The organism is Stenotrophomonas sp. NLF4-10 (assembly GCF_022359915.1).
Classification (GTDB): Bacteria; Pseudomonadota; Gammaproteobacteria; order Xanthomonadales; family Xanthomonadaceae; genus Stenotrophomonas; species Stenotrophomonas daejeonensis.
In genome coordinates this window covers 3090719-3145445 of sequence record NZ_JAKSEE010000003.1, presented here as the reverse complement: position 1 = coordinate 3145445, position 54727 = coordinate 3090719, and the positions used below count along the sequence as shown (strand labels likewise).

Genomic DNA, 54727 nt, shown 5'->3' with positions numbered 1-54727 from the left:
CGTGAACTTCGTTCCGAGAAGTTCATGAAGATCGTCTCGCTCGCTCCCGAAGTGCTGTGAGCGACTAGGAGATAATCATGGCTAACCGTATCAAGAAGGGCGACCAGGTCGTCGTCAACACCGGCAAGGACAAGGGCAAGCAGGGCGAAGTCGTCCGCGTCGACGGCGACCGCGTGGTCGTCGCCAACGTGAACATCGTCAAGCGGCACACCAAGCCGAACCCGCAGGCGGGTGTCGCCGGCGGCGTGGTCGAGCGTGAAGCTTCGATCCATATCTCCAACGTCAATGTCCTCAACCCGGCTTCGGGCAAGGGCGAGCGCGTTGGCTTCAAGGTGCTGGAGGATGGACGCAAACTGCGTGTGTTCCGCTCCAGCGGTGAGGCGATTGACGCCTGAGGAATGAGCTGATGACTTCCCGTCTCGAAAAAATCTACAAGGAAGAAGTGGTGCCGGCGCTGATGAAGCAGTTCGGCTACACCAATCCGATGGAAGTGCCGAAGCTGGTCAAGGTCACCTTGAACATGGGCGTCGGCGAAGCCGCGACCAACAAGAAGGTGCTGGAGAACGCCGTCGCCGACATGGCCAAGATCACCGGCCAGAAGCCGGTGGTCACCAAGTCGCGCGTCTCGGTGGCTTCGTTCAAGATCCGCGATGGCTGGCCGATCGGTTGCAAGGTCACCCTGCGCCGCAACACCATGTTCGAGTTCCTCGACCGCCTGATCAACATCTCGCTGCCGCGCGTGCGTGACTTCCGCGGCGTGTCGGGGCGTTCGTTCGACGGCCGCGGCAACTACAACATGGGTGTGAAGGAACAGATCATCTTCCCGGAAATCGACTTCGACGCCGTCGATGCGATCCGCGGCATGGATATCGCCATCACCACCACCGCCAAGACCGATGCGGAAGCGAAGGCGCTGCTGGCAGCGTTCAAGTTCCCGTTCCGTAACTGATCCGTCGAGGAAACCGAAATGGCAAAGACCTCCATGGTCAACCGCGACATCAAGCGGGCGAAGCTGGCCAAGAAGTACGCCGACAAGCGTGCGGCTCTGAAGAAGATCGTGTCCTCGCAGGACGCGAGCTACGAGGAGAAGATCGAGGCCGCGACCAAGCTGTCCAAGCTGCCGCGCGATTCGTCGCCGAGCCGCCAGCGCAACCGCTGCGAACTGTCGGGCCGCCCGCGTGGCGTGTACCGCAAGTTCGGCCTGGGCCGCAACAAGCTGCGCGAGGCCACCATGCGTGGCGACGTGCCGGGCCTGCGCAAGGCCAGCTGGTAAGACCTTTCGCGGCGGGCCTTTCGGGCCTGCCGCGGAGCGCCGCCGGGGCAACCCGGCGGCAATTCAGGAAGTCCGACGCAAGTCGGACTTTTTGTCGTATACTCCCGCGTCTTGCCTGCCCGAAAGGGTGGGTGACGCTGGCAAAGGGCCCCGGCCCCTCCCGGGAAAACACGAGATTTTCGCGAAAGCGGATATCGGTGCACTCAAAGGTATTTACATGAGCATGACTGATCCCATCGCCGACCTGTTGGTCCGCATCAAGAATGCGGCCGCGGTTGGCAAGCCGACGGTGAAGGCGCCGTCCTCCAAGATCAAGGTTGCGATCGCCCAGGTCCTGAAGGACGAGGGCTACATCGCCGACCTGCGCGTGAACAAGCTGGAAAACAACAAGGCCGAGCTGGAAATCGTCCTGAAGTACTTCGAGGGCAAGCCGGTCATCGCGACCCTGAAGCGCTTCTCGCGTTCGGGCCTGCGCCAGTACCGCGGCAAGAGCGAGCTGCCGAAGGTCCTCAACGGCCTGGGCATCGCCATCATTTCCACCTCCAAGGGCATCATGACCGATGCGCAGGCGCGCCAGCAGGGCGTCGGCGGTGAAGTCCTGTGCTTCGTGGCCTAAGCGAGAAGGAGTAGACCATGTCCCGCGTAGCCAAGAAGCCGATCAACCTGCCCAAGGGCGTTGAACTGAACATCCAGCCGGAATCCGTCAGCGTGAAGGGCCCGAAGGGCACCCTGTCGCTGGCCAAGGCCGCCGGCGTTGAAATCACCCTCGACAACGGCGTCGCCACGCTGAACCCGAAGGACATCTCCTTCGATGCGTTGACCGGCACCGTCCGCGCGATCCTGGCCAACATGGTCAAGGGCGTGTCCGAAGGCTTCGAGAAGAAGCTGGAGCTGGTCGGCGTGGGTTACCGCGCCGCCATGCAGGGCAAGGACCTGAACCTGTCGCTGGGTTTCTCGCATCCCATCGTGTTCGTGGCGCCGGAAGGCATCACCCTGTCGACCCCGACGCAGACGGAAATCGTCGTGCAGGGCGCCGACAAGCAGGTGGTCGGCGAAGTCGCCGCCAAGATCCGCGGTTACCGTCCGCCGGAGCCCTACAAGGGCAAGGGTGTGAAGTACGCCGGTGAGAACATCATTCGCAAGGAAGCCAAGAAGGCCTAATTCCTAGGTCTTCAGCTTTCGAGGATAAAGAACATGAACAAGAACATCGCTCGCCTGCGCCGCGCCAAGTCGACCCGTTCGCACATCCGTACCCTGGGCGTGCCGCGCCTGTCGGTGCTGCGTACCGGCCAGCACCTGTACGCGCAGGTCTTCACCGCCGACGGCTCCAAGGTGCTGGCTTCGGCCAACACCGCCCAGGCCGACGTCAAGGAAGGCCTGAAGAACGGCAAGAACTGCGACGCCGCGACCAAGGTCGGCAAGATCATCGCCGAGCGCGCCAAGGCTGCCGGTATCGAGAAGGTCGCCTTCGACCGCTCGGGCTACCGCTACCACGGCCGCATCAAGGCGCTGGCCGACGCTGCCCGCGAAGGCGGCCTGCAGTTCTAAGCAACATGGGCAAGGAGCTTCGCGGCTCCTTGCCAGCCTGCCGGCACGGGTAGTGCCGGGCGCCGGCGGTTCTTCTGCAACCGCCGGCGGTCCAACGTTCCATTCCACAACCATAAGCGGCCCCGAGCCGTACATACCCAATCAATCAAGGAATCAACATGGCAGAAGAACGTCAGTCGCGGGGTCGCGATCGCGACCGCAACCGCGAAGAGAAAGTCGACGACGGCATGATCGAGAAGCTGGTCGCCGTCAACCGCGTCAGCAAGACTGTCAAGGGCGGCCGCCAGTTCACCTTCACCGCGCTGACCGTGGTCGGCGACGGCGAGGGCAAGGTCGGCTTCGGCTACGGCAAGGCGCGCGAAGTGCCGGTCGCCATCCAGAAGTCGATGGAGCAGGCGCGCAAGAACCTGGTCAACGTCGACCTGCACAACGGCACCTTGTGGCACACCGTCAAGGACGGCCACGGCGCGGCTCGCGTGTTCATGCAGCCGGCCTCGGAAGGTACCGGCGTGATCGCCGGCGGCGCCATGCGCGCCGTGCTGGAAGCGGTGGGCGTGAAGGACGTGCTGGCCAAGGCCACCGGTTCGCGCAACCCGATCAACCTGGTGCGCGCCACGGTCAAGGGTCTGGCAGGCATGCAGTCGCCGGCCCGCATCGCGGCCAAGCGCGGCAAGAAGGTGGAGGAACTCAACCATGGCTAATGAGTCCAACAAGACCGTCAAGGTGCGCCTGGTGCGCGGCCTGCGTGGAACCCAGTCGCGTCACCGCCTGTCGGTGCGTGCGCTGGGCCTGAACAAGCTCAACGATGTGCGTGAACTGAAGGACAGCCCGCAGGTGCGCGGCCTGATCAACCAGGTTCAGTACCTCGTCCAGGTTGAGGAGTAATCGACCATGACTCTGCGTCTCAATGAACTGAGCCCGGCACCGGGCGCCCGCACCGAGCGTACCCGCGTCGGTCGCGGCATCGGCTCGGGCCTGGGCAAGACCGCCGGCCGCGGCCACAAGGGTTCGTTCGCCCGCAAGGGCGGCGGCAAGATCAAGGCCGGCTTCGAAGGCGGCCAGACCCCGATGCAGCGCCGCCTGCCGAAGATCGGCTTCCATTCCAAGATGGCCAAGGACACCGCCGAAGTGCTGTCCTACCACCTGGATCGCCTGGAAGCCGGCGAGATCGATTTCGCCGCGCTGCGCGCCGCGAAGCTGGTCCCGTCCACCGCCAAGAAGGCCAAGATCGTCCTCAAGGGCGAGCTGACCAAGGCATTCACCCTGAAGGGTGTGGCGGCCACCGCCGGCGCCAAGGCCGCGATCGAAGCTGCCGGCGGCAGCGTGCAGGAGTAACTGGAACATGGCGCAAGCTGGCATCGGAAACCTCGCGGGCGGAATGGGCAAGTTCACGGAACTTCGCCAGCGTCTTCTGTTCGTCGTCGGGGCATTGCTCGTCTACCGCATCGGCTGCTACGTGCCGGTGCCGGGCGTCAATCCCGATGCCATGCTTTCGCTGATGAAGGCGCAGGGCGGCGGTATCGTGGACATGTTCAACATGTTCTCGGGCGGCGCCCTGCACCGTTTCAGCATCTTCGCGTTGAACGTGATGCCGTACATCTCGGCGTCGATCGTGATGCAGCTGGCCGTGCACGTGTTCCCGGCATTGAAGGCGATGCAGAAGGAAGGCGAGTCGGGCCGCCGCAAGGTCACCCAGTATTCGCGCATCGGCGCGGTGCTGCTGGCCGTGGTGCAGGGCGGCAGCATCGCGCTGGCGCTGCAGAACCAGGTGTCGCCGGGCGGCGCCCCGGTCGTCTACGCGCCGGGCCTCGGCTTCGTGTTGACCGCCGTGGTCGCGCTGACCGCCGGCACCATGTTCCTGATGTGGCTGGGCGAGCAGGTCACCGAGCGCGGCATCGGCAACGGTGTTTCGCTGATCATCTTCGCCGGCATCGTCGCCGGCCTGCCGGCGGCGGTCATCCACACGCTGGAGGCCTACAGCAACGGCAACATGAGCTTCATCTCGCTGCTGATCATCCTGGTCGTGGTGCTGGGCTTCACCTGGTTCGTGGTGTTCGTCGAGAGCGGGCAACGCCGCATCACGGTGAACTACGCGCGCCGCCAAGGCGGCCGCAACGCCTACATGAACCAGGCTTCGTTTCTGCCGCTGAAGCTCAATATGTCCGGCGTGATTCCGGCGATCTTCGCCTCCAGCATCCTCGCCTTCCCGGCGACGCTGGCGCAGTGGTCGGGCCAGGCCACCTCGGCGACCTGGCTGCAGAAGGCGTCCAACGCGCTGGGCCCGGGCGAGCCGCTGCACATGATCGTGTTCGCCGCGCTGATCATCGGCTTCTCGTTCTTCTACACCGCGCTGGTGTTCAACTCGCAGGAAACCGCCGACAACCTGAAGAAGTCCGGTGCGCTGATCCCCGGCATCCGCCCGGGCAAGGCCACCGCCGACTACGTCGACGCCGTGCTGACCCGCCTGACCGCGGCCGGCGCGCTGTACGTGGTGATCGTCTGCCTGCTGCCCGAGATCATGCGCACCGAGCTCAACGCCTCGTTCTACTTCGGCGGCACCTCGCTGCTGATCGTGGTGGTGGTGGTGATGGATTTCATCGCCCAGGTCCAGTCGCACCTGATGTCGCACCAGTACGAGAGCCTGCTGAAGAAGGCGAACCTGAAGGGCGGCAACCGCGGCGGTTTTGCGCGGGGCTGATTCCCGGTTATACTTCTCTGCTTCATGGCGTGAAGCCCGCCGCACCGGTTCCCGGGGCGGGCTTCCAAAAACGGAAGGGCGGCCCCCGCAGCGGTCTCGGGTGGGGGTGCGATGTGGTAGTTCCGCGCGGGAGTAGCGCGGACGGCGTGGGGAAGATTCCTCGCCAGGCACATCCGGCGCCGGAGCATGGGCACACTCCCCATGCCGGGTCCATGGAACTTCGTGTTCCACGGACCTACAGATGAACCGAGGCCTTGCTAGAATCACCAGTCCACTTTTTTGATCCATCCTGCCGGAACGGCGCGCCATGCGGTGCGCATTCGGCCATCACTCAGCTGGAGAACCGCGTCATGGCGCGTATTGCAGGCGTCAACCTGCCAGCCCAGAAGCACGTCTGGGTCGGGTTGCAAAGCATTTACGGCATCGGCCGTACCCGTTCGAAGAAGGTCTGCGAAGACGCAGGCGTGGCTTCGACCACCAAGATCCGCGATCTGTCGGAGCCGGAAATCGACCGTCTGCGTGCCGAGATCGGCAAGTACATCGTCGAAGGCGACCTGCGTCGCGAAGTCGGCATCGCCATCAAGCGCCTGATGGACCTGGGTTGCTACCGCGGCCTGCGCCACCGTCGCGGCCTGCCGCTGCGTGGCCAGCGCACCAAGACCAATGCACGTACCCGCAAGGGCCCGCGCAAGGCTCTGAAGAAGTAAGGGACCCTAGAAAATGGCCAAGCCCGCTGCTACCAAGACCAAGAAGAAGATCAAGCGCGTCATCACCGACGGCGTCGCCCACGTCCACGCTTCGTTCAACAACACCATCGTGACCATCACCGACCGTCAGGGCAATGCACTGTCCTGGGCGACCTCCGGTGGTGCCGGCTTCCGCGGTTCGCGCAAGTCCACCCCGTTCGCCGCGCAGGTCGCCGCCGAAAAGGCCGGCAAGGCTGCGCTGGACTACGGCGTGAAGTCGCTGGAAGTCCGCATCAAGGGCCCGGGTCCGGGCCGTGAGTCGGCCGTGCGTTCGCTGAACAACGTCGGCTACAAGATCACCAACATCATCGACGTGACGCCCATCCCGCACAACGGGTGCCGTCCGCCGAAGAAGCGTCGCGTCTAAAGGAGCGATAAGAAATGGCTCGTTATATCGGTCCTACCTGCAAGCTCGCCCGTCGCGAAGGCGCCGACCTGTCGCTGAAGTCGCCGGCCCGTGCGCTGGACTCCAAGTGCAAACTGGAGCAGAAGCCCGGCCAGCATGGCGCCACCGCCCGCAAGGGCAAGCTGTCCGACTACGCCACCCAGCTGCGCGAGAAGCAGAAGGTCAAGCGCATCTACGGCCTGCTGGAGCGCCAGTTCCGCAACTACTACAAGAAGGCCTCGACCAAGAAGGGCAACACCGGCGAGAACCTGCTGCAGCTGCTGGAAACCCGCCTGGACAACGTCGTCTACCGCATGGGCTTCGCCGTGACCCGCCCGGCCGCGCGCCAGCTGGTCTCGCACCGTGGCGTCACGGTCAACGGCAAGTCGGTCAACCTGGCCTCGTACCAGGTCAAGGCCGGCGATGCGATCGCCCTGTCCGAAAAGGCCCAGAAGCAGCTGCGCGTGCAGGAAGCCCTGACCGTGGCCGAACAGCACGATCTCAGCCCGTCGTGGGTCGAAGTCGATTCGAAGAAGTTCAGCGGCATCTTCAAGGCCGTGCCGGATCGCGCCGACCTGCCGGCGGACATCAACGAAGCGCTGATCGTCGAGCTGTACTCGAAGTAATTCACATCGGAGAACTCCCGGCGACGGCCGGGAGTTCACTAGGAGAACCCGCCACATGACGGTTACCGCAAACCAGGTTCTGCGTCCTCGCGGCCCGCAGATCGAACGCCTTACCGACACCCGCGCCAAGGTCGTGATCGAACCCTTGGAGCGGGGTTACGGGCATACGCTGGGCAACGCCCTGCGTCGCGTGCTGCTGTCGTCCATCCCGGGCTTCGCCATCACCGAAGTCGAGATCGATGGCGTGCTGCACGAGTACACCACGCTGGAAGGCCTGCAGGAGGACGTGCTGGAAGTCCTGCTCAACCTGAAGGACGTGGCCATTCGCATGCATTCCGGCGAGAGCGCCACCGTGTCCCTGTCCAAGCAGGGCCCGGGCGTCGTCACCGCGGCCGACATCAAGGTCGACCACAACGTCGAAGTGGTCAATCCCGATCAGGTGATCTGCAACCTGACCAAGGATACGTCGATCAACATGCGCCTGAAGGTCGAGCGCGGCTTCGGCTACCAGCCGGCGGCCTCGCGCCGTCGCCCGGACGAAGAGTCGCGCGCCATCGGCCGCCTGGTGCTGGACGCCTCGTTCTCGCCGGTGCGCCGCGTCGCCTACGCGGTGGAAGCCGCGCGCGTCGAGCAGCGTACCGACCTGGACAAGCTGGTCATCGACATCGAGACCAACGGCACCATCGACGCCGAGGAAGCCGTGCGCACCGCCGCCGACATCCTCAGCGACCAGCTGTCGGTGTTCGGCGACTTCACCCACCGTGACCGCGGTGCGGCCAAGCCGGCCAACACCGGCGTCGACCCGGTGCTGCTGCGCCCGATCGACGACCTGGAGCTGACCGTGCGTTCGGCCAACTGCCTGAAGGCCGAGAGCATCTACTACATCGGCGATCTGATCCAGAAGACCGAAGTGGAGCTGCTCAAGACCCCGAACCTGGGCAAGAAGTCGCTCACCGAGATCAAGGAAGTGCTGGCCCAGCGTGGCCTGTCGCTTGGCATGAAGCTGGAGAACTGGCCGCCGGCCGGTGTTGCAGCCCACGGCATGCTCGGCTGACAGCCGCTTCCCTGCAGTACCGCGCAAGGCTCCACCGGCAACGGTGGAGCCTTCGCAACGAAGCCTTGAGGGCTTCGCCGCCACGACGAACCGCAGGTTCGCGGGCAGGTCGTTCAGGACGAGCGGCCAAGGACCAACCGCAGTCCGCAGACAACGCCGGGATGGCGACAGCGACGTACAACGACCCACCATTCACTGACCAAGGAACACACCCATGCGCCACCAGAAGTCGGGCCGCAAGTTCAACCGCACCAGCGCCCACCGCGAAGCGATGTTCAAGAACATGGCCGCCTCGCTGTTCAAGCACGAGCTGATCAAGACCACCCTGCCCAAGGCCAAGGAACTGCGCCGCGTCGCCGAGCCGCTGATCACCTTGGCCAAGGTCGACTCGGTCGCCAACCGCCGCCTGGCGTTCGCCCGCCTGCGCGACAAGGAAGCCGTCGGCAACCTGTTCACCATTCTCGGCCCGCGCTACGCCACCCGTCCGGGCGGCTACCTGCGCCTGCTGAAGTGCGGCTTCCGCGCCGGCGACAACGCGCCGATGGCCTACGTCGAGCTGGTCGACCGCCCGGCTGCCGTGGCCGAGGAAGTGGCCGAGTAATCGCGCCCTTCGTCCATCACGACGAATGCAACGAAAGCCCGGCCCTGGCCGGGCTTTTGCGTTCATGCATGTTTGCAATGAGCCAGGTCATGCGTGGACTTGTTGGGGCCTGCTACTCTTGCGTACTTGTCGAACCGGAATGACGCGATGAATCCCTTGCGCTGGAGTTTCCGCGCGCAGTGCCTGCTGGGTTTCCTGGTGTGTGCGGGCCTGCTGGCGTTTGCGATCTGGATGCAGTTGAAGATGGGGCTGGAGCCGTGCCCGCTGTGCATCTTCCAGCGCATCGCCTTTGCCGCGCTGGGCGTGCTGTTCCTGCTCGGCGCGCTGCACGGGCCGGCCACGCGCGGCGGGCGCGCCGCCTATGGGTTGCTGGCCTTCATCGCCGCCGCGGTGGGCATGGGCATCGCCGGGCGCCACGTCTACGTGCAGTTGCTGCCGAAGGAGCTGGGCAGCAGCTGCGGGCCGCCGCTGAGCTTCCTGAGCGAGACGATGGGGCCGTTCGAGGTGTTCCGCACCGTGCTGACCGGCACCGCCGACTGCGGCACCATCGACTGGACCTTCCTCGGCCTGAGCATGCCGATGTGGAGCCTGGTCTGGTTCGTGCTGCTCGGTGTCCTGGCGCTGTGCGCCGGCCTGCGCAAACGCAAGTCGCGCCTGTTCTGATCCCCCGTTTTTCGTACTGCAACGGTATCCCCCATGAATGCTTTCCCGTCCCCGTCTCCCGCCGCCGCCGACTGGACGCCGGAGAGTTGGCGCGGCAAGCCGGCGTTGCAGATGCCGACCTACCCGGACCTGCAGGCGCTGGAGGACGTGCTGGGGCAGTTGCGGCGGTTGCCGCCGCTGGTGACCTCGTGGGAGATCCTCGCGCTCAAGCGGCAGCTGGCCGAGGCGCAGGAGGGCGAGCGTTTCCTGCTGCAGGGTGGCGACTGCGCGGAGAACTTCGTCGATTGCGAGTCGGGCACGATCTCCAACCGGCTCAAGGTGCTGCTGCAGATGAGCCTGGTGCTGGTGCACGGGCTGCGCAAGCCGGTGATCCGCGTCGGCCGCTTCGCCGGCCAGTACGCCAAGCCGCGTTCGGCCGATACCGAGACCCGCGACGGGCAGACGCTGCCCAGCTATCGCGGCGACGTCATCAATGCGCCGGAATTCACCGCCGCCGCGCGCATGCCCGACCCGCAGCGGATGATCGTGGCGCACTCGCGTTCGGCGCTGACCATGAATTTCGTGCGTGCGCTGATCGACGGCGGCTTCGCCGACCTGCACCACCCCGAATACTGGAACCTGAGCTGGATGGGTTGCTCGCCGCTGGCCGCCGAGTACCAGAAGATGGTCGGCTCCATCGGCGATGCGGTGCGCTTCATGGAAACCCTGTCCGGCGCGCAGGTGCACAACCTCAACCGGGTCGATTTCTACACCTCGCACGAGGCCTTGCTGCTGCCCTACGAGCAGGCGTTGACCCGGCAGGTGCCACGTCAGCCGGGCTGGTTCAACCTGAGCACGCATTACCCGTGGATCGGCATGCGAACCGCCGCGCTGGACGGCGCGCACGTCGAGTACTTCCGCGGCATCCGCAACCCGGTCGCGATCAAGGTGGGGCCGTCGGTGCAGCCGGACCAGTTGCTGCGCCTGATCGACGCGCTGAACCCGGACGACGAGCCGGGCCGCTTGAGCTTCATCCACCGCATGGGCGCGGCGCAGATCGCCGACAAGCTGCCGCCGCTGCTGGATGCGGTCAAGCGCGATGGCCGCCGCGTGCTGTGGGTGTGCGACGCGATGCACGGCAATACCGAAAGCACCAGCAACGGCTACAAGACCCGCCGTTTCGACAACATCCGCCGCGAGGTAGAGCTGGCCTTCGACCTGCATGCAGCCGCCGGCACCCGGCTGGGGGGCGTGCACCTGGAATTGACCGGCGAGGACGTCACCGAATGCACCGGCGGCGCGCGCGAGTTGACCGAGCGCGATCTGGAGCGTGCCTATCGCTCCAGCGTCGACCCGCGGCTGAACTACGAGCAGTCGCTGGAAATCGCGATGGCGATCGTGCGCAAGCAGGGCGCATAGGCGCGCGTCCGGGATCGCGGGTATGGGGTTTGTGCCCCATGCATGGCTTTACCGGTGAGGCTCCATGCGGGGCAAGCCCCGCATCTACGGAAGGCCAAGCGTTCCCACGTAGGTGCCGGGCTTGCCCGGCACGGGGCTTTCGCAGCAGGGCTCCGATGCTGTCCCGAACACGGGATGCAAGCACAAGCCCTGCGTCTACGGCTTGCCGCTGGCGAACGTCGGCGGCTTGCGCGCGCGGGTGAGCTGCTCGTAGGCGTAGCCTAGTTCCAGCAGGCGCGGTTCACTCCACGCGGTGCCCATGAACAGCAGTCCCAGCGGCAGGCCGTCGGCATGGCCCATCGGCACGCTCAGGCTCGGGTAGCCGGCCACCGCGGCCGCGCCGTAGCTGCCGCCCGGGTAGTCGTCGCCCTCGCCGTGGGTGGTGCGCCAGGCCACGCCGGTGGTCGGCGCGATCAGCGCGTCCAGCTGGTCGGCGCGCAGCGCGGCGTCGATGCCTTCCGGGCCGGCCAGGCGCCGCGCGTTGTTGCGGGCGCTGATGTAGGCCGGGTCGTTCAGTTCGCCGGCGGCTTCGGCCTGTTCGAACAGTTCCTGGCCGAAGAACGGCATTTCCTGCGCGGCATGCTCGCGGTTGAAGGCGATCAGCCCGGCCAGCGTCGTCACCGGCGCCTGCCATTGCTGCAGGTGGCGCGGCAGGCCGGCCTTGAACTCGTGCAACAGCACGGTCAGTTCGTCCTGTTCCCATTGGCCTTCGGTCGGCAGCTCGGTCTCGACCACGATGGCGCCGGCCTCGCGCAGCGCCGCGACGGCCTGGGCAAGCACCGGCCCGATCTCGGGGCGTTCGGACAGCGGGCTGCGCAGCAGGCCGATGCGGGCGCCGCGCAGGGCATCGGTGCGCAGGCGTGCGCTGTAGTCGTAGACGGCGCGGCCGGGCATCGCCGCGGTGGCCGGGTCGGCTTCGTCGCGCCCGGCGATGGCGCCCAGCAGCAGCGCGGCATCGGCGACGCTGCGGGTCATCGGCCCGGCGGTGTCCTGGCTGAAGGAGATGGGGATGATGCCGTCGCGGCTGACCAGCCCGACGGTGGGCTTGAGCCCGACGATACCGTTGATCGCCGCCGGGCAGGTGATGCTGCCGTCGGTTTCGGTGCCGATGGCCACCACCGCGAAGTTGGCGGCCACCGCCACCGCGCTGCCCGCGCTGGAGCCGCAGGGGTTGCGCTCCAGTGCATACGGGTTGCGGGTCTGCCCGCCGACCGCGCTCCAGCCGGAGCTGGCCCTGGTCGAACGGAAGTTGGCCCATTCGCTGAGGTTGGTCTTGCCCAGGATCACCGCGCCGGCCTGGCGCAGGCGCTGCACGAGGAAGGCGTCGCGGCCGGGGCGGAAGCCCTTCAACGCCAGCGAGCCGGCGGTGTTGTGCATGGGCGTGGCGGCGATGTTGTCCTTGAGCAGCACCGGCATGCCGTGCAGCGGCCCGCGCACGTGGCCGGCGCGGCGTTCGGCGTCGCGCTGGGCGGCCTCGCGGCGCGCGGCGGGGTTGAGTTCGGTCACCGCGCGCAGGGTGGGGCCGCTGCGATCCAGCTCGGCGATGCGGCGCAGGTAGGCATCGGTGAGGGTGACGCTGTCCAGTTCGCCGGCGGCCATGCGCGCCTGCAGTCCGGCGATGTCGGCTTCCTGATAGGGGAAGGGTACTTCGGCCGATTGCGTGGCGGAGCGCTGGCAGGCGCAGCACAGGGCCAGCGCCAGTAGCAGCAGGGGGCGGGGACGTATCGGGAAGGGGCGCATCCGCGCAGGCTATTGCCCCGTGGCGCCCTTGGCAACGGCGTCAGGCGTTGCGCGGCGGGCGGCGCTTGCCGATGTCGCGGGCCAGCACCCAGACCACCAGCACGTTGACCGCCAGCAGCAGCCACGAGGCCCAGCCGGGGTGCCTGGCGATGGCATAGACGTCCAGCGGCAGGTACAGCGCGGCGGAGATGCAGCCCAGCCACGAGGCCCAGGCCTTGGCGCGCCACAGGCCCCAGGCTTCCACCGCGCGCAGCAGGCCGTAGGCGACCAGCGCGATGACGCCGACGTGCACGGTGTCCGGCGTGATCAGGTCCAGCAGGTTGGAGAACGAGCCGTGCTCGGGGTCCGCGCCGACGCGGCGGACCAGCGTGTTGACGATGTTGCGCAACGGCGCGGGCCCGGAGATCTCCAGGCCCGCGGCGGCGAGGAACGCCAGCACCGCCTTGCCCGCTTCGAGCAGGGCGATGGCGGCCAGGCCCGGATGCGCGTGGCGATCCGGGTTGTAGGGCTGGCGTTGCTTCAAGACGATCAGCCGGCGCGCGAGGCGCGCTTGCGATCGTTCTCGGTCAGGTGCTTCTTGCGCAGGCGGATCTCCTTCGGGGTGATCTCCACCAGCTCGTCGTCGTCGATGAAGTCCAGCGCCTGCTCCAGAGAGAACTTGATCGCCGGGGTCAGCTGGATCGCGTCGTCCTTGCCCGAGGCGCGCATGTTGGTCAGCGGCTTGGTCTTGATGGCGTTGACGGTCAGGTCGTTGTCCTTGGAGTGGATGCCGATCAGCTGGCCTTCGTACACGTTGTCGCCTTCGGCGGCGAACAGCTTGCCGCGCTCCTGCAGCGGGCCCAGCGAGTAGGCCGGCGTGGTGCCCGGGGCATTGGCGATCATCACGCCGTTCAGGCGCTTGGCGATGGCGCCCTGTTCCTTCGGGCCGTAATGGTCGAACACGTGGAACAGCAGGCCCGAACCCTGGGTCAGGGTCTTGAACTCGTTCTGGAAGCCGATCAGGCCGCGCGCCGGGATCTCGAAGTCCAGACGCACGCGGCCCTTGCCGTCCGGCTCCATGTTCTTGAGCTGGGCCTTGCGGGTGCCGAGCTTCTCCATCACGCCGCCCTGGTGCTGCTCCTCGACGTCCACCACCAGCTGCTCGATCGGCTCCATCAGCTGGCCGTCGATCTCCTTGATGATGACTTCCGGGCGCGACACGGCCAGCTCGTAGCCTTCGCGGCGCATGGTCTCGATCAGCACCGACAGGTGCAGTTCGCCGCGGCCGGAGACCAGGAACTTGTCGGCGTCCTCCAACTGCTCGACCTTCAGCGCGACGTTGTGCACGGTCTCGCGCTCCAGCCGCTCCTTGAGCTGGCGGCTGGTCAGGAACTTGCCGCCGGACAGGTCCTTGTTGCCGGCGAACGGCGAGTTGTTGACCTGGAAGGTCATCGAGATGGTCGGCTCGTCCACGGTCAGCGCCGGCAGCGCCTCCGGGTTGTCCAGCGCGCACACGGTATCGGAGATGGTCAGCTCCTGGATGCCGGAGATGGCGACGATGTCGCCGGCCTGCGCCTCCTCGACCTCGATCCGCTCCAGGCCCATGAAGCCCAGCACCTGCAGCACCTTGCCCTGGCGCTTCTTGCCCTCGCGGTCGATCACGACCACCGGCTGGTTCTTCTTCACCTTGCCGCGCTGGATGCGGCCGATGCCGATCACGCCGACGAAGTTGTTGTAGTCCAGCTGGCTGATGCGCATCTGGAACGGGCCTTCGGTCTCGACCTGCGGCGCCGGCACGTACTTCATGATCGCTTCGTACAGCGGGGTCATGTCGCCGTCGCGCACGGTGTCCTCAAGGCCGGCGTAGCCGTTCAGGCCGGAGGCGTAGACGATCGGGAAGTCCAGCTGCTCGTTGGTGGCGCCGAGCTTGTCGAACAGGTCGAACACCTGGTCGATCACCCAGTCCGGGCGTGCGCCAGGGCGGTCGACCTTGTTGACCACCACGATCGGCTTGAAGCCCATCGCGAAGGCCTTCTGGGTGACGAAGCGGGTCTGCGGCATCGGGCCGTCCATCGCGTCGACCAGGATCAGCACCGAGTCGACCATCGACAGCACGCGCTCCACCTCGCCGCCGAAGTCGGCGTGCCCGGGGGTGTCGACGATGTTGATGCGGTTGCCGTTCCACTTGATGGCGGTGTTCTTGGCCAGGATGGTGATGCCGCGTTCCTTTTCCTGGTCGTTGCTGTCCATCACGCGCTCGGCCAGCACCGTGCGCTCGGACAGGGTGCCAGACTGCTTCAGCAACTGGTCGACGAGGGTGGTCTTGCCGTGGTCGACGTGGGCGACGATGGCGATGTTGCGAAGGTTTTCGATGGACATGCGAAAGACGGCCAGCAGGTGCCGTGGATTGGGAAAAGAAGTCCAACATTATACGGGCAGGCGGGCCCTTCGCGGAAAGTACCCGTAGCGGGACGTGAGGGCGCCCATTCAGCAAGTGCCGGGTGCGGTGCCCGACGCTGGCGGATTCGGGCCGGGTGTATCCTATGCGGCTGGCAAAGCCGTCTTTCCCCACAAGGTATCCCATGTCCCTGATCGCCAACTTCGACACCTCCCGCGGCCTGATCAAGGTCGAGCTGTTCGCCGACAAGGCGCCGCTGACCGTGGCCAACTTCGTCAACCTGGCCAAGCGCGGGTTCTACGACGGCCTGAACTTCCACCGCGTGATCGCCGACTTCATGATCCAGGGCGGCTGCCCGGAAGGCTCCGGCCGCGGCGGCCCGGGCTACCGCTTCGAGGACGAGACCAACAACGGTGTGCGCCACGAGCGCGGCGTGCTGTCGATGGCCAACGCCGGCCCCAACACCAACGGCAGCCAGTTCTTCATCACCCACATCAAGACCGACTGGCTGGACGGCAAGCACACCGTGTTCGGCAAGGTGACCGAAGGCCTGGACGTGGTTGACGCCATCAAACAGGGCGACGCCATCAACACGATCACCATCGAAGGCGATGCCGACGCCGCGCTGGCCGCCAAGGCCGACCGCGTGGCCGAGTGGAACAAGATCCTCGCCGCCTGATTCTCCACGGCCACCTGCACGGGTGGCCGTTTTTGCTTCAAGCCCCGCCGCAAGGCGCGGGCCGCCCCCACGATTCGTTTCTTGACAGAGGAAACCCCCATGAAAGCACCCGTACGAGTTGCCGTGACCGGCGCAGCCGGCCAGATCGGCTACGCCCTGCTGTTCCGCATCGCTTCCGGTGAAATGCTGGGCAAGGACCAGCCGGTCGTCCTGCAACTGCTGGAACTGGACAACGAGAAGGCCCAGGCCGCGCTGCAGGGCGTGGTGATGGAGCTGGAAGACTGTGCGTTCCCGCTGCTGGCCGGCGTGGTGACCACCGCCGACCCGCTGGTCGCGTTCAAGGACGTCGACGTCGCCCTGCTGGTTGGCGCGCGCCCGCGCGGCCCGGGCATGGAGCGCAAGGACCTGCTGCTGGAGAACGCCAAGATCTTCACCGTGCAGGGCAAGGCGCTGAACGCCGTGGCCAAGCGCGACGTCAAGGTGCTGGTGGTCGGCAACCCGGCCAACACCAATGCCTACATCGCGATGAAGTCGGCGCCGGACCTCGACCCGAAGAACTTCACCGCGATGCTGCGCCTGGACCACAACCGCGCGCTGAGCCAGCTCGCCGCCAAGACCGGCAAGGCCGTGGACAGCTTCGAGAAGTTCACCGTGTGGGGCAACCACAGCCCGACCATGTACCCGGACTACCGCTTCGCCACCACCGGCGGCGCCAAGGTGGCCGAGCTGATCGACGACCAGGAATGGAACGCCAACACCTTCATCCCGACCGTCGGCAAGCGTGGCGCGGCGATCATCGCCGCCCGTGGCCTGTCCTCGGCGGCCTCGGCCGCCAATGCCGCCATCGACCACGTGCATGACTGGGTGCTGGGCACCGGCGGCAAGTGGGTGACGATGGGCGTGCCGTCCGACGGCTCCTACGGCATTCCGGAAGGCGTGGTGTTCGGCTTCCCGGTGACCACCGAGAACGGCACCTACAGCATCGTCAAGGACCTGCCGATCGACGACTTCTCGAAGAAGTACATCGACATCACCCTGGCCGAGCTGGAAGAAGAGCGCGCCGGCGTGGCAGACCTGCTGTAAACGATGGCGCCATGACGTGACGGACGGGGAAGCTTCGGCTTCCCCGTCTTTTTGTGGGCTTTCATGGCGTAGGAGCGCACCAAGGTACGCTCCTACAAGGATTCCGTGCTCCAACTGATGAACGACATCCTCCTGTACCACATCGACGAGGCGCTACTGGTAGCCGAAAAACCGGCCGGCCTGCTGTCGGTGCCGGGGCGTGCCGAGGGAAACCGCGATTGCGTGGTGACGCGCTTGCAGGCGCATTACCCGGATGTACTCACAGTGCATCGGCTGGACCAGGTCACCTCGGGGCTGCTGCTGCATGCACGGGGCAAGGCGATGCAGGTGGCGTTGTCGGCGCAGTTCGAGCGGCGGCAGGTCGGCAAGCGTTACGAAGCGTTGGTGCAGGGACTGGTCGAAGAAGAGGTTGGCGAGATCGCGCTGCCCTTGATCTGCGACTGGCCGAACCGCCCGAAGCAGAAGGTGGATTTGGAACTGGGCAAGCCGGCGTTGACCCGCTGGCGGGTCATGGCACGCGATGCCGATACGCGGTGCACGCGGCTGGAACTGGAGCCGGTGACCGGCCGCAGCCACCAGCTGCGCCTGCATCTGGCCAGCATTGGTCATCCCATCGTCGGGGATGTGCTCTACGGGGCCGTACCCGCGGCACGGGTATGCCTGCATGCGCGAGCGCTGGAGTTCGCGCATCCGCGCAGCGGGCAGACGATGGCATTCGAGTCGCCTGTGCCGTTCTGAAACTTGACGCAGGTGCGGGGCTTGCCCCGCACGCTTTCCGGAAGGAATCCTCTGAATAAGAAGGCCCCTGCGGGGCAAGCCCCGCTGCTACGGGGACCGTCAGGCCAGTCCTTCGGCCTTCAGTGCGGCCTGCACGCCGGCATCGGCTTCCATCCGCGCCTTGAACGCGGCCAGGTGGTCCAGCCCCGACAGGTCCACGCCCACCGCGCCGGCCCAGCGCAGGGTGATGTAGAGGTAGGGATCGGCGAAGCTGCGGAAGCCGGCCAGCCAGTCCTTGCCGGCCAGTTGCCGCTCGGCCTGCTCGTAGAGGCCGCGCAGGCGGGTGCGGGCGGTGGCTTTCAGGGCGTCGTGCTGGGAAGCATCGGCGAGGAACTTGGCCGGGGAGAACAGCGGCACGAAGGCCGGGTGCAGGTCGGAGTTGACGAAGCACAGCCAGCGGGTCGCCTCCGCGCGCTGGCGTGGGCTGCCGTCGCCGGCCAGCCGCGCCTGCGGGAAGCTGTCGGCGATGTAGCCCATGATCGCCGCGTTCTGGGTCAGCACGAAATCGCCGTCCACCAGCGCCGGTACCGCGCCGGTCGGGTTGATCTTCAGGAATTCCGGCGCCTTCATGCGTTCGGCGGTCAGCAGTTCGACCTCGAACGGCTGGCCGGTCCATTGCAGGGCGATGTGGTCGGCGGTGGAGCAGGCACCGGGCTTGCTGTACAGCTTCATGGGGACTCCGGGAGTGGATGGGAAACCCACGCACTATCCCAGAGCCGGTTGCCGCCGCACAGCGGCGTGGCGGCAACGGACCGTTACGACTGCCGCGGCTTGAGCGATTGCACCTTGTAGAAGGTGTGCCCGCCGATGGTCGCCACCTGGTAGGCGTTGCGCCAGCTCGGGCTGGCGATGGCATGGGCGGCGAAGTGGCTGGCGCCGGGCACGATCTCCTGGCGCTCGCCGGCCGGCAACGCCCAGTTGCGCTCGGCGGCGAAGGCCACGCCCACCGCTTCGGCCCAGGCGTCGTTGTTGCGCAGGCGGAAGCCGGGGGCGACGAGGGTGGGCGCGAACTGCTTGCGCGCGGTCACCACCTCGCACATCGAGTCGCCCCACAGGCCGCTGTCGAGGCGGCGCAGCGCGACTTCGGCCACGGCCTGCTGGCCGCGCAGGGTCTGGTCGCGGGCTTCCAGGTAAACGGTGGTGCTCAGGCACAGCGAGTCGGCGGCCGGCTGCGGCAACAGTTGCGACAGCCAGAGTATCCAGGCCAGTTTCATTGGGTCTCCTTGCTCCGTATGGGCAGCAGCGCCTGCTCTGGTAACGAAACCTGGAGCCTGGCAACCGCAGCTTGGCGTCATGGGGAGGCGGCCGTGGCATCGGGGCCGCCCCGTGGGCGGCCTCCAATGTCGTTCGGAGGGGGCCGCGCCGTGCTCACCTGAACTGGGGGGTGAGCGGAAAGTGCGCGCAAGGTAGGGGGGGAATCCAAAACCGGTCCTGAATGCGGTTTCTTGACATTCAGGTTTGTTGCTGGGATGGAATTGAGGGCGTCGTCACATTCTTCGTGGCTTCAGAGCTCCGCAGCGAGGCGGCTGCCCTGATCGATGGCGCGCTTGGCGTCCAGCTCGGCGGCCACGTCGGCGCCGCCGATGACGTGCACGCTGCGGCCGGCCGCGCGCAGCGCGTCGGCAAGTTCGCGGCGCGGCTCCTGCCCGGCGCAGACCACCACGGTGCCGACATCGAGCAACTGCTCGCTGCCGTCCACGCGGATGCGCAGGCCGGCGTCGTCCACGCCGAGGTACTCGACGCCGCCCAGCATCTTCACGCCCTTGGCCTTGAGCGTGGCGCGGTGGATCCAGCCGGTGGTCTTGCCCAGCCGTGCGCCGGGCTTGCCGGGGCTGCGCTGCAGCAGCCAGACGTGGCGTGCCGGGTGTTCAGGCCGGGGCCTGGCGAGCGAGCCGCGCGCCTCGAAGTCCGGGTCCACGCCCCATTCGGCCATCCAGCGGGCCGGGTCCAGCGACGGCGATTCGCCTTCGTGGACGAGGAATTCGCCGACGTCGAAGCCGATGCCGCCGGCGCCGATGACCGCCACCTTGTCCGCGGCCCGGACCCGGCCCAGCAGCACGTCGAGGTAGCTGACCACCATCGGGTGGTCGGCACCGGGGAAATCCACGGTGCGCGGGACGATGCCGGTGGCCACCACCACCTCGTCGAAGCCGGCCAGGTTTTCCGCGTCGGCGACCGTGCCCAGCCGCAGCTCCACGCCGGTATCGATCAGCTTGTGGCGGAAGTAGCGCAGCGTCTCGTGGAACTCCTCCTTGCCGGGGATGCGCTTGGCGACGTTGAACTGGCCGCCGATCTCGCCGGCGGCGTCGAACAGGGTCACGCGGTGGCCACGTTCGGCCGCCACCGTGGCGCAGGCCAGCCCGGCCGGCCCGGCGCCGACCACGGCGATGCGCTTGGGCGCGGAGGTCGGGCGATAGACCAGTTCGGTTTCGTGCGCCGCGCGCGGGTTGACCAGGCAACTGGCGCGCTTGTTCTGGAATACGTGGTCCAGGCAGGCCTGGTTGCAGGCGATGCAGGTATTGATGGCGTCGGCTTTGCCGGCGCGCGCCTTGTTCGGCCACTGCGGGTCGGCCAGCAGCGGTCGCGCCAGCGACACCATGTCCGCGCCACCGGCGGCGAGGATGGCTTCGGCCACCTCCGGCATGTTGATGCGGTTGGTGGCGATCAGCGGAAGGCCGACGTGCGGCTTGAGCTTGGCGGTGACGCCGGCGAACGCCGCGCGCGGCACCGAGGTGGCGATGGTCGGCACGCGCGCCTCGTGCCAGCCGATGCCGGAGTTGATGATCGTCGCGCCGGCCGCCTCGATGGCCTTGGCCTGCTGCACGATCTCCTGCCAGTTGCTGCCGTCTTCCACCAGATCCAGCAGCGACAGCCGGTAGATGATGATGAAGTCCGGCCCGCAGGTCTCGCGGATGCGGCGCACGATCTCCACCGCGAAGCGCATGCGCCTGGCCGCGTCGCCGCCCCAGGTGTCGGTGCGCTGGTTGGTGCGCGGGGCGATGAACTCGTTGATCAGGTAGCCTTCCGAGCCCATCACCTCGACGCCGTCGTAGCCGGCCTCGCGTGCCAGCCGCGCCGCGCGGGCGTAATCGGCGATGTGCCGCTCGACGCCGCGCGCGCTGAGGGCGCGCGGCGTGAACGGGTTGATCGGTGCCTTCAACCTCGATGGCGCCACCTGCAGCGGGTGGTAGCCGTAGCGGCCGGCGTGCAGCAACTGCATGCAGATCTTCGCCCCGTGCCCGTGCACGGCGGCGGTCACCTGCCGGTGCCGGCGCACTTCCCACGGCCACGACAGCTTGCTGCCGAACGGCGCCAGCCAGCCGACCACGTTGGGGGCAAAACCACCGGTCACCAGCAGTGCCGCGCCACCTTCTGCGCGCTCGGCGAAATAGGCGGCCAGCTTGGGGAAATCGCGGGCATGGTCTTCCAGCCCGGTATGCATCGAGCCCATCAGCACGCGGTTGCGCAACCGCGTGAAGCCCAGGTCCAGCGGGGCGAACAGGTGGGGATAGGCGATGTCGGTGGCTGGCGTCATGATGGATACGCTTGCGTATGGATTGCCGCCATTCTGCGGTGCAACCTGCCGATTTCTCAATCCCCGGGTATTGGATAGCCAGGGTGCGGGCTGGAATTACAATGCGCGCCCGCATCGCCGGTTCGCTCCACCGCCAAGGGCTGCCTGTTCCGAATGAATACGAAATCATTGCTGCCCGAGGACCAACGGGTATTGCCGAGGTTGTGGCTGTTGGTCGCGGGCATTGCCGTGCTGGGGGGCATGGCCAGGCTGTGCATGTGGGGCGCCCATGCCGGTGCCGGGCGGGGAATGGAGTTGTTGCTGCCGGTTTTGCTGCAGGGGCTGCGCTATGACCTGGTGGCGGGAGCGGTGGCCGCCCTGCTGCTCGGGTTGCTGGTGATGCCGCTGTGGCTGCGGCGCCGACACGCCCGGGCGGCGTGGCTGGCGCAGTGGCTGGCGGTGGGGGTGTTGCTGTTGTTCCTGTTGCTGTCCGCCTGCGAATACTTCTACTACGGTTTCTACAAGACGCGCTTCGACCCGGTCATGTTCGGCCTGTTCGAGGACGATACCGGTGCGGTCCTCGTGACCATCTGGCAGGACTATCCAGTGCTGCGCGGCGTGCTGGGCCTGGCGCTGGCGGCGGCATTGCTGGGTTGGGCCGTGCCGCGCGCTGGCCGCTGGTTGAGCGCGCGCTGGCCTGCAGGTTCCGGTACCGGCACCCGCATCGTGCTGGTGGTCGTGCAATGCCTGCTGCTGTTGCTGCTGGCGCGTGGCAGCGTGGGCACGTTCCCGCTGGTGCGGCGCGACGTGACGTTCTCGCCCGACCCCTTCGTCAACGCCTCGGTGCTGAATGCGCCGCTGACGCTGTACCGCGCGCTCCGGATACGGGCGCGGGAAACCCGTGTCGGCAACGATCCGCTGGTCGGGCTGCACCGGCTGGGTTTCGCCACGCTGGACGAGGCGGCCGCGGTCGCCGGCCTGCTGTCTGCCGAACCCGGACCGGTGCGCGCGGCGCTGTTCCCAGTGGCGCCGGGGCAGCCGCGTCCGCTGGCGCAGTCGCCGCATGTGGTGCTGGGGCTGCTGGAGTCGTTCGGCCAGGACCTGCTGCACGCCGACACGCCCGGCAACGACATGCTGGGGCGCCTGCGCGGGGAACTGGCCCACGGCTACCGGTTCGACAATTTCATCGCCGGCCAGAACGGCACCCACCAGGAACTGGAAAACCTGCTGCTCGGCACGCCGATCACGCCGCTTACCGGCGGGCGCAATGCGCGGATGACGTTCGATACCTCGGCGGCACTGCCGTTCAGGCGGGCCGGCTACCGCACCGCCTTCGTCTATGGCGGAGGCAGCGACTGGCGCCAGATCGGCACCGCGTTGAGCCACCAGGGCTTCGACCATGTCTACGATGCGCGCGACATCCGCACGCGCTTCCCCGAGGCGCATGGCACCGACTGGGGCATCTATGACGCCTACCTGTTCCGCTTCGCCGGGGAACTGCTGGCACAGGCCGATGCCCGTGGCGAACGCCTGTTCCTGGTGCTGTTGACCACGACCAACCACCCGCCGTTCGAACTGGACACGCCGCATCGCACGTTGCCGCTGGACCCGGCCGCCCTGGGCCCGCGCGCAACGGACGACCGCGACGAGCTGCGCAGGATCCTGGCGACGTACCAGTACCAGGCCGACGAGTTCGGCGCCTTCCTGCAGGTGCTGCGACAGGGGGAACTGGGGGAGCGAACCCTCGTTGCCGCCGCCGGCGACCACAACCTGCGCACCCACTATCGTTACGACCTGCCGGCGGAGCAGCCGGACGTGGACCGCGTGTTCGCCTACCTGCGGGTGCCGCCTGCATTCGCGCCGCCCGGGCCGGGGCCCGACGTGCATGCGTTCGCCGGTCACGGCGACCTGGTTCCGACGCTGGTGTCGCTGGCCCTGCCGGGAGAGCGTTATTTCGCCACCGGACGCAATCTATGGCAGGCGCCGGCCGATGGCGGACAGGCGTTGTCCCAGTTCAAGCATCTCTACCTGCCGGAGGGCATGCTGACCCCGTTGGAGGCCCCGCAACTGCATGGTTGGCAGGATGCACGCCGCGTGCAGGCGCAGGGGCACGTGCCGGATGCAGCTGCCCTTGCGCAGGCCCGGCGCATTGCCGCCAATGTCGCGTTGCGCGACTGGTACATCCGCGGGCAGGTGCTGGCGCAGCGGCGTTAGTCACTTGGGCGCCTGATCCGGCAGGGATGCCGTGGCTGCCGGCGGGTGGCGTCTGTCCCGGTCGAACAGCGGCAGGGTGATGCCGCACAGCGGGCCGATCAGCAGGGCGAAGGCCAACGTGCCCGGCCCCACGTTTCCGCCCAGCCACCAGCCCACCGCCAGGGCGCTGGCTTCGATGAGGGTGCGCACCTTCCAGATCGCCCGGCCGGTACGCGCATGCAGCCCGGTCATCAGTCCGTCACGCGGGCCCGGCCCCAGGTGCGCGCCTATGTAGAGCCCGGTGGCGACGGCCAGCAGCACCAGTCCGGCGGCGAACAGCAGCAACTGCATGGGCAGGCCCTGCGGCGCCGGTATGAGGTTCAACCCGAACTGGGCGCTGGGGCCGACCAGCAGGGCGTTGAGCACGGTGCCCAGCCCCGGCCGTTGCCGCAGCGGCCACCACATCGACAGCACCGCGATGCTCACCAGATTGCTGACCAGGCCGAAGGACCAGCCACTGCGCTGCGCGATGCCTTGCGCCAGCACGTCCCACGGCGCGATGCCGATGCCCGCGCGGATCATCAACGACGAGGCGATACCGAACAGGAACAGGCCGGGAAGCAGTTGCAGCAGGCGCAGGGCGAGGGCGGTGCGGGACATCGGCATGAAGGCGGGGGGAGAGGATGGGCCAAGGGAAAATGCCGGGAGAGTGAATCCTGCTTCCTTCATTCCTGCCGGTCTTTCAACCCCAGCCTTCCAGCGCCAGCTTGCCGATGCTGCGGCCCGACTCCAGCAGCCGGTGCGCCTCGCGCAGGTTGGCGGCGCCGATCGGCCCCAGCCGCCGGTTCAGCGGGCTGCGCAGTTCGCCGGCATCGATCAGGCTGGCCGCGCGGGTCAGGATGCGGTGCTGCTCGATCATGTCGTCGGTGCGGAAGCGGGCGCGGGCGAACATGAATTCCCAGTGGATGCCGATGCACTTGGCCTTGTAGGGATCGCCGATGCGCAGTTCGCCGCGTGGTTCGACGACCAGCCCCACGTGACCCTGCGGGGCCAGCAGCTCCCCCAGTTGCTGCCAGTACGCGTCGGTATCGGCCAGGTTCAGCGCCGCATCCACCTCGACGATGCCCAGCGCCCGCAATTGCGGGGCCAGCGGCTGGTGGTGGTCGACCACGTGCGCGGCGCCCATTTGCCGGCACCACGCCGCGGTTTCCTCGCGCGAAGCGGTCGCCACCACGGTGAAGCCGGCATGGCGGCCGAGCTGGATGGCCATCGAGCCGACCCCGCCGGCACCGCCGACGACCAGCAGGACCTGCCCGGCATGGCGGCGCCCGTCCAGTTGGCAGGGCATGCGCTGGAACAGCAGCTCCCATGCGGTGAGCGTGGTCAACGGCAGCGCGGCGGCCTCGGCGAAATCCAGCGTGGCCGGCTTGCGCCCGGCCAGCCGCTCGTCCACCAGTTGCAGCTGCGCATTGCAGCCGGGGCGGGTGACATCGCCGGCGTAGTAGACCGCGTCGCCGACCTCGAACGCCGTCACCTCCGGGCCGACGGCCAGCACCGTGCCGGCGGCATCGAAGCCGAGCACCCGCGGCGGATTCTCCTCGCCGGTGCCGGCGCGGCGCAGCTTGGTGTCCACCGGGTTCACCGACACCGCCTGCACGCCGACCAGCAGGTCCCGGCCATGCGGCCCGGCGGGCTCGGGGAGGTCGAAATCCTGCAGTGAATGCGGGTCGTCGATGGGCAGGTAGCGGGTCAGGGCGACGGCTTTCATGTGGGAAGATCCGTTGCTGGAAGGGCAGGGGCATCATACGCAGCGCGGTTGATGGCGTGGCCGGTGAGGGGAGGGCCAACGATGGCGGAGCGGCGTGAATGCGATGCCGATGAGCAGGTATGCCCGCCAAGCCGCATGAGCGTTCGTTCGTGGTCGGGAAGACGGCAATCTGCCATTTGTTATATCGCCGTTAACACGGTCTTCACGGTCCCGCGCATAATGTGCACCGCGTTGGCGTGCGGATACGGTCGTTTCTGAACGCGACGAACGAAATCGCTGGACCATGCCTTAACCCGGTTTCATTCCCCCGAAACAAGGAGTTGTATTCATGAACAAGAAGATTCTCACCGCCGCGCTGCTGGGTGGCCTGGCATTCGCCCAGGCTGCGTCGGCCCAGGAATTCGATGACCGTTGGTACCTGACCGGTTCGGCTGGTTTCAACTTCCAGGACAGCGACCGCACCACCAATGATGCGCCGTTCGTCACCTTGGGCCTGGGCAAGTTCATCAGCCCGAACTGGTCGCTGGACGGCGAACTGAACTACCAGAACCCGAATTTCGAGAGCAACCAGGACCTGAACTGGTCGCAGTACGGCGTGTCGCTGGACCTGCGTCGCCACTTCATCCAGGACGGCCGCGGCTGGAACCCGTACCTGCTGTTCGGCCTGGGCTACCAGAAGGCCGAGGAAGAGTACGTCATCAATGCGCCGACCTCGCCGGCGCAGCGTGAGGACGGCAACCTGGCCGCCAAGGTCGGTGTCGGCCTGCAGACCACCTTCGACAAGCGCGTCGCCGTGCGTGCCGAGCTGGCCTACCGCGCCGATTTCGACGACCAGAGCTGGGCTGCCCCGAACGAAGACTGGTTCGGCGACGTGCTGGCCTCGGTCGGCGTCGTGATCCCGCTGGGCCCGGCCCCGGTGGCCGCCGCTCCGGAACCGGCTCCGGCTCCGGTTGCGCCGAGCTGCGCCGACTTGGACGACGACGGCGATGGCGTCAACAACTGCGACGACAAGTGCCCGACCTCGGAAGCCGGCCAGATCATCGGTCCGGACGGTTGCCCGGTGCCGGTGTCGATCGACCTGAAGGGCGTCAACTTCGACTTCGACAAGGCCACCCTGCGTCCGGACGCCGTGTCGGTCCTGAGCGAAGCGGCCGAGATCCTGAAGCGTTATCCGGAGCTGCGCGTTGAAGTCGCCGGTCACACCGACTCGAAGGGTAGCGACGCCTACAACCAGAAGCTGTCCGAGCGTCGCGCCACCGCCGTGTACGACTACTTGACCGGCAACGGCGTCGCTGCTTCGCGCCTGATCGGCCCGGTGGGTTACGGCGAGAGCCGTCCGATTGCCCCGAACACCAATGAAGATGGTTCGGACAATCCGGAAGGCCGCGCCAAGAACCGCCGCACCGAGCTGAACGTCCAGAACTGAGTGCGACACGAGCAATCGTAAAGCACTGAAAAGACTCAGCTTTCTCTGAGACACACTGTAATAAACCCCTTGCCTTCGGGCAAGGGGGCATGAGTAAAACGGGGCCCGGAAGGGGCATATCCTTCCGGGTTTCCGCGCAATGCGGACTGGGGGAACGTGCGTCTGTACTTCTCGCTTCGTCCGTCATCGCAATGATGACCGGGGAACTTCGTCTTGGAGTTCACGGTGTGCCAGACCTGCAACGGGTGCTGGAAACAGGCGCGCAGATTGCGTGTCCGTGGTGGCATTGCTTCACCTTGGAAACTGTTTTCAAGGTAGGAAGCCTGCTATGCGACTAGCGGTAGCCTAGATAGGCGTGCGTGACTGGCAACGGTCAGGTGCGGAGCCCTATCGACAATGAATCCCCCTGATTTTCAGGTACATCCAGCTCGTGAGAGATGGATCAGGACTGCGAGCAGCAATGCGGTTCGGGAGCTAGGCTGACCGGTATGGGTATCGACCAGAGAACTGTCGATAAACGCCGTTAGGACGAGGGTGCCAAAGCTGCTGTCAGGCATCGACCAAAAGGTACGTGGGCAGTTGTCCCGTTTTAGTTTCGGGGCACGTCGCTAATGAAGCTCACCGGCGAACAGACAGGCCCTAACCCGGTCGTGTGTCATCGCGGGAACGTGGTAAGCCCTCCCATCTGCCCCAGAGGCAGGCGAACCGCAAGGAACGCTGTTGGGTGCGGGGGTAAAGGATCGTGGAAAAAGCGAATGGCCGGCTGTAATGGCGGGTATAGGCGTTGAAACATCACGCTAGTGCGAGAGCACGCCGACTTCCACGTGGTGCTGGATTGCGACAACGAATTGCGGAAACCCGCAAAGAACCAACACCCGCATGGGGACACAGTCCCCATCGGGGGAGTGCTGCGTCTTCCGTGTGGTCGTGGATCACAACAAGGAGAACAGCATGAGAGAGCTCAACCAGCCGGTTGAGTCTGCGTTCTCCGGCGGGCCGAAAGACTGGATGACCATTGATTGGCATCACGTGCATCGGACCGTCCGGGGTATGCAGCTACGAATCGCAAAGGCGACACAGGAAGGCGACTGGCGCAGGGTGAAAGCCCTGCAACGGATGCTGACCCGCTCCCTGACCGCAAAGATGTTGGCGGTCAGACGAGTGACGGAGAACCAGGGCAAACGCACGGCGGGTGTAGACCGTGTGCTGTGGACCGAACCCGGGCAACGCTGGAAGGCAATTTCCCAGCTGCGTCCGCGTGGCTACAAGCCCCTGCCACTACGGCGCGTCTTCATCCCGAAATCCAATGGGAAGGAGCGGCCGCTGGGCATCCCCACGATGCGGGACCGGGCCATGCAGGCACTTCACCTGCTGGCACTGGAACCGGTTGCAGAGAGCACGGGCGACCCGAACAGCTTCGGCTTTCGGCAAGGTCGCTCGACGCACGATGCAATGGCCCAGAACTTCATCTGTCTGGCGAAGAAATATTCGCCGGAATGGGTGATGGAAGCGGACATCAAAGGATGCTTTGACCACATCGATCACGACTGGCTGGTGACCCACGTCCGAATGGACAAGGCGATCCTGCGCAAGTGGTTGAAGGCCGGCATCCTCTATCGGGGTCAGTACGAACCGACGGAGGAGGGGACGCCACAGGGTGGGATTATTTCCCCGACCTTGGCGAACGTGGCACTGGATGGGCTGGAAGTGGGACTCAAGGCGCATGTGTACGCAACCTTGGGATACACGAAGGCGCAGCAGGCAAAGGTAAACGTGATCCGATACGCCGACGATTTCGTAATCACCGGCTCCTCGAAAGAGGTGCTGGTGGAGACGGTCCGTCCGTGGGTGGAGCAGTTTCTGGCCATCCGTGGATTGGAGTTGTCGGAGGAAAAAACCCGGGTGACGCACATCGATGCAGGCTTCGATTTCCTTGGATGGAACTTCCGCAAGTACAGCGGAAAGCTCCTCATCAAACCGAGCAGGAAAAACGCGCAGGCGTTCTATCGCAAGGTGAAGGAACTCATCAGTCGCCACAAGTCGCTCAGGCAGGACCTGCTGATCATGATGTTGAACAAGGTACTCAGAGGATGGGCGAACTATCACCATCCGGTCGTAGCCCAAAACGTGTTCAACAGCTTGGATGCCCTGCTTTTTCGGGCACTCTGGCAATGGGCACGACGACGGCACAACAACAAGGGCGCCAAGTGGGTGAAAGATCGTTACTTTCACGCCATCGGTACCCGGAACTGGGTATTTGCGGCAAGACGCGAGGAAGGGGAGGCACAGGCTCCGATGCTGGAGCTGTATCAGTTGGCGGACACGCCGATTGTTCGGCACGTGAAGGTGAAGGCGGAGTTCAACCCGTTTGATCCAGCGTTCGAACAGTATGCGGAGAAGCGGCGGCAGGACCGGATGTTGCGGTCCCGCGCGCACCGGAAGCAGTGGGCGGGCCTTTATGCGTTACAGCAGGGCCTATGCGCGTTGTGCCGGCAGCCGATTACCCGGGAGACGGGATGGCACGACCACCATATCGTGCCGCGGGTGGCGGGAGGTTCCGACCTTCTGTCCAACCGGGTCCTGTTACACCCGGGATGTCATACACAGGTCCATGCCTTGGGCCTAGCCGTTGTGAAGCCCTGACCAGGGCTTGAGCCGTATGCGTTGAAAGGCGCACGTACGGTTCTTAGGAGGGAGGGAGTCAGCGATGGCTCCCTCCCACCCGACTCCGGACGCTTCGGTTGATACCAGACAAGGCCCGGCATTGCCGGGCCTTGTCTTTTTCGTGACGGCGGCCCGGAATGCGCGGGACCTCCGGCACGCCGCGCGCGGTCGCGTGCATGCCGCGGTTGATTGCGCATCGGCAGCTGCCTACACTCGCCGCGTTCTTCTTCCGATGGAAATCCGATGCTGCGTATCGCATTGGCCGGTGCCCTCGCGCTGGCTCTCGTCCCCGTTGCCCACGCAGCCGTCGATTGCTCGGCCAGTGCCGCGGTCCCGGCACCGCTGCCGGCCACGGTGGTGGCCCCGGTAGCCGCCGAGCTGCACGTGCGCCAGGGCCAGCTGGGCATGCCCGCGGGCGTGCTGACCTCGAACCTGGGCGAGCAGTCGCTGGACCTGGTGCTGATGCGCCTGCGCGTGGAAAGCTGCAACAACGTCGCCAATGCGGTGCCGGCAGGCGCTGCGGTCAACCCCAACGATCCGGCCGCCTACAAGCCGCAGACCGAATTCGACAATACGCCGTGGCGCTTCGACATGAGCCAGAACGGCAAGCGCATGACCGCCGAGGAGTTCGATGCCTGGATGAAGGCGCGCGGCGTGCGCGTGGTCAAGGCGCGCGAAACCCCCGCCGAGGCGCAGCCGGCTCCCGAGGCCAAGTAACCGGCGCAAGGCCGCATGGCTTCCCGCCGGACCCCTTCAACGCACGCCCGTCCTGGTCACCAGGGCGGGCGTCGCGTTTCCGCGCCGGCGCCGGCCGGGGGGGCGCGGCATGGCTTGGCGCGGGTGCTGTCCAAGGCCGGGCTGTGCTCGCGCAGCGAGGCGGCGCGGCGCGTGCAGGAAGGGCGGGTGAGCGTGGACGGGCGCGTGGTCCGCGATCCGGAGTTCCCGGTGGTGCCGTCGCGCCAGCAGGTGCGGGTGGATGGCATGCCGCTGGCACCGGCGCGGCGCTGGTACGTGGCCCTGAACAAGCCGCGCGGGCTGGTCACCACGGTGCGCGACGAGCAGGGGCGCGACACCGTGTATCGCTGCTTCGACGGCGGCGGCCTGCCGTGGCTGGCGCCGGCCGGGCGGCTGGACAAGGCCAGCGAAGGCTTGCTGCTTTTCAGCAACGATCCCGAATGGGCGGCGCGGCTGACCGACCCGGCCACCGGGCCGCTGAAGACCTACCGGGTGCAGGTCGATGGCCTGCCCGATGCGGCGCAACTGGCGCGGATGCGCGAGGGCGTCGACGATGCCGCCGGCGAGCACCTGGCCGCGCATGCGGTGCAGGTGCTGCGCCACGGCCAGCGCACCGCCTGGTTGGAGGTGGTGCTGGCCGAGGGCCGCAACCGCCATATCCGGCGCCTGTTGCAGGTGCTGGGGTTCGAAGTGCTGCGGCTGGTACGGGTGGCGATCGGGCCGGTGCAGCTGGGGACGCTGGAGAAGGGGCAGTGGCGCGAACTGGAAGCGGAAGAACTGCAGGCATTGCAGTGCCCATTCAGTGAATGAATGCGACTGGATCTGCATTTATTCAATGGATTCAGTGAAATAGCTTGAATACTTCGTGTGTCTGATTAGGCTGGGGCCCTCGGGTTTGAACGAAGGTGATGTGCCATGCAGGTAGTGATTCGCGTATCGGGAACGTCGCTGTGGCTGGCGGCGGTGGCGGGGCTGGCCGGGTGCGCCTCGACCGGCCCGCAGGCGATGGCGCCCAAGCCGGTCACGGTGACGGTGGAAGCCGCTTCCGTGGCGCAGAAGGATGCACTGGGCAACTACCGTTTCCTGATGCAGCAGGACGGCGCCAACATGAGCGCCGACCAGTTCGATGCCTGGATGAAGGCCAATGGCATCCGCGTGGCGCAGGGTGCGCCAGCGGCCCCGGCGGTCGTGGACGGGAAGAAGCGCAAGCGCTGACCGCGCCGGGTATGGCGCCATGCCTGCCATTGGCCGGCATGGCGCGAGGGTGCCCGGCTGCCGGCCGGGCACGTTCCGTTACTTGATGACGCCCAGTTCCCTGCCGATGCGGGTGAAGGCATCGATGGCGCGGTCCAGGTGCCCGCGGCTGTGCGCGGCACTCATCTGGGTACGGATGCGCGCCTGTCCCTTCGGCACCACCGGGAAGAAGAAGCCGATCGCGTAGATGCCTTCCTCGAGCAGGCGCTGCGCGAACTTCTGCGCGAGCGGGGCGTCGTACAGCATCACCGGGCTGATCGGGTGCACGCCCGGCTTCACGTCGAAACCGGCGGCGGTCATCTTCTCGCGGAAGTAAGCGGTGTTCTCGGCCAGCTTTTCGCGCAGGTCGCCGGCGGCGTCCAGCATCTCGAACGCCTTGATGCCGGCGGCCACCACGTGCGGCGGCAGCGAGTTTGAGAACAGGTAGGGGCGCGAGCGTTGGCGCAGCAGCTCGATGACCTCGGCGCTGGCGCAGGTGAAGCCGCCCAGCGCGCCACCCATCGCCTTGCCGAGGGTGCCGGTGATGATGTCGATGCGGTCCAGCACGTCCTTGACCTCGGCCGAGCCGCGGCCGGTCGCGCCGAGGAAGCCGGTGGCATGGCATTCGTCGATGTGCACCAACGCGCCGTACTTCTTCGCCAGCGCGGTGATCTCGTCGAGCGGGGCGATGAAGCCGTCCATCGAGAACACGCCGTCGGTGGTGATGAGTTTGGTCTTGCAGCCGGCGGCGTCGGCGGCCTGCAACTGCGCTTCGAGGTCGGCCATGTCGCAGTTGGCGTAGCGGAAGCGCTTGGCCTTGCACAGGCGCACGCCGTCGATGATCGAGGCGTGGTTCAGCACGTCGGAGATGATCGCGTCGTTCTCGCCCAGCAATGGCTCGAACAGGCCGCCGTTGGCGTCGAAGCAGGCGGCGTAGAGGATGGTGTCGTCCTTGCCGAAGAAGCGCGCGATCTGTGCTTCCAACTGCTTGTGCAAATCCTGCGTGCCGCAGATGAAGCGCACCGAGGCCATGCCGAAGCCGTGGCTGTCCAGCGCGTCCTTGGCGGCCTGGATCAGCGCCGGGTGGTCGGCCAGCCCGAGGTAGTTGTTGGCGCAGAAGTTCAGCACGGTGCGGCCGTCGTCCAGGGTGATCTCGGCCGACTGCGGGCTGGTGATGGTGCGTTCGGACTTGAACAGCCCCTGCGCGCGGATGGCGTCCAGTTCCTCGGCGTAGTGCCGGGTGAGCGGGGAGGTGTGCGCGGTGGAAGTCATGGCGGCGTCTTGCGGCGGAAAGAAGACGCTGATTCTAGCCGCCGGCCGCCCGCGCCGCCGGAGTCATGGGGAATGGCTATAAGCGCGGCGGGCGAAGTCATTTCTCCGCCCGCGTGTGCGCCCGCAGCATCGGCAACCTGTCCAATCCCACAGGAATCTCCCGATGACCGCGCCCCTTCCCCCGTCCGCCAAGTCGACCAGGATGCTGCTGTCCAGCCTGGCCGGGCTGGCATGTGGGGCATGGGGGCCGGTACAGGCGCAATCGCTGACGCTGGAACAGTTGCAGCAGCGGCTGGAACGGCTGGAACGCCATGCCGGCGTGGCCGCTGCCGACGATGATGATGCAGATACCGGGTTGGCCGCGCTGGACCAGCGCCTGCGCATCCTCGAACGCCGCCTGGAACTGCAGGAAGAAGAGCGCGCAGCCACGGCGAAGGCCGCGCCGAAGATCGCCATCGACCAGAAGGGCGCCGCGTTCAAGTCCGGCGACGGCGCCTACGAGCTGAAACTGCGCGGCCTGCTGCAGGGCGATGCGCGGGTGTTCCTCGGCAGCGACGCCAACCAGAACGACAGCTTCCTGCTGCGCACCGCGCGGCCGACGCTGGAAGGCAGCCTCGGCAAGCGGGTGGCCTACCGCTTCACCCCGGAACTGGCCGGCGACAGCGCCAGCGTCGTCGATGCCTATGCCGACCTGCGCTTCGACCCCGCCTGGACGTTGCGGGTGGGCAGGTTCACCTCGCCGGTGGGGCTGGAGCGCCTGCAGTCCTCCTCGGCGCTGGCCGACGTGGAACGCGCGCTGGCCAGCGAACTGGCGCCCAACCGCGACCTCGGCGTGCAGTTGCAGGGCGACGTGGCCGGGGGCAGGTTCAGCTATGCGCTGGGCGTGTTCAACGGCGCGGTCGATGGCCGCGATACCGTCACCAGCAACCCGGACGACGATTTCGAACTGGCCGGGCGCGTGTTCTTCGAGCCGCTCAAGGGCAGCGGCAGCGCCTGGGCGGGGCTGGGCTTCGGCCTCGGTGCCAGCAGTGGCGACAAGCATGGCGCCGGCAACAACTTCCTGCCGCGCTACCGCACCCCGGGGCAGGCCACGTTCTTCGGCTACCGCGGCACGGTGCTGGCCGACGGCAGCCACCGCCGCTGGTCGCCGCAGGGCTGGTTCTACCGTGACGGCTTCGGCCTGCAGGGCGAATACATCGTCTCGCGGCAGGAAGTAGCCAGCGCCGGCCAGCGCGCCGCGCTGGAGCACCGCGCCTGGCAGGCCACCGCCAGCTGGGTGCTCAGCGGCGAGGACGCCAGCTACCGCGGGGTGACGCCGGCGCGGCCATTCGGCGTCAACGGCGGCCGCGGCGCACTGGAACTGACCGCCCGCTACGGCGAGCTGGAGATCGACGCTGCCGCCTTCCCGTTCTATGCCGACCCGGCCACCTCGGCCGCGCGCGCCCGCGCCTGGGTGCTGGGCGCCAACTGGTACCTGACCGCCAACCTGAAGCTGGTGACCAACTACACGCACACCCGTTTCGACGCAGCCGGCGGCGCCAGCGCGTTGCCCGACGAAAAAGCCGTTTTCTCGCGCCTGCAAGTGTCCTTCTGACGGAGAGCCCCCATGACGACTTCCTCCCTTGTCCGCCGCGCCGGCATTGCCACGCTGGCCTTGCTGCTGGCCCTGGGTGCCGGCAGTGCCTTCGCCCGCGACGTGCAGCTGCTCAACGTTTCCTACGACCCCACCCGCGAGCTGTACCGCGACTTCAACGCCGCCTTCGCCAAGCACTGGAAGCAGACCACCGGCGATACGGTCACCGTCGAAACCTCGCACGGCGGCTCGGGCAAGCAGGCGCGCGCGGTGATCGACGGCATCGAAGCCGACGTGGTGACCCTGGCGCTGGCCTACGACGTGGATGCGATCGCCGAAAAGGCCAGGCTGCTGCCGGCGGACTGGGAAAGCCGCCTGCCCGACAACAGCTCGCCCTACACCTCGACGATCGTGTTCCTGGTGCGCAAGGGCAACCCCAAGGGCATCCGCGACTGGCCGGACCTGCTGCGCGACGGCGTGTCGGTCATCACCCCCAACCCCAAGACCTCCGGCGGCGCACGCTGGAACTACCTGGCCGCCTGGGCCTACGCCGACCACATCTTCAAGGGCGACCGCGAACGCATCCTCAACTACATGCGCGCGCTGTTCCGCAACGTGCCGGTGCTGGACACCGGCGCGCGCGGCGCCACCACCACCTTCGTCCAGCGCGGCATCGGCGACGTGCTGCTGGCATGGGAGAACGAGGCCTTCCTCGCCCAGCAGGAAATGGGGCCGGACAAGTTCGAGATCGTGGTGCCGCGCATGTCGATCCTCGCCGAGCCGTCGGTGGTGCTGGTCGATCGCAACGTCGACCGCCACGGCACCCGCGAGGTGGCGCAGGCCTACCTGCACTACCTGTATTCGGCGGAGGGCCAGCGCATCGCCGCGCGCCACTACTACCGTCCGCGCCATCCCGAACTGGCCGCCCCGGCCGACGTGGCGCGCTTCCCGCAGGTGCGGCTGGTCACCATCCGCGATGCCTTCGGTTCGTGGGAAAAGGCGCAAGCCGAGCATTTCGCCGATGGCGGCGTGTTCGACCAGATCCAGGCGAGCAAATAAGTGACCCATCCGGTTTCTCCCGCTCCGGCGTCCCCGCTGGCTGCGCCGAAGGGCCGGCGGCGCGCGCGCAGGGTCATTCCCGGTTTCGGCCTCGGCATGGGCATCACCCTGTTCTGGCTGGGCCTGATCGTGCTGGTGCCGCTGGCCGGGCTGTTCCTCAAGGCCGCCGGGCTGGGCGTGGGCGGCATCTGGCAGATATGGAGCGAGCCGCGGGTGCTGGCGGCGTTGCGCCTGAGCTTCCTCACCGCGCTGGCGGCGGCGGCGTTCAACACGGTGATGGGCACGTGGGTGGCGTGGGTGTTCGTGCGCTACCGCTTCCCCGGCCGGCGCCTGTTCGACGCAATGATCGACCTGCCGTTCGCGCTGCCCACGGCGGTGGCGGGCATCGCGTTGACCGCGTTGTACGGCGGGCAGGGCTGGATAGGCCGTTGGCTGGAGCCTCTGGGCGTCAAGGTCGCCTATGCACCGGCCGGCATCGTGGTGGCGCTGGTGTTCGTCGGCCTGCCGTTCGTGGTGCGCATCGTGCAGCCGGTGCTGGCCGAGAGCGAGCGCGAGCTGGAGGAAGCGGCCGGCACGCTCGGCGCCAACCGCCTGCAGACTGTGGCGCGGGTGGTGCTGCCGGCGTTGTGGCCAGCCCTGCTGACCGGTTTTGCGCTGGCGTTCGCGCGCGGCGTGGGCGAATACGGCTCGGTGATCTTCATCGCCGGCAACCTGCCGTTCGCCACCGAGATCGCACCGCTGCTGATTACCATCCGCCTGGATGAATTCGACTACGCCGGGGCCACCGCGATCGCCACGGCGATGCTGCTGCTGTCCTTCGTCGTGTTGCTGTTGGTCAACAGCCTGCAAGCGCGGCTGCAACGCAGGGGCGCGCGATGAACGAAATGGTGTCGGAGCTGCCGATGGGAATTGCCGCATCCACCGGCCGCCGCGGCGCGGCGCAAGCGGCCAGCGTGACCACCGAGCCGCGCTGGGTGCAGGTGCTGCTGATCCTCGGCGCGCTGGGCTTCCTGCTGTCCTTCCTGCTGCTGCCGCTGCTGCTGGTGTTCGGCGAGGCACTGCGTGGCGGCGTGCAGGCGTTCTGGGCCGCGATCACCGATGCCGACGCGCTGGCGGCGGTGAAACTGACCCTGCTGGTCACCGTGATCGTCGTCCCGCTGAACCTGGTGTTCGGCATTGCCGCGGCGTGGGTGGTCAGCAAGCACAAGTTCCCCGGCAAGCGCTGGCTGGTGACGCTGATCGACCTGCCGTTCTCGGTGTCGCCGGTGGTGGCCGGGCTGGTGTTCATCCTGCTGTTCGGCCGCGACGGCTGGCTGTGGCCGCTGATCGAGGACGGCCTGCACCTGCACCTGCCGGTGCTGGGCGAGGTGCTGCTGCAACTGCCGCGCATCGTGTTCGCCATCCCCGGCATCGTGCTGGCCACCGCCTTCGTCACCTTTCCCTTCATCGCCCGCGAACTGATGCCGCTGATGGAGCAGCAGGGCAACGACGAGGAACTGGCCGCGCTGACCCTGGGCGCGAACGCGTGGCAGATGTTCTGGAAAGTCACGTTGCCGAACATCCGCTGGGGCCTGCTGTACGGCGTGCTGTTGTGCAGCGCGCGGGCGATGGGCGAATTCGGCGCGGTGTCGGTGGTGTCCGGGCACATCCGCGGGCGTACCAACACGTTGCCGCTGCATGTGGAAATTCTCTACAACGAACCGTCCGCGCATACGTGGAGCGCCGCGTTCGCCTGCGCCTCGCTGCTGGCCGGCACTGCGCTGCTGACGCTGGTGACAAAGACCTTCCTTGAATGGCGCCACGGCGAATCGCTGGCCGCCGCGCACCGCCACTGAGATGACGACGATGGACATCCGCATACGACAACTGGGCAAGCGTTTCGGCGATTTCGCCGCGCTCGACGGCGTCAGCCTCGACATCCGCAGCGGCGAGCTGCTGGCGCTGCTGGGGCCGTCCGGCTCGGGCAAGACCACCCTGCTGCGCACCATCGCCGGGCTGGAGCAGCCCGAGCAGGGCCGCGTCCTGTTCGACGGCGAGGACGCCACCGGGCTGAGCGTGCAGGCGCGCCGCGCCGGCTTCGTGTTCCAGCACTACGCGCTGTTCAAGCACATGGACGTCCGCCGCAACATCGCCTTCGGCCTCGAAGTGCGGCGCGGCGGCGAGCGCTGGCCGAAGGCGCGCATCGCCGCCCGGGTCGAGGAACTGCTGGCGCTGGTGCAGCTGGACGGGCTGGGCGGGCGCTACCCGACGCAGCTGTCCGGCGGCCAGCGCCAGCGCGTGGCGCTGGCGCGCGCGCTGGCCATCGAGCCGCGCGTGCTGCTGCTGGACGAACCGTTCGGCGCGCTCGACGCACAAGTGCGCCGCGACCTGCGGCGCTGGCTGCGCGAACTGCATGACCGCACCGGGCTGACCACGGTGTTCGTCACCCACGACCAGGAGGAAGCGCTGGAACTGGCCGACCGCGTGGCCATCCTCAACCGCGGCCGCATCGAGCAGGTCGGCACCCCGGCCGAGGTCTACGACCGCCCGGCCTCGCCGTTCGTGTACGGCTTCGTCGGCGAGGCCAACCGGCTGCCGGCGCGGGTGCGCGGCGACGGGCTGGAGGTGGCCGGCGCGCAATGGCCGCTGCCGGCGACCCTGCTGGCGGCGGGCGAACTGGAGGTCTACGTGCGGCCGGAGGACATGCGCGCCGACGACGCCGGCGACTGGGCCGGCACCGTGCTGTCGGTACAGCGCAGCGGCGCCCGTACCCGGCTGCGCGCGCGCCTGCACGAGGCCGCCGTGGACGTGGAGGTCGAACTGCCGCCGGACGCCCCGGCCTATGCCGCCGGCCAGCCCATCGCGCTGGCGGCGCGCCGCCACGGGGTGTTCCCGGCCACGTAGCGCGTGCCGGCACAGCCCCCGTGGATGCGGGGCTCGTCCCGCATGGGGCCTTGCCGACGAAACCCCATGCCGGGCAAGCCCGGTACCTGCGAGGGCAGGGCATTCTGCGGACTTGCGGGATTGCGCTTCCCCGCAATCGGGTGAAGAGCCGAATTTCCTCTGGCGCTGCCTGGTCATTGTGGTTAAGAATTCGTGAACCCGTGCCCTGGCCGCACGGGTCCCCCCACAGGAGAACCGCAATGACCTACAGCAAACGCCTTGCCGCCGTTGCCTGCGCCGCCCTGCTTTCCGTCCCGTTCATGGCTTCCGCCGACGACGCGGCCGAATCGCCCATCAGCTGGGAAGTCGGCGCGGTATCGGACTACCTGTTCCGCGCGGCCTCGCAGACCGACGAGAAGCCCACCGTGCAGGCGGGCCTGACCTGGACTTCGCCGGTCGGCCTGTACGTCGGCACCTGGGGCTCGGGCGTGGATTTCGGCCCCGGCGACCCCGACGTGGAAGTGGACTTCTTCGTCGGCTACGGCTTCGACGTCAGCGAGCAGGTTAACTTCGACGTGCTGCTCAACCGCTATACCTACCCCGGCGCGAGCGAGCTGGCCTACAACGAGCTGGTCACCACCACCACCATCGCCGAGACCTGGAAGGTCAACGTCAGCTACAGCAACGACGTGTGGAACAGCGGCACCGATGGCTGGTACTACGGCATCGGTGGCGAGTGGGGCCTGCCCAACGAATTCAGCCTGAGCGCCAACGTCGGCCGCAGTACCTTCGAGAATGGCGTCGCCGAGGATTACACCGACTGGGGCGTGGGCGTGAGCCGCGGCTTCGGCATCGCCAACGTGTCGCTGGGCTACTACGGCGCCGACGGCAACGGCCGCGACAACTTCGGCAAGCTGGCCGACAACCGCGTGGTGCTGGCGGTGAAGATCGCGCGCTGAGCGCGGGCAACGCCGTTGCAATGAAAAAGGCGCCGCAAGGCGCCTTTTTCATGTGCGGGAACGCGCCTTGGCGCGATTCCGCGGAGCTCAATTCCAGCTCAACACCACCTTGCCGGCCTTGCCCTGTTCCATCAGGTCGAAGCCTTCCTGGAAGCGGTCCACCGGCAGCTGGTGGGTCAGCACCTTGCCCAGCGGGAAGCCGCCCAGGACGAGCTGCGTCATCTTGTACCAGGTCTCGTACATCTTGCGGCCGTAGATGCCCTGCACGGTCAGGCCCTTGAAGATGATCTTGTCCCAGTCGCAGCCGGCGCCCTTGGGCATGATGCCGAGCATCGCGATCTTGCCGCCGTGGTACATGCAGTCGAGCATGTCGTTGAACGCGCGCGGGTTGCCGCTCATCTCCAGGCCCACGTCGAAGCCTTCCATGTGCAGGTCGGCCATCACGTCCTTCAGCGACTGGTTGGCGACGTTGACCACGCGGGTCGCGCCCATGTCGGCGGCCAGCTTCAGGCGGAAGTCGTTGACGTCGGTGACCACCACGTTGCGCGCACCGATGTGCTTGCAGATGCCCGCGGCAATGATGCCGATCGGGCCGGCGCCGGTGATCAGCACGTCCTCGCCGATCACGTCGAACTCCAGCGCGCAGTGCGCGGCGTTGCCGTAGGGGTCGAAGAACGCGGCCAGCTCGCTCGGGATCTGATCGGGGATCGGCCACAGGTTGGACGCCGGCATCACCATGTACTCGGCGAACGCGCCATTGACGTTGACGCCGATGCCCACCGTGTTCGGGCACAGGTGCGGGCGGCCGCCGCGGCAGTTGCGGCAATGGCCGCAGACGATGTGGCCCTCGGCCGAGACGCGCTGGCCGACCTCGTAGCCGGTGACGGCCGAGCCGAGCTGGGCGATACGGCCGACGAACTCATGGCCGATGGTCAGGCCCGGCTTGATCGTGCGCTGGCTCCACTCGTCCCACAGGTAGATGTGCAGGTCGGTGCCGCAGATGGCGGTCTTCTCCAGCTTGACCAGCACCTCGTTGGGGCCGGGCACCGGCACCGGCACCTCTTCCATCCAGATGCCCTTGGCCGCCTCGCGCTTCACCAGCGCGCGCATCGTGTTCTGTGTCATTGCCGGAAAACCACGGTGGGAAAGAGCGCGGATTATATGCTTTCAGCCGCAACGGTCCGGTGGCCGGGCCGTTGCGGCGGGCGGTGCGCAGCGCAAGGGCATTGCGCGTAAAATTGTGCGGCACATCACGGTGCGGGGAGACAGCACACATGGCCATCCAGGCGGATTCGGGCAAGACGGTATTGGTCGTCGACGACAGCAAGGTGTCGCGCATGGTGATCAAGGCGCACATCCTGGAGGTCCACCCGCAGTGGCAGGTGGTCGAGGCCGGCACCGGCGAGGAGGCCGTCGCGCTGGTCGCCAAGGCGGTACCCGACTACTGCACCGTGGACGTCAACATGCCCGGCATGCCCGGCACCGATGCGGCGGCGCTGATCCTGCAGGCGCACCCGCAGGTGCGCATCGCCATCTTCTCGGCGAACATCCAGGAAGCGGTGCAGACGCGCGCGCAGCAGCTGGGCGCGGTGTTCGTGGCCAAGCCGGTGACCGAGAAGTCGATCGCGCAGGCCCTCCAGCATTTCGCGGGGTAGGCCATGAGCGTCCTGACCGACATCGAAACCGACGCGCTCACCGAGATCTTCAACGTCGGTGCCGGGCGCGCCGCGCTGAGCCTGTCCGAGATCGTGGGCGACGAGGTGCGCCTGTCGGTGCCGTCGCTGGAGGTGCTGCGCACGCGCGAGATCGACGAGCGGGTGCTGCCGCTGGCCAATGCGCGCTTCGCCGCCGTCAGCCAGATATTCGACGGCCCGTTCGACGCCGAGGCGGTGCTGCTGTTCGCCGAGGCCCATGCGCTGGAAATCGTGCGCGACATGATGGGCTCGCAGATCAGCCTGGAGGACCTGGCCGAGTTCGAGCAGGAGGCCATGTGCGAGTTGGGCAACATCATCCTCAATGCCTGCCTGTCGGCGATGGCCGACATGCTGGGCATCACCCTGAACAGTTCGCTGCCCGAGTACGCGGTGTCCTCGCCGGAGGAAATCTCCGCGCGCCTGGCCTCCGGCGAGAACGACGACACCTACGTGCTGGTCCTGCACATCGACCTGCTGATCGAGAAACACCACGCCTCGGGCCACCTGATCTTCCTGCTTAGCTCGACCTCGCTCAACCGGCTGGTGGCGCACATCCAACGCTATCTGAACGCCATTTCATGAGCAGTTTCGTTCCGGGCCGCATCACCGCCGATGCCGTGCTCGACAACCTCAACCTGGGGTTGGTCGTGCTGGACAAGGACTTCAACATCCTGCTGTGGAACGGCTGGATGGAGCGGCATGGCGGGATCGACGCCGGGCGCGCGCTCAACGCCAATTTCGTCACGCTGTTCCAGCAGCAGCTGGCCCCCGGCTTCCTGCGGGCGCTGTCCAACACCATCAGCTACGGCTTGCCGGCGATGCTGTCCAGCGCCCTGCACCGCTCGCCGCTGCCGCTGTACCACGCCAATGCCGGCAACGACGGCGGGGCGCCGGCGCGCATGGTGCAGTCGGTGGTGATGACGCCCATCATGGCGGTCGATGGCAGCCGTGCCTGCCTGATCCAGGTCAGCGATGCCAGCCATTCGATCCGGCGCGAGAAGATGCTGATGTCGCACTCCGAGGCGCTCAAGCGCCAGGTGGTGACCGACGGCCTGACCGGCGTGTACAACCGCCGCTTCTTCGACGAGAGCTTCGCGCTGGTGCTGCAGCGGGCGCGGCGCAATGGCGAGGCGCTGTCGTTGTTCATGATCGACATCGACTATTTCAAGCAATACAACGACCACTACGGGCACACGGCGGGCGACCGCGTGCTGAAGCGCGTGGCCGCCGCGCTCAAGGCGCAGCAGCGCTCGTCGGCCGACGTCTTCGCCCGCTATGGCGGCGAGGAGTTCGTCATGCTGGTCAATGGCGTCGATGCCGCCGGGGCGCAGGGGATCGCCGAGCGCCTGCGCGAAAGCGTGCATGCGCTGGAAGAGCCGCATGAAAAGTCGCCGGTGGCCCGCCGCGTGACCATCAGCATCGGGGTATGCACCGCCGTACCGCAGGAAGAAGCCGACGGGCGATGCCTGATGGATGCGGCCGACGCGGCGCTGTACCGCGCCAAGCAGGGCGGGCGCGACAGGGTGGTGGCGGGTTGAGCCGCGATGACCGGGGATTGATGGGGGCCTGAAATCCTTTGCCGCATGAGGATTTTTGTGCAGCACCGGCAATATGCGGAAAAATCCTTGCGATAAAGAGGATTAATTGGAGATTTCCACATGATCGTGAGGAGGATTTTCCAAATTCCTCACGAGCGAGTGGATTTTTGCTGTAGCATGGCGCAACTGCGGATGAATCCGCATGACCATGAGGATTACGCCATGCGGATCCGGTTGAGCAAAGCCGAGGAGCTGGGGCCGCTGGTCAAGGCCATGCGCAGGCACCAGGGGTTGCGTCAGGACGCCACGGCCGAGGGCGTGGGCGTGAGCGAGAACTTCCTGGCCAAGGTCGAGCGCGGCAGCGGCACGGTGCAATGGGGCAAGCTGTTCAACGTGCTGTCCGAGCTGGGGCTGCATGTCGAAATCGACGTGCCGCAGAAGGTCATGGATGCCATCGACGAGCGTGCCAGGGCGCGTGTGCGATGAATCGGGTTCCGCTGGACGAGGCCATCACCGTCACGACTCTGGACGGCCTGGGCTATCCGGGGCGCAGCCTGCTGGCCAGCATCGACGGCCGTTTGGTCGGCACGCTCTCCGAGCGTGGCAACCTGTGGGCGTTCACCTATGCACCCGAATGGCTGGCCAGTGCCGGGCGTTTCGCGCTGGCCCTGTCGCTGCCGTTACAGGAGGCGAGCATCCACGATGGCGCGTCGTTCCGCCCGGTCCAGTGGTATTTCGACAACCTCCTGCCGGAGGAGGCGCAACGCGAGTTGATGGCCGGCGATGCCCGCGTGGCCAGTGGCGATGCATTCGGCCTGCTGTGCCATTACGGCGCGGAATCGGCGGGGGCGCTGACACTGCTGCCGGAAGGCAAGGTACTGGAGCCCGGGGGCAGGGCCGAGTTGACCGATGCGGAGTTGTCCCGGCGCATCCGCGCGCTGCCGCACCATTCCTTGGCCGCCGGTTCGCCCAAGCGGATGTCGCTGGCCGGCGCGCAGCACAAGCTGGCCGTCATCGAGCAGGACGGGGCGCTGTTCCAGCCCATCGGCGCGGAGCCGTCGACGCATGTCCTCAAGCCCGACAACACGGACAAAAGCTATCCGCACAGTGTGGCGAACGAGTGGTTCGTGATGCGGCTGGCGGCCGCGATGGGCCTTGAGGTTCCGCGCGTGTCACGGCGCTACGTGCCCGAACCCGCGTTCCTGGTCGAGCGCTTCGACCGCGAGCGGACGCCCGCCGGCGTGCGCCGCCTGCACACGATGGATGCATGCCAGCTGCTGAATCTGGATCGTGTCTTCAAGTACCGGGGCAGTCTGCAGGTGCTGGCGGACATCGTCGAATCCTGCCGCGGCAAACTCTCCGCCCGCTTCCGCCTGTTCGACTGGCTGGTGTTCAACGTGCTGGCCGGCAACAGCGATGCGCACCTGAAGAACCTGAGTTTCCTGGTGGGGCCGGAAGGCATCCAGCTCGCCCCGCACTATGACCTGCTGAGCACGGTCTGCTATGAGACCGGGGCGTTCGGCCAGGGCTGGCCGGAGAATTCGACGCTGGCCTGGCCGATCCTGGGCGTGGAGCGGTTCAGCGAGTTGAGCTTCGATCTCCTGGTCGAGGCCGGGCAGGCGCTGGGCCTGAAACCGCGGACGGCGGCGGACAGGCTCGCGATGATGCAGGCCTCGATCTTCGAGGTGGCCGGGCAGTTGCTGGGCGAAGTGGAGGCGGAGAACGCCGAGCTGGGCAGGAGGTTGCCCATCGGCCCGCAATTGGAAGGCGAGATGCGTTGCCTGCGCGCGATCACGCACACCGTCATCAGGGAAATGGTCGCGCGGCTGGCGCCGTGATGGCCGGGTCGTCCCGGGCAGGCTGCCCGCTTGGGCGGGCTTTCCGCTTGCCCGTTTGCCCAGATGCAAGCGGCCGGCGGGACAAGTTGGTTGCAACCGCTACAATCGGGCTTCCATTCCCCGGGGGTACCTGCATGCGTCTGAACCTTCTCGCTTTTTCCGTCGTTGCCGGGCTCGGCCTGGCCCAGTTGGCGCAGGCCGCCGAAGGTATGTGGGTGCCGCAGCAGCTGCCCGAGATCGCCGGCCCGCTGAAGCAGGCCGGGCTGCAGCTGGATCCGCAGCAGCTGGCCGACCTCACCGGCGACCCGATGGGCGCGGTGGTCGCGCTGGGCGGCTGCACTGCCAGCTTCGTCTCGCCGCAGGGCCTGGTGGTCACCAACCACCACTGCGCCTACGGCGCCATCCAGCTCAACTCCACCGCCGAGAAGAACCTGATCAAGGACGGCTTCAACGCGCCGACCTTCAAGGATGAACTCAGCGCCGGCCCCAACGCGCGCATCTATGTGCTGGATGACATCACCGACGTCACCGCGCAGGCGCGTGCGGCCATCGCTGCGGCGGGCGCCGATCCGCTCAAGCGCACCGAGGCGCTGGAGGCGTTCGAGAAGAAGGCCGTCGCCGACTGCGAGGCCGACGAGGCCTACAGCTGCCGGCTGTACAGCTTCTCCGGCGGCAACACCTATCGCCTGTTCAAGAACCTGGAGATCAAGGACGTGCGCTTGGCCTATGCGCCGCCGGGCAGCGTCGGCAAGTTCGGCGGCGACATCGACAACTGGATGTGGCCGCGCCACACCGGCGACTTCTCGTTCTACCGTGCCTATGTCGGCAAGGACGGCAAGCCGGCCGCGTTCTCGGCCGACAACGTGCCGTACCAGCCCAAGCACTGGCTGAAGCTGGCCGACCAGCCGCTGGGCGAGGGCGACTTCGTGATGGTGGCCGGCTACCCGGGCCGCACCGACCGCTATGCGCTGGTCAGCGAGTTCGAGAACACCGCCAACTGGCTGTACCCGGCCGTTGCCAAGGCCTACAAGGAACAGATCGCGCTGGTGGAAGCGGCCGGCAAGGACGACAAGGACATCGCGGTGAAGTACGCGGCCAACATGGCCGGCTGGAACAACACCAGCAAGAACTTCGACGGCCAGTTGGACGGCTTCAAGCGCAACGGCGTGCTTGCCCACAAGCAGAAGGAAGAGGCCGCGGTGCTGGAATGGCTGCGCGCGCAGGGCGAAGCCGGCCGGCCGGCGCTGCACGCCTACGACCGCCTGCAGAACCTGGGCACGATGGCGCGCGCCACCCAGGAGCGCGATTTCGTGCTGGGCATGTTCAACCGCACCGGCACGCTGGGCACCGCGGTGCGCCTGTACCGGCTGGCGATCGAGAAGGCCAGGCCGGATGCCGAGCGCGAGGAGGGCTACCAGGAACGCGACCTGCCGGCCATCGAGGGCGGCCTGAAGCAGATGGACCGCCGCTACGTGGCGTCGATGGACCGCCAGTTCCAGCAATATTGGCTGCAGCAGTACCTGCAGCTGCCGGCGGGCAAGGGCCTGCCGGCGCTGGACCAGTGGCTGGGCGGCAGCGACGCGGCGGCGCTGGACGCGGCACTGGCGCGCCTTGATGGCTCCAGGCTGGGCGAGCTGAACGAGCGCCTGAAGTGGTTCAACGCCGACAAGGCCGCGTTCGAGGCCAGCACCGACCCGGCCATCCAGTACGCGGTGGCGGTGATGCCGGCGCTGCTGGAACTGGAACACCAGCGCAAGGTGCGCATGGGCGAGGAACTGGTGGCGCGGCCGCTGTTCCTGCAGGCCATCGCCGACTACAAGCAGAGCAAGGGCGAGTTCGTCTACCCGGACGCCAACCTGTCCCTGCGCATCACCTTCGGCAACGTAAAGGGCTACACCGGGCTGGACGGCAAGGTGCAGCAGCCGTTCACCGATCTTGAAGGCGTGGCCGCCAAGGAAACCGGCGCCGATCCGTTCGACTCGCCGAAGGCGCTGCTCGACGCGGTCAAGGCCAGGCGCTACGGCGGGCTGGAGGACAAGCGCATCGGCAGCGTGCCGGTGAACTTCCTGTCCGACCTGGACATCACCGGCGGCAACTCCGGCTCGCCGGTGCTGGACGCGCATGGCCGGCTGGTGGGCCTGGCGTTCGACGGCATCTGGGAGGCGGTGGCCAGCAACTGGGTGTTCGACCCGGTGATGACCCGCATGATCTCGGTGGACCAGCGCTACATGCGCTGGATCATGCAGGAAGTGGCCCCGGCGCCGCAGCTGCTGAAGGAAATGGAAGCCGCCTCGAAGTAAGCGGTGGTTGCATCGAAGCGAAAGCCCCGGACGGGAAACCGCCCGGGGCTTTTTGCATGGCCCACCACTGGTAGGAGCGCACCTTGGTGCGCGATGAGGCTCTACCGGGAAAGCTTCATCGCGCACCAAGGTGCGCTCCTACAGGTGCTCAGGCATTCGCAGCGCCTACCGGTATGGCCCCGGTCCGCGCCAGACCAGTTCGCCCTGCCGGTACACGGACATCACCGTGACCACTTCGCGGGCATCGCCGATGGCCTGCAGCTCCGGCGAGTCGGGGGGAAGCAGGCGGCACTTGCTGGACTCGCGCCTGAGCGCGACCTCGGCCGGGCAGACCATCAGGTAGCTGGTGCCGGGCAGCGGAATGGACAGCTCCTTCATGCCCTGTTCCATCCAGTCGCGCAGCTGGGCCTCGCGCAGCAGGTCGTAGATGATCTGGTAGCCACCCACCTGCATGGCCGGCTCGCCGCTCGCCATGTCGTTGCGGCTGCCGTTGCGGTTGACCTGCCCGCGGTAGCGGCCGTCGTCGTCGGGAGCGGTTTCCTTTTCCAGCCAGCCCGGCGGACGCCCGGTCCAGGTCCGCGGCTGGCGCTGGGCGGTGCCCGACGGGCTGGAGGCGGCCTGCGCCGGTACCTGCGCGGGCGGGTCCGCGGCCTCGGCCTGTTCCGGCTCCGGCTCGGCCGGCGGTTCGATGAACCTGGCTTCGGCCATCGGCTTGCGCTGCTCGACCTTCCTGCGTGCGGTTGGTTTGGGGCGCGGCTTGGGCGCGTCCGTCGGCTTCGGGCTGGGCGGGGCCGGCGTGGCCTGCGGGGAGGGCGGTGCCTCGCCGATGAAATCCACCTTGACCCGGCCGCCATTGGACGAACCCTGCGGCGTGCTCACTTGTGGCGGATCGGCGTGCAGCAGGAGCAGCACCACCAGCAGGTGCAGCAGTGCGCTCGCCAGCGCCGCCACCCACGGCTGCAGGTGCTCGTTCAAAGGCTTGGGACGGGGCGTCGGGGACGTCGAAAGGCTGCTCATGCCGCGTCGGGGGCGTGGGAGGTGCTGGCCCTCATGCGGATTCACACCAGGCAGCCAAAGGAGGGCCGGTATGGTAACGCCTGCCGTTGGCCGGCAAACGCGCTGGCGGTTGCAGGTTCGCTGCGAGAGCGACCACCCGCGATTTCGTAACGCGGGTAACCGACCCCGGCCGCGCCACGGGGGCAGGCTATGATGCGGGCCCCCTCCACGGACACTCCACTGCATGCGCATCCTGCTTGCCCGTCACGGCGAAACGCCGTGGAACGCCGAAGGCCGCTACCAGGGCCAGATCGACATTCCCCTTTCGCCGGTGGGCCAGGCCCAGGCCGCCGCGCTTGGCGAGCGCCTGCGGGACGTGCAGATCACCCGTGCCGTGGCCTCGCCGCTGTCGCGCGCGCAGAGCACCGCCAGGGCCGCGCTGGGCGCGGCGCGCGAAGCCATGCTGCTGACCGAGCCGGACTTGCAGGAAATCGCCCACGGCGAGTGGGAGGGCCTGCTTGCCAGCGAGATCAATGACTCCGACCCGGCACGGCTGCGCGCCTGGCGCGAGGAGCCGGATACCGTGCTGATGCCCGGCGGCGAGTCGCTGCGGCAGGTGCTGGACCGCAGCTGGCGCGGGTTGGCCAAGGCCGCCGAAGGGCTGGGCGAGGACGACACACTGCTGGTGGTCGCGCACGACGCGGTCAACCGCGTGATCCTGTGCCGGGTGCTGGGCCTGCCGATCGGCAAGCTGTGGACCTTCCGCCAGGCCCCGACCACGCTCAACCTGCTCGAAGGCCCGGATCTGGAGCATCTGGAAGTGGTGCGCCTGAACGACTGCGCCCACCACACCCCGTTCTTCGGCGAAGCCAAGCACCGCGCGCTGTAGTGCCGGCCGCCGGCCGGCAACCTCGCAGACTCCAGATATGCATGCAGATGCCGGCCAGCGGCCGGCACTACCCGCAATCCGGTAGCGCCCGGCCGTTGGCCGGGCGGCGCGTGATGCCGGCGTTCGCGGCCAGCGCCGCTATCATGTGCGTCCCGCGCGCACGGCGCCGGTTTTTCCGTCGAGAACCCCGCATGTCCCCCGCACGTCCCGCCACGCTCGCGCAGTGGCTCGCCCACATCGAACAGCAGCACACTCAGCCGATCGCGATGGGGCTGGAGCGCGTGCGCGAGGTGGCTGCACGCATGGGGCTGGCGCAACCGGGCAAGCGCTGCATCGTGGTCGGCGGCACCAACGGCAAGGGCTCGACCGTGGCCTTCATCGAGGCCATCGCCCGCGCCGCCGGCTGGAAGGTGGGTGCCTATACCTCGCCGCACCTGCTGGCCTATAACGAGCGCGTGCGCATCGATGGTGCCGACATCGATGACGCCACGTTGGTGGCCGGCTTCAACGCGGTCGAGGACGCGCGCGGCGACACCGCGCTGACCTATTTCGAATACGGCACGCTGTGCGCGCTGTGGGTGTTCCAGCAGGCCGGGCTGGACCTGGCGGTGCTGGAAGTCGGCTTGGGCGGGCGGCTGGACGCGGTGAACATCGTCGATGCCGACGTGTCGGTCATCACCACCGTGGACATCGACCACGCCGACTGGCTGGGCGGCGACCGCGAAACCATCGGCATGGAGAAGGCCGGCATCATCCGCGGCTGGAAGCCGGTGATCCTCGGCGAGATCGACCCGCCGTCGAGCGTGCTGCGCCGTGCCTACGTGCTGGGCGCCAACGCGATCCGCTTCGGCAGCGATTTCTTCGCCGAGCCGATCGATGCCGGGCGCTGGCGCTGGCGCGACGTGTCGCTGCGGCTGGAGTTGCCGCAGCCGGCGCTGTGGGCGCCGGTGCAGCGCGACAACGCTGCCACCGCCATCGCCGCGCTGCGCGCGCTGGACCGGGCGGTGCCGCGAGCGGCATGGGCCAGGGGGATCGCCGAGGCACGGGTGGCCGGGCGCCTGCAGCGGTTCGAACGCGATGGCGTGGAGGTGCTGGTCGATGTCGGCCACAACCCGCAGGCCGCCGCCGTGCTGGCGGCGGCATTGCAGGCCCGCCCCGCCGCCGGGCGCACGCTGGCGGTGTACGCGGCGCTGGCCGACAAGGACGCGCCCGGCGTGGTCGCCGCGTTGCAGGGGCGCATCGACCGCTGGCACCTGGCCGGGCTGGAAGGCGCGCGCGGGCAGAGCGCCGCACGGCTGCGCGAGCGCCTGGCCGGGACCGCCGCCGCCGGCGCGGCATTGTCGGCCAATGTCGGGCAGGCGTTGGCCGGCGCGCTGGAACAGGCCCGGCGCGGCGACCGCGTGCTGGTGTTCGGCTCCTTCCACACCGTGGCCGAAGCGTTGCCGCTGCTGCACGGGTAGGCCGGGGCCACGCCCCCGGCGTTTGATTCGTCCGTGAAAGCGCGTCGGGGACGTAGCCCCGACCTACGGGCCGGAGCAGCGGGAACCGTAGGTCGGGGTTACACCCCCGACGCTCGATTCGTCCGTGAAAGCGCGTCGGGGACATGGCCCCGACCTACGGGCTGGAGCAGCGGGAACCGTAGGTCGGGGTTACACCCCCGACGCTCGATTCGTCGATGTGGAGGCGCGTCGAGGACGCAGCCCCGACCTGCGGGCTCCATGCAGGGCACCCGCCAAGGCATTCAGCCATCGGCCGTCGTGCCCGCAGGCACCCGCATATAATCGGAACACACTCGCATGCCGCCGGACCCGCCTTCCGTGGATACCCCCCTGAAACAGCGACTGATTGGTGCCATCGTGCTGGTGGCGCTGGCCGTGATCTTCCTGCCCATGCTGGTCAAGGACCCGGCGCCGGACAGCGGCAGTGCGCAGGACGTGCCGCTGCGCGCCCCCGACGCTCCTTCCGACGGCCAGTTCGAGACCCGTGAGCTGCCGCTGGTGGCGCCCAACGCACCGGCATCCGGCAGTGCCACCGGCATGCCGGCGGCGCAACCGGAGTCCAACGCGGCCGCGCCGGCGACGGACGACGGCCGCGCGCTGCCACCGGCCGTCGCCGCCGGCAATTACGCGGTCAACTTCGGCGCCTATGCGACCGAGGCCGATGCCGATGCGGTGATCGCGCACCTGAAGACGGCCGGCCTTCCCGGTTTCCGCCAGCCGGACACCATCAACGGCAGCCGGGCCTGGCGGGTGCGCATCGGCCCCTACGCCGACCGCGCGCAGGCCGAACTGGTGCGGCTGGAAGCAGGCAAGGTGCGCAGCGACGTGAACGCGCAGGTGGTGGTGCTCGACGCCGACAAGGACGCGCCGGCCGCGTCGCCGCCGCCGGAAGCCAGGCCGGTGGCGGCCGCGAAGCCGGAAACCCGGCCCGAACCCAGGCCCGCCGCACCGAAGCCGGAGGCCGCCAAGCCGGCGGTGCCCGAGCGCAGCACGACCACGGTGAGCACCGCGCCGGCCACCAGCGGCGTCGGCTTCGCGGTGCAACTGGGGGCGTTCACCCAGCCCGCGGGCGCCAATGCGTTGCGCGACAAGGTGCGCGCGGCGGGCTTCAGTGCCTTCACCGACCAGGTGCGCAGGGGCGATGGAGTGCTGCTGCACCGTGTCCGCGTCGGGCCGGTGGCCAACCGCGCCGAAGCCGAGCAGCTCAAGGCGCAGGTGGCGGCGAAGGTCGGCATCCCCGGCATCGTCAGCCCGCACCCCTGATGCAGGCAGCACCGCCGCTCCACCGCCACGGAGGCGACGCATGATCGACATGGTGCTGCTGGCCGTGATCGGGCTGTCGGCCCTGCTGGGCCTGATGAAGGGCTTCGTCGGCATCGTCGTGGGCACGCTGTCGTGGCTGCTGTCGGGCTGGGCCGCGTTCCAGTTCGGGGGCCATGCCGCGCGCTGGCTCGCCGAGGGCGCGGCGCCGTCGCTGACCCACTACCTGGGCGGCTATGCGCTGGTCTTCGTCGGCGTGCTGGTGCTGGTGGCGGTGACCGGCATGCTGCTGCGCAGTGCGGTCGACGCCACCCGGCTCAACGGCACCGACCGCGCGCTGGGCTTCGGCCTGGGCATGCTGCGCGGCGGGCTGTTCGCCTGCGTGCTGGTGCTGCTGATGGGCTTCACGCCGCTGCCGCGCGAGGCCGAGTGGGGCCAGTCGAAGGTGCTGCCGGTACTGCTGCCAGGTGCCGAATGGATGCGCGCGCAGCTGCCGGACCTGTCCATGCCCGGCGTGGACCTGGACGCATTGGCGCCGACGGACTTGGGGAACCTGCCGGTGACAGGCGATAATGCCGCGCTCAACGACATGATGAAGGGTAGTGGGTTGCCGGACATGGTGAGCCGGGCGCTGGGGAAACCCGCGCCGGACGCCGCCGACGCCGCCCGCCGACAGGACCCTGCGAGGGCGTTGCCCTCCAATATCGACCCCGCGCAGGTGCGCCCGGGTCAACCCGACCCGGCGCGGGTCGAGGCACAGGGCCAGGCACGGCCACCTTCACGTTAACCGGGCCCCAGCGCCCAGCGGAGATCGCGCAACATGTGTGGCATCGTCGGAATCGTCGGCAACCAGAACGTCGCCGGGCAGCTTTATGACGGCCTGACCGTCCTCCAGCACCGCGGCCAGGATGCCGCCGGCATCGCCACCGCCAACGGCACCCGCCTGCGCGTGGAGAAGGCCAACGGCTTGGTCCGCGACGTGTTCGACGAGCGCCGCATGGCGCTGCTGCAGGGCCGCATCGGCATCGCCCACGTGCGCTACCCCACCGCCGGCTCGGAAGGCACCGACGAGGCGCAGCCGTTCTACGTCAACTCGCCCTACGGCATCGCGTTGGCGCACAACGGCAACCTGATCAACACCGAGGCGCTGCGCCAGCAGGTGTTCGAGGCCGACCGCCGCAACATCAACACCGACTCGGACAGCGAAGTGCTGCTGAACGTGTTCGCCTACGAGCTGGACGCGCAGCGCATGCTCACCCCGGAGGCGGCGATCCGCGCCGTGGCCGGCGTGCACCGCCGCTGCAAGGGCGGCTACGCGGTGGTCAGCGTGGTGCTGGGGCTGGGGCTGGTGGCGTTCCGCGACCCGCACGGCATCCGCCCGCTGGTGCTGGGCAAGCGCAGCCACGCCGAGGGCGACGAATACATCGTCGCCTCCGAATCGGTGGCGCTGGACGTGCTCGGCTTCGAGCGCGTGCGCGACGTGCTGCCCGGCGAGGCACTGGTCATCACCGAGCGCGGCGAACTGTTCGCCGAGGTCTGCGCGCCCAACACGCAGCAGACCCCGTGCATCTTCGAGTACGTGTATTTCGCGCGCCCGGACTCGATGATCGACAACGTCTCGGTGCACAAGGCGCGCATGCGCATGGGCCAGAAGCTGGGCGAGAAGATCCTGCGCCTGCGCCCGGACCACGACATCGACACCATCATCCCGATCCCCGACACCTCGCGCGACGCGGCGCTGGAAATCTCCAACGTGCTCGGCGTGAAGTATCGCGAGGGCTTCGTCAAGAACCGCTACGTCGGCCGCACCTTCATCATGCCGGGGCAGGGCGAGCGGGTGAAATCGGTGCGCCGCAAGCTCAACCCGATCCACCTCGAATTCCGCAACCGCGTGGTGCTGCTGGTGGACGACTCGATCGTGCGCGGCACCACCAGCCAGCAGATCGTGCAGATGGCGCGCGACGCCGGTGCGCGCAAGGTCTACCTGGCCAGCGCCGCGCCGCCGGTGCGCCACCCGAACATCTACGGCATCGACATGCCGGCCGCCGAGGAACTGGTGGCGCACGACCGCAGCATCGAGGACATCGAGAAGCACCTGGGCTGCGACTGGCTGGTCTACCAGGACCTGGAAGACCTGGAAGCGGCGGTGCGTGAAGGCAATCAGGAGCTGAAGGCATTCGATTCGTCCTGCTTCAACGGCGAATACGTCACCGGCATCGAACCGGGGTATTTCGAGCGCATCCAGCAACTGCGCTCGGATGAAGCCAAGAACAAGCGCCGCGCGTGAATGCTTTTGAGCCCCTCTCCCTGCGGGAGAGGGGTTGGGGTGAGGGGCGAACGAAGTGGCAATGCTTGAATGCCAATGACAACGCAACAAGCACGCTCCTGTTTTGATGCTCTGTCTCACGCACACCTCGTGGGAAGGTGTCTTGAAGGCATGGATGAAGGCAGGTCGCAGCATGAATGATCCAGACATCACTGCGCTGCCCAGCCCTCACCCCAACCCCTCTCCCGATGGGAGAGGGGCTTCAAGCACCAACCTCCTCGACGCGGCCCGCATCTGCCTCGCCGAAGCCGACCCGCTGCAAAAGGTCGCCCTCACCCAGCACTACGCCGCACTGTTCCGCGCCGGCCAACTCAAGTTGCCGGAACACGCATCCGACCCCGAGCCGATCCGCATGCCCGGCCGCCCGGCCAACCTCGTGCTGGTGCACCCGCGCGACCTGCCGCGGCGTGGCCTCGGCAACCCGGAAGGCCGCGCCGCCTTCATCCACGCCATCGCCCACATCGAACTGAACGCCATCGACCTGGCGTGGGATGCGGTGTACCGCTTCCGTGGCTTGCCGAGCAGCTTCCACGCCGACTGGGTGAGCTGCGCCGACGACGAATCGCGCCACTTCATGCTGCTGCGCGGGCGCCTGCTCGCGCACGGCCACAACTACGCCGATTTCCCCGCCCACAACGGCCTGTGGGAAATGTGCGAGAAGACCGCCCACGACGGCCTGGCGCGCATGGCGCTGGTGCCGCGCGTACTGGAGGCGCGTGGCCTCGACGTGACCCCGGGCATGATCACCAAGCTGCGCGCGCTCGGCGACGACGCCACCGCCGACGTGCTGGAGGTGATCCTGCGCGAGGAAGTGGCGCACGTCGCCGCCGGCTCGCGCTGGTACCGCTGGTACTGCGAACGCGCCGGCGTCGAGCCGCGCGCCCGCTTCAGGGAACTGCTGCGCGAATACGCCGGCGGCTACCTGCACGGCCCGTTCAACATCGAAGCGCGGCTGCTGGCCGGCTTCGACGAGGACGAGCTGGCGAACCTGGTCGAGCAGGCGGGCTGAACACCGCGTTCGCGGTGGGCCCGAAGCCGGCCACCGCCTCCACCCGCGCCGTTAACATCGGAGCCTTCCGCGAGATCGTGAGGACATCCCGATGAAACCATTGCATTCATTGCTCTGCGCATTACCGATGGCGGCATTGCTGGCATGCAGCCCGTCGCCGGGGAAGACGGCTGCCGGGCCATCGGCACGCAACGCACCTGCCGTGGATTTCCCGGCAACCTTGCAGGCCATCGGCACCGAACCGTTCTGGAGCGTGGAGGTGGCGGGCGATGTGTTGCTCTACACCACGCCGGAAACGATGGATGCGCCACGCCGGTTGCAGGCCACGCGCAGCAGCGATGCCGAGGGGCTGCATCTGGTCGGTGGAAATGGCGATGCCGGCTTGCGTCTGGACGTGCGCCGCGAGGCCTGCTCGGACGGCATGTCCGACCGC

At 67.6% G+C, this 54727-nt stretch carries 57 protein-coding genes (2 of these 57 cut by a window edge); 46 read left to right on the top strand and 11 right to left on the bottom strand.

Features of this window, described 5'->3' with window-relative positions:
* The 18 genes from rplN to MIC98_RS14875 all read left to right on the top strand — a co-directional run.
* Positions 1-60, top strand: the end of a protein-coding gene (gene rplN, locus MIC98_RS14960) for a 50S ribosomal protein L14 (RefSeq protein WP_019186153.1). Its footprint begins 309 nt before the window's first position; 60 of the gene's 369 nt are visible here — the last part of the coding sequence; its start codon lies off the left edge, out of view; its stop codon occupies positions 58-60.
* A 17-nt stretch (positions 61-77) separates the two neighbouring features.
* Entirely contained in the window at positions 78-395 is a 318-nt protein-coding gene (rplX, locus tag MIC98_RS14955; RefSeq protein ID WP_054663326.1) for a 50S ribosomal protein L24, read from the top strand.
* Positions 396-406: 11 nt separating this feature from the next.
* A complete protein-coding gene (rplE, locus tag MIC98_RS14950; protein WP_057639421.1) occupies positions 407-949 on the top strand; it encodes a 50S ribosomal protein L5 in 543 nt (180 codons plus the stop codon).
* An 18-nt stretch (positions 950-967) separates the two neighbouring features.
* Entirely contained in the window at positions 968-1273 is a 306-nt protein-coding gene (gene rpsN, locus MIC98_RS14945) for a 30S ribosomal protein S14 (RefSeq protein WP_239737689.1), read from the top strand.
* A 217-nt stretch (positions 1274-1490) separates the two neighbouring features.
* A complete protein-coding gene (rpsH, locus tag MIC98_RS14940; RefSeq protein ID WP_057639423.1) occupies positions 1491-1889 on the top strand; it encodes a 30S ribosomal protein S8 in 399 nt (132 codons plus the stop codon).
* A gap of 17 nt (positions 1890-1906) precedes the next feature.
* Complete coding sequence (rplF, locus tag MIC98_RS14935; protein WP_057639424.1) at positions 1907-2434, top strand: 50S ribosomal protein L6; 528 nt, start codon at positions 1907-1909, stop codon at positions 2432-2434.
* 33 nt (positions 2435-2467) lie between these two features.
* Entirely contained in the window at positions 2468-2821 is a 354-nt protein-coding gene (rplR, locus tag MIC98_RS14930; RefSeq protein WP_057639425.1) for a 50S ribosomal protein L18, read from the top strand.
* Positions 2822-2979: 158 nt separating this feature from the next.
* Complete coding sequence (gene rpsE, locus MIC98_RS14925; protein ID WP_057639426.1) at positions 2980-3522, top strand: 30S ribosomal protein S5; 543 nt, start codon at positions 2980-2982, stop codon at positions 3520-3522.
* Positions 3515-3706 carry a 50S ribosomal protein L30 gene (gene rpmD / locus MIC98_RS14920; protein WP_057639427.1) on the top strand — a complete coding sequence of 64 codons (192 nt, stop codon included), beginning with the start codon at positions 3515-3517 and terminating at the stop codon, positions 3704-3706. The genes rpsE and rpmD overlap by 8 nt, the downstream gene beginning before the upstream one ends.
* Before the next feature lie 6 nt (positions 3707-3712).
* On the top strand, positions 3713-4156 hold the full coding sequence (gene rplO / locus MIC98_RS14915; protein ID WP_057639428.1) for a 50S ribosomal protein L15: 444 nt from the start codon (positions 3713-3715) through the stop codon (positions 4154-4156).
* Between the two features lie 7 nt (positions 4157-4163).
* On the top strand, positions 4164-5519 hold the full coding sequence (gene secY / locus MIC98_RS14910) for a preprotein translocase subunit SecY (RefSeq protein ID WP_057639429.1): 1356 nt from the start codon (positions 4164-4166) through the stop codon (positions 5517-5519).
* Between the two features lie 350 nt (positions 5520-5869).
* Complete coding sequence (gene rpsM / locus MIC98_RS14905) at positions 5870-6226, top strand: 30S ribosomal protein S13 (protein WP_057639430.1); 357 nt, start codon at positions 5870-5872, stop codon at positions 6224-6226.
* Between the two features lie 13 nt (positions 6227-6239).
* A complete protein-coding gene (rpsK, locus tag MIC98_RS14900; protein ID WP_057639431.1) occupies positions 6240-6632 on the top strand; it encodes a 30S ribosomal protein S11 in 393 nt (130 codons plus the stop codon).
* 14 nt (positions 6633-6646) lie between these two features.
* Positions 6647-7276, top strand: a complete 630-nt coding sequence (rpsD, locus tag MIC98_RS14895; RefSeq protein ID WP_057639432.1) for a 30S ribosomal protein S4 — start codon at positions 6647-6649, stop codon at positions 7274-7276.
* 55 nt (positions 7277-7331) lie between these two features.
* Entirely contained in the window at positions 7332-8330 is a 999-nt protein-coding gene (rpoA, locus tag MIC98_RS14890) for a DNA-directed RNA polymerase subunit alpha (RefSeq protein ID WP_057639433.1), read from the top strand.
* Positions 8331-8544: 214 nt separating this feature from the next.
* Positions 8545-8931, top strand: a complete 387-nt coding sequence (gene rplQ, locus MIC98_RS14885; RefSeq protein ID WP_055767523.1) for a 50S ribosomal protein L17 — start codon at positions 8545-8547, stop codon at positions 8929-8931.
* A 147-nt stretch (positions 8932-9078) separates the two neighbouring features.
* Positions 9079-9594 (top strand): disulfide bond formation protein B, encoded by a 516-nt coding sequence (locus MIC98_RS14880; RefSeq protein ID WP_057639434.1) that lies wholly within the window; start codon positions 9079-9081, stop codon positions 9592-9594.
* A gap of 33 nt (positions 9595-9627) precedes the next feature.
* A complete protein-coding gene (locus tag MIC98_RS14875; RefSeq protein ID WP_239737688.1) occupies positions 9628-10992 on the top strand; it encodes a 3-deoxy-7-phosphoheptulonate synthase class II in 1365 nt (454 codons plus the stop codon).
* Between the two features lie 195 nt (positions 10993-11187).
* Here the strand turns inward: MIC98_RS14875 and MIC98_RS14870 are convergent, their stop codons facing one another.
* From MIC98_RS14870 to typA, 3 genes are read right to left on the bottom strand one after another with little or no spacing between them, the layout of a single operon-like run.
* On the bottom strand, positions 11188-12771 hold the full coding sequence (locus MIC98_RS14870) for an amidase (protein WP_345772163.1): 1584 nt from the start codon (positions 12769-12771) through the stop codon (positions 11188-11190).
* A gap of 40 nt (positions 12772-12811) precedes the next feature.
* Positions 12812-13294, bottom strand: a complete 483-nt coding sequence (locus MIC98_RS14865; RefSeq protein WP_057639436.1) for a DUF2127 domain-containing protein — start codon at positions 13292-13294, stop codon at positions 12812-12814.
* A 5-nt stretch (positions 13295-13299) separates the two neighbouring features.
* Positions 13300-15129, bottom strand: a complete 1830-nt coding sequence (gene typA / locus MIC98_RS14860) for a translational GTPase TypA (protein WP_057639437.1) — start codon at positions 15127-15129, stop codon at positions 13300-13302.
* 203 nt (positions 15130-15332) lie between these two features.
* On the opposite strand from typA, the gene MIC98_RS14855 reads away from it, so the two are divergent.
* From MIC98_RS14855 to MIC98_RS14845, 3 genes are all read left to right on the top strand, one after another.
* Positions 15333-15827, top strand: coding sequence for a peptidylprolyl isomerase (locus MIC98_RS14855; RefSeq protein ID WP_239737687.1), 495 nt, complete (start codon positions 15333-15335; stop codon positions 15825-15827).
* A gap of 99 nt (positions 15828-15926) precedes the next feature.
* Positions 15927-16910 (top strand): malate dehydrogenase, encoded by a 984-nt coding sequence (locus MIC98_RS14850; protein ID WP_239737686.1) that lies wholly within the window; start codon positions 15927-15929, stop codon positions 16908-16910.
* 117 nt (positions 16911-17027) lie between these two features.
* Complete coding sequence (locus tag MIC98_RS14845; RefSeq protein ID WP_239737685.1) at positions 17028-17648, top strand: RluA family pseudouridine synthase; 621 nt, start codon at positions 17028-17030, stop codon at positions 17646-17648.
* Between the two features lie 99 nt (positions 17649-17747).
* On the opposite strand, the gene MIC98_RS14840 is transcribed toward MIC98_RS14845, so the two are convergent.
* The 3 genes from MIC98_RS14840 to MIC98_RS14830 all read right to left on the bottom strand — a co-directional run bounded on the left by MIC98_RS14840 (position 17748) and on the right by MIC98_RS14830 (position 21222).
* Positions 17748-18359, bottom strand: a complete 612-nt coding sequence (locus tag MIC98_RS14840; protein ID WP_239737684.1) for a glutathione S-transferase N-terminal domain-containing protein — start codon at positions 18357-18359, stop codon at positions 17748-17750.
* An 83-nt stretch (positions 18360-18442) separates the two neighbouring features.
* Entirely contained in the window at positions 18443-18901 is a 459-nt protein-coding gene (locus MIC98_RS14835; protein WP_057639442.1) for a cell wall hydrolase, read from the bottom strand.
* Positions 18902-19191: 290 nt separating this feature from the next.
* Positions 19192-21222 carry an NADPH-dependent 2,4-dienoyl-CoA reductase gene (locus tag MIC98_RS14830; protein WP_239737683.1) on the bottom strand — a complete coding sequence of 677 codons (2031 nt, stop codon included), beginning with the start codon at positions 21220-21222 and terminating at the stop codon, positions 19192-19194.
* A 153-nt stretch (positions 21223-21375) separates the two neighbouring features.
* On the opposite strand from MIC98_RS14830, the gene MIC98_RS14825 reads away from it, so the two are divergent.
* Positions 21376-23415 (top strand): LTA synthase family protein, encoded by a 2040-nt coding sequence (locus MIC98_RS14825; protein ID WP_239737682.1) that lies wholly within the window; start codon positions 21376-21378, stop codon positions 23413-23415.
* Here the strand turns inward: MIC98_RS14825 and MIC98_RS14820 are convergent, their stop codons facing one another.
* Both MIC98_RS14820 and MIC98_RS14815 read right to left on the bottom strand, forming a co-directional pair.
* A complete protein-coding gene (locus MIC98_RS14820) occupies positions 23416-24060 on the bottom strand; it encodes a hypothetical protein (protein ID WP_239737681.1) in 645 nt (214 codons plus the stop codon).
* Between the two features lie 76 nt (positions 24061-24136).
* Positions 24137-25162: a zinc-binding alcohol dehydrogenase family protein gene (locus tag MIC98_RS14815; RefSeq protein ID WP_239737680.1), complete on the bottom strand. Its 1026-nt coding sequence runs from the start codon at positions 25160-25162 to the stop codon at positions 24137-24139.
* 328 nt (positions 25163-25490) lie between these two features.
* Here MIC98_RS14815 and MIC98_RS14810 point away from each other — a divergent pair, with 328 nt between their 5' ends.
* The 5 genes from MIC98_RS14810 to MIC98_RS14790 all read left to right on the top strand — a co-directional run bounded on the left by MIC98_RS14810 (position 25491) and on the right by MIC98_RS14790 (position 31202).
* Positions 25491-26588 (top strand): OmpA family protein, encoded by a 1098-nt coding sequence (locus MIC98_RS14810; protein ID WP_239737679.1) that lies wholly within the window; start codon positions 25491-25493, stop codon positions 26586-26588.
* Positions 26589-27539: 951 nt separating this feature from the next.
* Positions 27540-29231: a group II intron reverse transcriptase/maturase gene (gene ltrA, locus MIC98_RS14805; RefSeq protein WP_239737678.1), complete on the top strand. Its 1692-nt coding sequence runs from the start codon at positions 27540-27542 to the stop codon at positions 29229-29231.
* A 264-nt stretch (positions 29232-29495) separates the two neighbouring features.
* Positions 29496-29969, top strand: coding sequence for a hypothetical protein (locus MIC98_RS14800; protein ID WP_057639448.1), 474 nt, complete (start codon positions 29496-29498; stop codon positions 29967-29969).
* 15 nt (positions 29970-29984) lie between these two features.
* The gene (locus MIC98_RS14795; RefSeq protein WP_239737677.1) at positions 29985-30797 is read left to right on the top strand and encodes a pseudouridine synthase; all 813 of its coding nucleotides are present in this window, start codon (positions 29985-29987) and stop codon (positions 30795-30797) included.
* A 105-nt stretch (positions 30798-30902) separates the two neighbouring features.
* A complete protein-coding gene (locus MIC98_RS14790; protein ID WP_239737676.1) occupies positions 30903-31202 on the top strand; it encodes a hypothetical protein in 300 nt (99 codons plus the stop codon).
* Positions 31203-31280: 78 nt separating this feature from the next.
* On the opposite strand, the gene kbl is transcribed toward MIC98_RS14790, so the two are convergent.
* Positions 31281-32492 carry a glycine C-acetyltransferase gene (gene kbl, locus MIC98_RS14785; protein ID WP_239737675.1) on the bottom strand — a complete coding sequence of 404 codons (1212 nt, stop codon included), beginning with the start codon at positions 32490-32492 and terminating at the stop codon, positions 31281-31283.
* A 163-nt stretch (positions 32493-32655) separates the two neighbouring features.
* On the opposite strand from kbl, the gene MIC98_RS14780 reads away from it, so the two are divergent.
* The 6 genes from MIC98_RS14780 (at position 32656) to MIC98_RS14755 (ending at position 38945) form a co-directional block, all read left to right on the top strand.
* A complete protein-coding gene (locus MIC98_RS14780; RefSeq protein ID WP_239737674.1) occupies positions 32656-34086 on the top strand; it encodes a porin in 1431 nt (476 codons plus the stop codon).
* Between the two features lie 12 nt (positions 34087-34098).
* Positions 34099-35124, top strand: coding sequence for a sulfate ABC transporter substrate-binding protein (locus MIC98_RS14775; protein WP_239737673.1), 1026 nt, complete (start codon positions 34099-34101; stop codon positions 35122-35124).
* Positions 35125-35160: 36 nt separating this feature from the next.
* The gene (gene cysT / locus MIC98_RS14770; protein ID WP_275452830.1) at positions 35161-36003 is read left to right on the top strand and encodes a sulfate ABC transporter permease subunit CysT; all 843 of its coding nucleotides are present in this window, start codon (positions 35161-35163) and stop codon (positions 36001-36003) included.
* 23 nt (positions 36004-36026) lie between these two features.
* Positions 36027-36959 carry a sulfate ABC transporter permease subunit CysW gene (gene cysW / locus MIC98_RS14765; RefSeq protein ID WP_239737672.1) on the top strand — a complete coding sequence of 311 codons (933 nt, stop codon included), beginning with the start codon at positions 36027-36029 and terminating at the stop codon, positions 36957-36959.
* A gap of 10 nt (positions 36960-36969) precedes the next feature.
* Positions 36970-38007: a sulfate/molybdate ABC transporter ATP-binding protein gene (locus MIC98_RS14760; RefSeq protein WP_239737671.1), complete on the top strand. Its 1038-nt coding sequence runs from the start codon at positions 36970-36972 to the stop codon at positions 38005-38007.
* Between the two features lie 239 nt (positions 38008-38246).
* Positions 38247-38945, top strand: a complete 699-nt coding sequence (locus MIC98_RS14755; RefSeq protein ID WP_239737670.1) for a TorF family putative porin — start codon at positions 38247-38249, stop codon at positions 38943-38945.
* Positions 38946-39032: 87 nt separating this feature from the next.
* Here MIC98_RS14755 and tdh read toward each other — a convergent pair whose 3' ends face one another.
* On the bottom strand, positions 39033-40070 hold the full coding sequence (gene tdh, locus MIC98_RS14750; protein WP_057639457.1) for an L-threonine 3-dehydrogenase: 1038 nt from the start codon (positions 40068-40070) through the stop codon (positions 39033-39035).
* A 149-nt stretch (positions 40071-40219) separates the two neighbouring features.
* On the opposite strand from tdh, the gene MIC98_RS14745 reads away from it, so the two are divergent.
* From MIC98_RS14745 to MIC98_RS14720, 6 genes are all read left to right on the top strand, one after another.
* On the top strand, positions 40220-40600 hold the full coding sequence (locus tag MIC98_RS14745) for a response regulator (protein WP_239737669.1): 381 nt from the start codon (positions 40220-40222) through the stop codon (positions 40598-40600).
* 3 nt (positions 40601-40603) lie between these two features.
* Positions 40604-41221, top strand: coding sequence for a chemotaxis protein CheC (locus MIC98_RS14740; protein WP_057639459.1), 618 nt, complete (start codon positions 40604-40606; stop codon positions 41219-41221).
* The gene (locus tag MIC98_RS14735; RefSeq protein ID WP_239737668.1) at positions 41218-42177 is read left to right on the top strand and encodes a GGDEF domain-containing protein; all 960 of its coding nucleotides are present in this window, start codon (positions 41218-41220) and stop codon (positions 42175-42177) included. The genes MIC98_RS14740 and MIC98_RS14735 overlap by 4 nt, the downstream gene beginning before the upstream one ends.
* A 222-nt stretch (positions 42178-42399) precedes the next feature.
* Positions 42400-42663 (top strand): helix-turn-helix domain-containing protein, encoded by a 264-nt coding sequence (locus MIC98_RS14730; RefSeq protein WP_239737667.1) that lies wholly within the window; start codon positions 42400-42402, stop codon positions 42661-42663.
* Positions 42660-44015 (top strand): HipA domain-containing protein, encoded by a 1356-nt coding sequence (locus MIC98_RS14725; protein WP_239737666.1) that lies wholly within the window; start codon positions 42660-42662, stop codon positions 44013-44015. Before MIC98_RS14730 ends, MIC98_RS14725 begins: the two co-directional genes overlap by 4 nt.
* Positions 44016-44149: 134 nt before the next feature.
* Positions 44150-46315: a S46 family peptidase gene (locus MIC98_RS14720; RefSeq protein WP_239737665.1), complete on the top strand. Its 2166-nt coding sequence runs from the start codon at positions 44150-44152 to the stop codon at positions 46313-46315.
* A gap of 165 nt (positions 46316-46480) precedes the next feature.
* On the opposite strand, the gene MIC98_RS14715 is transcribed toward MIC98_RS14720, so the two are convergent.
* The gene (locus MIC98_RS14715) at positions 46481-47290 is read right to left on the bottom strand and encodes a hypothetical protein (protein WP_239737664.1); all 810 of its coding nucleotides are present in this window, start codon (positions 47288-47290) and stop codon (positions 46481-46483) included.
* 265 nt (positions 47291-47555) lie between these two features.
* On the opposite strand from MIC98_RS14715, the gene MIC98_RS14710 reads away from it, so the two are divergent.
* The 7 genes from MIC98_RS14710 to MIC98_RS14680 all read left to right on the top strand — a co-directional run.
* Entirely contained in the window at positions 47556-48200 is a 645-nt protein-coding gene (locus MIC98_RS14710; protein WP_057639464.1) for a histidine phosphatase family protein, read from the top strand.
* Positions 48201-48391: 191 nt separating this feature from the next.
* On the top strand, positions 48392-49660 hold the full coding sequence (folC, locus tag MIC98_RS14705; RefSeq protein WP_239737663.1) for a bifunctional tetrahydrofolate synthase/dihydrofolate synthase: 1269 nt from the start codon (positions 48392-48394) through the stop codon (positions 49658-49660).
* A gap of 357 nt (positions 49661-50017) precedes the next feature.
* Positions 50018-50962 (top strand): SPOR domain-containing protein, encoded by a 945-nt coding sequence (locus MIC98_RS14700; protein WP_239737662.1) that lies wholly within the window; start codon positions 50018-50020, stop codon positions 50960-50962.
* 40 nt (positions 50963-51002) lie between these two features.
* The gene (locus tag MIC98_RS14695) at positions 51003-51746 is read left to right on the top strand and encodes a CvpA family protein (RefSeq protein WP_239737661.1); all 744 of its coding nucleotides are present in this window, start codon (positions 51003-51005) and stop codon (positions 51744-51746) included.
* A gap of 33 nt (positions 51747-51779) precedes the next feature.
* Positions 51780-53246, top strand: coding sequence for an amidophosphoribosyltransferase (gene purF, locus MIC98_RS14690; protein WP_239737660.1), 1467 nt, complete (start codon positions 51780-51782; stop codon positions 53244-53246).
* Between the two features lie 172 nt (positions 53247-53418).
* A complete protein-coding gene (locus MIC98_RS14685) occupies positions 53419-54294 on the top strand; it encodes a ferritin-like domain-containing protein (RefSeq protein ID WP_239737659.1) in 876 nt (291 codons plus the stop codon).
* Between the two features lie 202 nt (positions 54295-54496).
* On the top strand, positions 54497-54727 hold the 5' portion of the coding sequence (locus tag MIC98_RS14680) for a hypothetical protein (RefSeq protein ID WP_239737658.1). It continues 90 nt past the right edge of the window; 231 of the gene's 321 nt are visible here — the first part of the coding sequence; the start codon lies at positions 54497-54499; its stop codon lies off the right edge, out of view.

Coding starts and splice junctions, on each gene's coding strand:
- MIC98_RS14790 (WP_239737676.1), top strand. CDS start 30,903: ATGCAGGTAGTGATTCGCGTATCGGGAACGTCGCTGTGGCTGGCGGCG.
- kbl (WP_239737675.1), bottom strand. CDS start 32,492: ATGACTTCCACCGCGCACACCTCCCCGCTCACCCGGCACTACGCCGAG.
- MIC98_RS14830 (WP_239737683.1), bottom strand. CDS start 21,222: ATGACGCCAGCCACCGACATCGCCTATCCCCACCTGTTCGCCCCGCTG.
- MIC98_RS14840 (WP_239737684.1), bottom strand. CDS start 18,359: ATGAAGCTGTACAGCAAGCCCGGTGCCTGCTCCACCGCCGACCACATC.
- rplQ (WP_055767523.1), top strand. CDS start 8,545: ATGCGCCACCAGAAGTCGGGCCGCAAGTTCAACCGCACCAGCGCCCAC.
- MIC98_RS14775 (WP_239737673.1), top strand. CDS start 34,099: ATGACGACTTCCTCCCTTGTCCGCCGCGCCGGCATTGCCACGCTGGCC.
- MIC98_RS14810 (WP_239737679.1), top strand. CDS start 25,491: ATGAACAAGAAGATTCTCACCGCCGCGCTGCTGGGTGGCCTGGCATTC.
- MIC98_RS14710 (WP_057639464.1), top strand. CDS start 47,556: ATGCGCATCCTGCTTGCCCGTCACGGCGAAACGCCGTGGAACGCCGAA.
- secY (WP_057639429.1), top strand. CDS start 4,164: ATGGCGCAAGCTGGCATCGGAAACCTCGCGGGCGGAATGGGCAAGTTC.
- folC (WP_239737663.1), top strand. CDS start 48,392: ATGTCCCCCGCACGTCCCGCCACGCTCGCGCAGTGGCTCGCCCACATC.
- MIC98_RS14850 (WP_239737686.1), top strand. CDS start 15,927: ATGAAAGCACCCGTACGAGTTGCCGTGACCGGCGCAGCCGGCCAGATC.
- MIC98_RS14745 (WP_239737669.1), top strand. CDS start 40,220: ATGGCCATCCAGGCGGATTCGGGCAAGACGGTATTGGTCGTCGACGAC.
- rpsM (WP_057639430.1), top strand. CDS start 5,870: ATGGCGCGTATTGCAGGCGTCAACCTGCCAGCCCAGAAGCACGTCTGG.
- rplX (WP_054663326.1), top strand. CDS start 78: ATGGCTAACCGTATCAAGAAGGGCGACCAGGTCGTCGTCAACACCGGC.
- MIC98_RS14755 (WP_239737670.1), top strand. CDS start 38,247: ATGACCTACAGCAAACGCCTTGCCGCCGTTGCCTGCGCCGCCCTGCTT.
- MIC98_RS14825 (WP_239737682.1), top strand. CDS start 21,376: ATGAATACGAAATCATTGCTGCCCGAGGACCAACGGGTATTGCCGAGG.
- MIC98_RS14835 (WP_057639442.1), bottom strand. CDS start 18,901: ATGAAACTGGCCTGGATACTCTGGCTGTCGCAACTGTTGCCGCAGCCG.
- MIC98_RS14740 (WP_057639459.1), top strand. CDS start 40,604: ATGAGCGTCCTGACCGACATCGAAACCGACGCGCTCACCGAGATCTTC.
- rplE (WP_057639421.1), top strand. CDS start 407: ATGACTTCCCGTCTCGAAAAAATCTACAAGGAAGAAGTGGTGCCGGCG.
- MIC98_RS14845 (WP_239737685.1), top strand. CDS start 17,028: ATGAACGACATCCTCCTGTACCACATCGACGAGGCGCTACTGGTAGCC.
- rpsD (WP_057639432.1), top strand. CDS start 6,647: ATGGCTCGTTATATCGGTCCTACCTGCAAGCTCGCCCGTCGCGAAGGC.
- rplO (WP_057639428.1), top strand. CDS start 3,713: ATGACTCTGCGTCTCAATGAACTGAGCCCGGCACCGGGCGCCCGCACC.
- rpsE (WP_057639426.1), top strand. CDS start 2,980: ATGGCAGAAGAACGTCAGTCGCGGGGTCGCGATCGCGACCGCAACCGC.
- MIC98_RS14870 (WP_345772163.1), bottom strand. CDS start 12,771: ATGCGCCCCTTCCCGATACGTCCCCGCCCCCTGCTGCTACTGGCGCTG.
- rpmD (WP_057639427.1), top strand. CDS start 3,515: ATGGCTAATGAGTCCAACAAGACCGTCAAGGTGCGCCTGGTGCGCGGC.
- cysW (WP_239737672.1), top strand. CDS start 36,027: ATGGGAATTGCCGCATCCACCGGCCGCCGCGGCGCGGCGCAAGCGGCC.
- MIC98_RS14730 (WP_239737667.1), top strand. CDS start 42,400: ATGCGGATCCGGTTGAGCAAAGCCGAGGAGCTGGGGCCGCTGGTCAAG.
- MIC98_RS14735 (WP_239737668.1), top strand. CDS start 41,218: ATGAGCAGTTTCGTTCCGGGCCGCATCACCGCCGATGCCGTGCTCGAC.
- MIC98_RS14880 (WP_057639434.1), top strand. CDS start 9,079: ATGAATCCCTTGCGCTGGAGTTTCCGCGCGCAGTGCCTGCTGGGTTTC.
- MIC98_RS14820 (WP_239737681.1), bottom strand. CDS start 24,060: ATGCCGATGTCCCGCACCGCCCTCGCCCTGCGCCTGCTGCAACTGCTT.
- MIC98_RS14795 (WP_239737677.1), top strand. CDS start 29,985: ATGGCTTCCCGCCGGACCCCTTCAACGCACGCCCGTCCTGGTCACCAG.
- ltrA (WP_239737678.1), top strand. CDS start 27,540: ATGAGAGAGCTCAACCAGCCGGTTGAGTCTGCGTTCTCCGGCGGGCCG.
- rplF (WP_057639424.1), top strand. CDS start 1,907: ATGTCCCGCGTAGCCAAGAAGCCGATCAACCTGCCCAAGGGCGTTGAA.
- rpsH (WP_057639423.1), top strand. CDS start 1,491: ATGAGCATGACTGATCCCATCGCCGACCTGTTGGTCCGCATCAAGAAT.
- MIC98_RS14815 (WP_239737680.1), bottom strand. CDS start 25,162: ATGAAAGCCGTCGCCCTGACCCGCTACCTGCCCATCGACGACCCGCAT.
- MIC98_RS14780 (WP_239737674.1), top strand. CDS start 32,656: ATGACCGCGCCCCTTCCCCCGTCCGCCAAGTCGACCAGGATGCTGCTG.
- rpoA (WP_057639433.1), top strand. CDS start 7,332: ATGACGGTTACCGCAAACCAGGTTCTGCGTCCTCGCGGCCCGCAGATC.
- MIC98_RS14855 (WP_239737687.1), top strand. CDS start 15,333: ATGTCCCTGATCGCCAACTTCGACACCTCCCGCGGCCTGATCAAGGTC.
- MIC98_RS14725 (WP_239737666.1), top strand. CDS start 42,660: ATGAATCGGGTTCCGCTGGACGAGGCCATCACCGTCACGACTCTGGAC.
- rpsN (WP_239737689.1), top strand. CDS start 968: ATGGCAAAGACCTCCATGGTCAACCGCGACATCAAGCGGGCGAAGCTG.
- MIC98_RS14685 (WP_239737659.1), top strand. CDS start 53,419: ATGAATGATCCAGACATCACTGCGCTGCCCAGCCCTCACCCCAACCCC.
- tdh (WP_057639457.1), bottom strand. CDS start 40,070: ATGACACAGAACACGATGCGCGCGCTGGTGAAGCGCGAGGCGGCCAAG.
- rplR (WP_057639425.1), top strand. CDS start 2,468: ATGAACAAGAACATCGCTCGCCTGCGCCGCGCCAAGTCGACCCGTTCG.
- purF (WP_239737660.1), top strand. CDS start 51,780: ATGTGTGGCATCGTCGGAATCGTCGGCAACCAGAACGTCGCCGGGCAG.
- rpsK (WP_057639431.1), top strand. CDS start 6,240: ATGGCCAAGCCCGCTGCTACCAAGACCAAGAAGAAGATCAAGCGCGTC.
- MIC98_RS14875 (WP_239737688.1), top strand. CDS start 9,628: ATGAATGCTTTCCCGTCCCCGTCTCCCGCCGCCGCCGACTGGACGCCG.
- typA (WP_057639437.1), bottom strand. CDS start 15,129: ATGTCCATCGAAAACCTTCGCAACATCGCCATCGTCGCCCACGTCGAC.
- MIC98_RS14800 (WP_057639448.1), top strand. CDS start 29,496: ATGCTGCGTATCGCATTGGCCGGTGCCCTCGCGCTGGCTCTCGTCCCC.
- MIC98_RS14720 (WP_239737665.1), top strand. CDS start 44,150: ATGCGTCTGAACCTTCTCGCTTTTTCCGTCGTTGCCGGGCTCGGCCTG.
- MIC98_RS14695 (WP_239737661.1), top strand. CDS start 51,003: ATGATCGACATGGTGCTGCTGGCCGTGATCGGGCTGTCGGCCCTGCTG.
- MIC98_RS14760 (WP_239737671.1), top strand. CDS start 36,970: ATGGACATCCGCATACGACAACTGGGCAAGCGTTTCGGCGATTTCGCC.